This window comes from Staphylococcus cornubiensis (assembly GCF_900183575.1).
Lineage (GTDB): Bacteria > Bacillota > Bacilli > Staphylococcales > Staphylococcaceae > Staphylococcus > Staphylococcus cornubiensis.
This window is the reverse complement of record NZ_FXUZ01000007.1, coordinates 1-57671: the sequence shown is the minus strand read 5'-3', so window position 1 is coordinate 57671 and position 57671 is coordinate 1. Positions and strand designations below refer to the sequence as shown.

Here is a 57671-nt window from a genome sequence, read left to right as displayed (position 1 = left end):
CAGGAGGAAACAACAATGAATAGAAGTACGTTCACACTCATCATCGCAACCATTTTTACAGTAGCAGGTATCACATTTGCGACGAAGCATGAATGGCTCATTGCTGCAGTGTTCATCATCATCGGCGTAATTTATGTCATCAAAGGGATGAAAAGAGGCCAATCTAAAAAGTAACATTGATAGCGATAATTGAAATCGTGAGTTTGTGTTTTAAATTGGAAAAGTGAAATTCAAAATAGCCTGTGGATGGGATATAAAATTTTTTAATTGTCTAACCTTGATATATTTTCATCAAATTGCTCTAAGGAGGCTTGGAACGCGAAGCCATGAGGGCAATCAAAAACACAATTCATCGCGAAAGGGCAAGTTAAACAAAATAATGCATCAATAGCATAAAAAATTTTTATTCCCATTCATCTTAATTGATTTTATATTTCCGTATTTTGATTTTCGTCCATCGTAGGAGAGGGGCTGGGAAACGCAATTGTGTCCCGGCCCCTGGCTATTTCTATTTTGTAGTAAATGAAAAAGGGACGTGTTTATTGTTGGATTAACGTGCGATACACATCTGGGTAGTTCGTAAATACACCTGTCACACCATAGCGGTTTAAACGTGCCATAGTGTTAGCATCGTTCACAGTATAAGGATGGATATAAAACCCTTGTTGACGCAGTGCACGTGTGTTTTTGGCAGTTAAATCATGATAGTCCGGACCCAAACCAACTGCATAACTTTGAATATTTTGTAAATCAGTTGAGGATTGGCGTGGAAGCTCGCCTTTATCTAACAGTTGTACAAGTGGAATATAAGGATTTAGGTGATGCACTTTTTTTAGACTTTCTCTTGAAAAGGATTGAATGACAACTTTACCATTGCTTAAATTGTTTTTACAGTCGAGACCGTGTTGATGTAACTTTTGAAGCAGTTTTTCTTCCATTCCTGGATATACATCCGGTGATTTCGTTTCAATGTAATAATTGGCTTGCGTACCATAACGGTTGAAAATTTCATCGAGCGTTGGCACTTGTTGACCTACATATTGTGGGTTTTGATATTCTGGAAATTTCTGATTGAACCACGATCCTGCATCTAACTTTTTTAATTCAGCCAATGTGTAGTGGTCCACACGGCCAATTCCATTTGTCGTACGGTCAACTTTATCATCATGCATAGCGACTAAATGACCGTCTTTCGTCATTTGTAAATCAATTTCTAAATAATCAGCTCCCATTTCGTTAAGGCTTTTGTCATAAGAAGCAAAAGTATGTTCAGGGGCATAACCACTTGCACCACGATGACCAATATTGACATGAGGTTTGTTTAATACATTATGTTGGCCTGGTGACAGTGGTGTAGCTTGATGGTGTTGGGCAGTGCTTTGAGGTGATTCTGCATTTGTATTGTCAGCAAGCGCGTTGGCACCTACAATGAGTGACCCGATCAAAACCGATGATGCTAATAAATGTGATGTGACTTTCATATTGACGCCTCCTTAAATAATGGTGTTATTTTTAGCATAGAGAAAATTCAAAAAAACGGCAATAGTCTTAATTCAAAAATTACTTTATCTTTATGTTTGAAATGATGGCCACACATTCAATTAAAAGGAGACGTTAAATTATAAGAAGGCGTATGTTAGGGGATATTTCAACGCAATAACGCCTGATCAAACTTTGTTACAGTTTAATCAGGCGAGGATATGTTTTTGAGAGCTGCATCACAGGCACCATAGCACACCTATGAATTATGCGTTTGTATGATGGCGTTCTATAAGTGTCTTTGCGACTTTGATTTGATGACGAACAGCGTCTTGACCTGTGGCACCATAGCTTTGACGACGTTTGACCGCTTCATCAGGTTGTAAATATTGATAAATATCTGCTTCAATTTTGGCATGATGTGTTTGGTACACGTCTAATGGGACATCGAGTAAATACATCTCATGTTGAATTGCCCACAGGACGAGTTTACCAACGATTTCATGTGCTTCTCTAAATGGGATGCCTTTCGTGACAAGATAGTCCGCTAACTCAGTCGCATTCGAAAAGTCTTGGCGCACTGTTTCTTGTAAACGATCGGTATTGACAGTCATCGTTGCGACCATGCCGTCAAAGATGCGGAGTGACCCTTTAATCGTTTCAATCGCATCAAATAAGCCTTCTTTATCTTCCTGCATATCTTTATTATAAGCGAGTGGCAATCCTTTTAATGTCATCAATAGACCGACGAGATGTCCCGTTGTACGACCGACTTTACCACGAATGAGTTCAGCCATATCTGGATTTTTCTTTTGTGGCATAATTGAAGAACCTGTTGAAAATCCGTCCGACAATGTGATGAATTTTGCTTCTTCTGATGACCAAAAGATAATTTCTTCAGCAAAACGAGACAGGTGAATCATCGTTAAGTTAATATTGTTCAACGTTTCAACAATATAGTCACGATCACTTACGGCATCGATACTGTTTTCATATAATGCACTAAAACCGAGTAATGCTTGCGTTTCATGACGGTCAATCGGATACGTCGTCCCACTTAAAGCTGCGGCGCCTAAAGGAGAGACATCAATACGTGCTAATGCTTCTTTAAAACGCGTTTGATCACGTTCGAGCATCCAGAAATACGTCATGATGTGATGTGCAAATGAAATCGGTTGTGCACGTTGAAGGTGTGTATAACCAGGCATGATCGTTTCTACATGTTGTTCTGCAAGTTGTAACAACGTTTGTTGAAAAGCATGAATATATTCAATGATGGTCTGAACTTCTTTTTTTGTATACAGATGCATATCCGTTGCCACTTGGTCATTACGACTACGACCGGTATGCAGTTTGCCGCCCACAGGACCAATACGTTTGATCAATTCATGTTCAACATTCAAATGGATGTCTTCTAAAGCGGTTTGAAATTCAATTTTCCCTTCATGAAAGTCGTGTTGAATAGCTTGTAATGTTTGAATGATCAACGTACTTTCTGATTCAGTTAAAATGTGTTGGTGTGCAAGCATTGTCGCGTGTGCAATGCTCCCTTGAATGTCTTCATCAATGAGTGTTTGATCGAAGTGAATCGACGCATTAAACGCATCGACCCACGCTTCTGGTTTCTCTTCAAATCTGCCGCCCCAAGCTTTTTTACTCATCCGCATAGCCTCCATGTAACATCGCATTCACTTGTGTAGGTAAACCGTAAATATCGATAAAGCCCACTGCTGATTGTTGATTGAAAGCATCTTCTTTCGTATAAGTCGCTAATTTTTCATTATAAAGTGTGTAAGGAGATTTTCTACCGTTTACAATGGCATGACCTTTAAACAATTTGACACGGACATCACCAGTGACAAATTTTTGTGTCTGATCGACAAACGTTTTGAGTGCATCTGTTAAAGGTGAGAACCATAAGCCGTTATACACTTGTTCTGCAAATTGTTTTTCAATAATCGGTTTAAAGTGTGCCACATCTTTCGTTAAAGTGATGGTTTCTAACGCTTGGTGTGCTTTAATAATGACTTCGGCACCAGGTGTTTCATATACTTCTCTTGATTTAATACCAACGAGACGGTTTTCAATATGGTCGATTCTACCGATACCGTGTTTTCCAGCAAGTTCATTTAAATACAAAATCAAGTCATCTAATGCATACTGCTGACCATCGATATGTGTCGGGATTCCTTGTTCAAATGAGATTAAAATTTCATCAGCTGTATCAGGCGTATCTTCTAACTCGCTTGTTAAGTCATAAGCATCTTGCGGTGGTGCAACATATGGATCTTCTAACACACCACATTCGTTACTACGACCCCATAAGTTTTGGTCAATTGAATACGGAGAATCTTTGCCAATTGGGACAGGAATATTGTGTTTTTTCGCATAATCAATTTCCTCTTCACGACTCCAACCCCATTCACGTACTGGTGCAATCACTTTGAGGTTTGGATCTAACGCTTTAATCGCCACTTCAAAACGTACTTGGTCATTGCCTTTTCCTGTACAGCCATGCGCAATCGCTACGGCATTCGTTTTGTGTGCAATTTCCACTAACTTTTTAGAAATAAGTGGGCGAGATAATGCCGAAACGAGTGGGTAAGTTTGTTCATACATTAAATTGCCTTTAATGGTATAGCCGACGTAATCTTCTGCAAATTCCTTCGTAGCATTAATGACATGAGATTCAATCGCACCCATGTCTAACGCTTTTTGATAAACAAGGTCTAAATCTTTTCCTTCGCCGACATCCAAACAGCATGCAATGACGTCATAACCTTGTTCGATTAACCATTGCACTGCCACACTTGTATCTAAACCACCTGAATATGCTAAAACCACTTTATCTTTCATCCTAGTCACCTCTGTTGAAAATTAAAATTTGATTAGCTTTACTATAACATAAATGAATTTATATGCAAATACCCAAATAAATATTCATAAAAAATGTATGTCAATTCATATGCTTGGGTAAGTCAATTGAATTTGTCGAAGCAACTTAGTAAAATGAACATATGTTAAGTTAAATTAGGAGGCAAAAGTGTATGACACATATCCAATTAGATTATCAAAAAGCTTTAAAATTTTTCGGTCAACACGAATTAGATCAGCAACAAGCTGCTGTTAAAGCAATTCACCGTACAATTCATGAAGGTACAGGTGCAGGAAGTGACTTCTTAGGATGGGTTGACCTACCAGTTAATTACGATAAAGAAGAATTTTCACGTATTAAAGAAGCAGCAAAACAAGTACAATCACATTCAGATGTACTTGTCGTAATCGGTATTGGTGGTTCGTACCTTGGTGCACGTTCAGCAATCGAAATGTTAACACCAGCATTCAAAAAAGATAGTGAATATCCTGAAATTATCTTTGCAGGAAACCACTTATCATCATCATATTTACAATCACTGATTGACTATTTAGCTGACAAAGACTATTCAGTTAACGTGATTTCTAAATCTGGTACAACAACTGAACCTGCAGTCGCTTTCCGTATTTTCAAAAAATTATTAGAAGAGAAATATGGTAAAGAAGAAGCCGTTAAACGTATTTTTGCAACAACTGACCAAGCAAAAGGTGCATTAAAACAACTTGCAACAAATGAAGGCTACGAAACATTTGTCGTACCTGATGATGTCGGCGGACGTTTCTCAGTATTAACTGCAGTAGGTTTATTACCGATTGCTGTTGCTGGTATTGATATCGACGCAATGATGGGCGGTGCAGCAAAAGCACGTGAAGAATTATCTTCTGATGATTTATCTTCAAACATCGCTTATCAATATGCATCAATCCGTAACATCCTTTACAACAAAGGTTACACAACAGAAATGTTAATCAACTATGAACCATCATTACAATACTTCAATGAATGGTGGAAACAATTATTTGGTGAATCAGAAGGTAAAGACTTAAAAGGCATCTATCCTTCAAGTGCCAACTTTACAACTGACTTACACTCATTAGGTCAATATGTACAAGAAGGTCGTCGTTTCTTAATCGAAACAGTCTTAAAAGTAGAAAATCCAGAACACGACATTACGATTGAAGAAGACGCGGATGACTTAGACGGCTTAAACTACTTAGCTGGTAAAACAGTTGATGAAGTCAATACAAAAGCATTCGAAGGAACTTTACTTGCGCATACTGACGGTGGCGTGCCTAACATGGTTGTTAAATTACCTCGTTTAGACGCTGAAACTTACGGTTATGTGGTATACTTCTTTGAATTAGCTGTGGCAATGAGCGGTTACCAATTAGGTGTGAACCCATTCAACCAACCAGGTGTAGAAGCTTATAAACAAAACATGTTTGCATTATTAGGTAAACCTGGATTTGAAGATAAGAAAAAAGATTTAGAAGCACGCTTATAATTTAACGTCGCTTTTGAATCGCATATGAATGAAAGACTGATGAGGCGTTGATGTCTTGTCAGTCTTTTTTTTACTTTGATGATGTGTGATTTGAAAAGTGGTTATTAAGCATGCCATACATAAAGGGGAATTACGCTGCGTCTAACTCAAATAGAAGTAAAAGTAATGAATGAAAAACTTTACGTACAAAATCATATGAAGTGTATCACTCAAATGTAAAAATTAACGATTTAAGAGAAATTTATGTTAATATATACGTTGTTATAGTGAATTTGATATGATAGGGAGTGCAAAATTGAAGTTTCTCATTAAGATGACATTCGCTGCGATAAGCGCATTTATCATTTTAGCCGTCATCGTATTATTTGTTGTGATTCCATATGAAGTCAAAAATCAGAACATGGCCACGACACTTCAGCCTCATGATCGGGTATTGGTTAACAAACTCGCACCACGCTTTGATGGAATACATCATCAAGATATCGTTGTGTACCAAGCAGCGGGTCAATATCGTGTTGGACGCGTGATTGGTGAACCTGGCCAATCGGTGGAATTTCAAAAAGGTCAATTGCGATTGGACCATTCGCCTGTTTCTGAATCGTATGTGCATCAACAAGATCAGAAGTCATGGTCATTGAGAGCGCTACCGAATTCAGAAAGTGATATCATTCCCCCGAACACGTATTTAATATTGAACGATCGTCGTGATGATGGTGCGGATTCGCGAGAGTTTGGTCTCATTAAGAAATCAAATATTGAAGGGAATTTATGGATACGTTATTATCCTTTTGATAGAATAACGACTCATTTTTAAAATAAGAGGTGTAAAACTGTGAAAAAAGAGACAATTGAATGGTTGCTGTCTATAGGATTAGCATTATTGATTGTAGGTTTACTGTATGCGTTTGTCATCAAACCATACAACATTAAAGGTGATTCGATGGACCCGACTTTAAAAGATGGGGAAAGAGTCATCGTTAACAAAATAGGGAAAACTTTAGGTCATTTAGATAATGGGAATGTCATTGTATTCCATGCAGATGAAGAACATGACTATGTTAAACGTATTATCGGTAAACCGGGAGACCATGTTGTTTATAAAAATGACCAACTCTACTTAAACGGTAAAAAAGTAGATGAACCTTATTTAGAATACAATCTTAAACATAAAACATATGACCAAATTACAGGTTCTTTCGATTCTAAAGACTTCCCAGGTAGTAACGGTGAAGCACAGATTCCGAAAGACAAGTATTTAGTTTTAGGTGACAACCGTGAAGTGAGTAAAGACAGTCGTGCTTTTGGTCTGATTGATAAAGACCAAATCGTAGGGAAAGTCGCATTTAGATTCTGGCCATTGAGTGAATTTAAAATCAACTTCAATCCGGATCACACAGATACACAAGAGTAATTATCAATGATAGCACATGATGAACAGACATCATGTAGCGATTCGATAACAAAAAATACTAAGCAAAAGCTGGGAAACTATGGTGTCTTCTCAGCTTTTTTTGTGTCAAAAAGATCCAATGTACAACTGACTTTCATAGAGTATCGCAAGCGGTTAATGCTATAATTAATTTTAAATAATCAATAGGACTTAAGATAGGGGGGATTCGATGTTTCGAACATTTTTAGGTCGTGCTGGAACGGGCAAGAGCACACACATGTTAGCAGAAATTAAAGAAAAAATGAAAGCACAACCGATAGGACAGCCTATCATTATTATTACACCGATGCAAGGGACGTATTTGTATGAACAAGCGCTCGTCAATGATACAGAGTTGTTAGGAAGTGTACGTACAGAAGTGTTGCACTTTGAGCGACTCGGTCATCGTATTGTACAAGAATTAGGTGGGGTGCATGAAAAGCGTTTGTCGTCTATTGCAATTGAGATGATGATTTACGATATTTTACAAGAGACACAAGCAGAGTTGAAGTTGTATCGTTCACAAGTACGTTATATGGGTTTTAGTACAAAAGTGCGTGAACAAATTCAAGATTTTGAGAAATATGCAGTGACACCTGAGATGGTATCAGAAATGGCTACAGAGCAACATCTTGATCCGCGCACACGTCATAAGTTACATGATATTGCATTGATTTATGAAAAACTGCAAGAGCGCCTGTCATCGGAATATATTACTGGAGAAGCGCTGATGAATCGACTGGTTACATTGATTCCACAGTCGAAATGGCTCAAACAAGCAGAAATATACATAGATGGTTTTCACAACTTTTCTACCCAAGAGTATCAAATGATTGAAGCATTAGTGAAACACGTAAAGTCTGTGACAGTCGCATTAACAACAAATGGTGACCCAGATGTACTAAGTATGTTTCGTAAGCCGTCTGAATCATTGCGGCATTTTGAGGAGATGGCTCAGCGTATACAACAACCACTTGAACGGCTGTATTTTAACACGCCACAACGTTTCAAGTCTCAGTCATTACGCGTGTTAGAAGCGCAGTTTGACGCATTACAACCTGAAAGTCATCATACTGCAGACGACGGGGTTCGCATATTAGAAGCACCAACGACACGCGAAGAAGTCAATGAACTGGCACGTGCGATTTTAAGAGATGTACGTGAAAAACAGTACCGTTATCAAGATATTGCAATTTTATATCGTGATCCGTCTTACGTTTATTTGTTAGATGCGATTTTGCCGCAATATGATATTCCGTACAATATTGACGTCAAAAAATCGATGACGCACCATCCGATTATGGAAATGTTGCGTGCCTTAATCGAAGTGTTACAAACAGAATGGCAGTTCGAACCGTTGATGCGTTTGTTGAAAACGAATGTCTTAACACAAACATTTTCAGATAGTGCATATTTAGTCCACTTGTTGGAAAACTTTGCGATTGAGCGTGGGATTTATGGAAAACGTTGGGTCGATCCACAATATTTTGAATTGAATCAATTTCGTAAAATGGGTATCCGACCAAATGACCCGTTGACAGAAGAAGAGACGGCGACGTTTGAACGTGTGATTGATTTAAAAACGAATGTGTTTAATAAATTATTGAAATTTGAAGAGAAGTTAGCACAAGGTTCAAATGCTAAAGCTTTTGCGACGTATTTTTATGAAGCGATGGAAGATTTTGAATTGCCGAATCAATTGATGACGCAACGTGACATGTTGGATCAGCAAGGTGAACATGAAGCGGCAGAAGAAATTGATCAAATTTGGAATGGATTCATTCGGGTGTTGGACGATGTCGTGACGGTGTTTGGTGAACGTGACATGACGTTGACGCGCTTTTTAGAAGTGTTGGATGTCGGTTTAAACGAGCTCGAATTTTCGATGATTCCACAAACTCTAGATCAAGTGACGATTGGGACGATGGATTTAGCAAAAGTGGACAATAAAAAGCATATTTATATGATTGGGATGAATGACGGTGTGATGCCGCAAGCGATTAACGGTTCAGGCCTTATTTCTGACAATGAAAAGAAAGATTTTGAAACGTATGCGGGTGTGCAGTTGAGTCCAACATCTGACGTTTTACAAATGGATGAAGCTTTTGTCTGTTACTTTGCGATGACACGTGCGACAGATGCCGTCACATTTTCATACAGTTTGATGGATGCGAGTGGTGCTGAACGTGAGAAAAGTCCGTTTTTAAATGATGTGCGTCAAATGTTTCGTGACTTAGACATCACCCAATTGACACATCAACAAGCGCGAGACACGCTATCATTGATTGAGCACCCACATCAAACGAAAGTGCATCTATTCGAAGCGTTTAAAACGTGGTTAGATGAAGGATTGATTTCGGATACATGGTTTACGACATATGCAGTGATGGCACAGTATCCGCAACTTAATGAGGGCCTGGCACACTTGAAATCGGCACTCACATACAACAATGACACAGTGCAACTCGATGCGGACTTAACGACACAGTTATATGGTAAAGCGATTCATGCAAGTGTGTCTCGTTTTGAAGGATATCAAAGCTGTCCATTTAAACATTATACATCTCACGGCTTGAAATTGAATGAACGGACGAAATATCAACTTCAAAACTTTGACTTAGGGACGATATTCCATGATGTCCTGAAATATATTGCCGACAAGGTAGAAGGGCGTTTCAACCAGTTAACAGAGCTTCAAATTGCACAATTGACGAACGAAGCATTAGAAACGTTGTTACCACATGTGCAATTTAATCTGCTGAATTCAACGTCGTATTATCGTTATTTATCACAACGAATTGGCGCCATCGTACAAGCGACATTGTATGCGATGAAATACCAAACGTCGCATTCGCAATTTAAGCCGATCGCATTTGAGAAATCTTTCCGTAAATCACCGAAAGATGCATCAGAACTGAAAGCAGAAACGTTATATACGTCACAAGGCATGCCGATATACATCCGAGGACAAATTGATCGTATTGATACGTACCAAAAAAATAATAAAAGCTTTGTCAATATTATCGATTACAAATCATCATCAACAAGTGCGTCACTCGATTTAGTGAAAGTGTATTACGGCTTGCAAATGCAAATGATGACGTATATGGATATTGCGTTACAAAACAAGGATCGTTTAGGTTTAGTGGAAGAAGTGAAACCAGGCGGCTTTTTATACATGTACGTGCATCAATTTAGAGATGAAAAACGTGCGTGGAACGATATCGAAGCAGCCAAGTTAGATGAAGCCTTTTTGAAATCTTATCAACTACAAGGCTTACTCAACAATGATTCAGATGTATTGGAAGCTTATGATGAGCGATTGACGAATGGCTTTAAATCAGATATTGTCCCACTCGGTATGAAAAAGGATGGCAGTTTGAATGCGACAAGTAAAGTAGCTGACGAAGCAACAATTTATAAATTAATCCAACATAATAAGCAAAACTTTGTGGATATTGCGAGTCGTATTATGGATGGCCATAATGAAGTGGCGCCGATGCAATACCGTAATCAATTGCCTTGTCAATATTGTCAATATCAAGCAGTCTGTCACGTCGACAGCATGATTGATAGCCCGAAATATCGACGCGTTGATGAAAAAATTAAGCCACTAGAAATACTGGCAGCAGAAGGAGAGGAGGAGGACGTATGATTCCAACAAAGCCTGATCATGTACAGTGGACCGATGCACAGTGGGAAAGCATCTATGCTAAAGGACAAGATGTACTCGTGGCAGCAGCGGCCGGTTCTGGTAAAACAGCAGTACTTGTTGAACGGATCATTCAGCGTATTTTGCGTGATGGAATTGATGTGGACCGCTTGCTTGTCGTGACATTTACGAACTTAAGTGCACGCGAAATGAAACATCGTGTCGAAGCGCGTATTCAACAAGCGGCGATTGAAGATCCTTCCAATCAACATTTAAAAAATCAACGAACGAAAATTCATCAAGCACAAATTTCGACGTTGCATAGTTTTTGCTTACGTCTCATTCAACAACATTATGACGTGTTGGACATTGATCCGAACTTTAGAACAGCGAGTGAAGTTGAAAATGTTTTGTTGCTCGAAGAAGTGATAGATGATGTGTTTGAAGCACATTACGACCGATTAGATCCGACATTTGTGACGCTCACTGAACATATCTCTACAGATAGAGATGATGCCGCATTACGTCAAATGGTGAAAAATTTATATTATTTTAGTATTGCGAATCCTGACCCTATTGGCTGGTTACATTCATTAGACCAACCCTATTTGGAACGTCATCTGCAACAGCACTATTTAGATATTTTAAACAAGTATATTCGTTTATATTTAGAAGCTGCACAAAATGCGATAGAAGAAGCGTATCATCAGTTTGAATTAGTCGGGGATTTTCCAAAACATGTTGATTTTATTGATGGACACAGACAATTTTTGAGACAACTGTTAACTGAACAGCACATCGATAAAACAGCTTTGGCTACGTATCAACTCGGACGTATACCGACAAAACCGAAAGCTGTGAAAGAAGATCCGATGCTGGATGCTGCCTATGAAAACTTTAAAGCGTATTATGAGCAATTTAAAGACAATCTCAATGCAGTGAAGTCAACATTTGTTGGGCGTGATGATGAGACACTCCTTGAAGAATTACAACAGCTGGCACCGCGTGTGGATTATTTAGCGACATTAACAGAAGATGTCATTCATGCATTTAGTCGTGCGAAAAGAGCGCGCAATATTTTAGACTTCTCGGATTATGAACACTTTGCATTACAAATTTTAAGAGATAGTCATGGTGAGCCGTCAGAAATTGCTGCATTGTATCGTGAGCGTTTTGAAGAAATTTTAGTCGATGAATATCAAGATACTAACCGTGTGCAAGAGAGTATTATTGCGAGTATTAAGCGTGGCGATGAGTCCAATGGCAATCTGTTTATGGTTGGGGACGTGAAACAGTCGATTTATAAATTTAGACAAGCGGATCCGAGCTTGTTTATCGAAAAATACCAACGCTTTAATCAACCCGATCAGTCGAGTGGTTGGCGCATTGATTTATTACAAAATTTCCGTTCACGTAAAGAAGTGCTTGCAACGACGAATTATTTGTTTGACCATATGATGGATGCTGAAGTCGGTGAAATTGAGTACGATGCTGCGGCGAAACTTTATTATGGCGCACCGTATGATGAGGTCGATATCCCTGTGCAATTCAATGTGCTCATGGTGGACAATGACCGGGAGATGACCGCGAGTGAACAAGAAGCTTATTTTATCGCGAAACAAGTACAGACTATTCTTGAAACTAAAAAAGTATATGATGCTAAAACAGGCGCGTATCGTCCGGCACAATATAAAGATATCGTTATTCTTGAGAGAAGTTATAGTAATGCACGACTGATTCAACAAGCTTTTAAAGATCAAGACATTCCGCTATTTGTGAACAGTAAGCAAGGCTATTTTGAACAGACTGAAATTCGGCTAATGTTGTCATTTTTACGGACGATTGATAATCCGCTACAAGATATTTATTTAGTCGGCTTAATGCGTTCAGTGATTTATCAATTTACAGAAGATGAACTCGCTAAAATTCGTATTGTGTCGCCACAAGACAATTATTTCTATCAATCGATTCAACATTACATTAAAGATGAAGCGGCGGACCCTGAAATTGTGGCGAAGTTAAAGCCATTTTTAAATGATTTAGCGCGGTATCAAGACTACAGCCAGCATCATCCGGTATATCAGCTGATCGACAAATTGTTCAATGACCACTACATTATTCAATATTTTAGTGCTTTAGTCGGTGGACGAGGCCGTCGTGCGAATTTACATGGTTTGTTTAATAAAGCTGTCGATTTTGAAAATTCGAGCTTCCGCGGTTTATTTCAATTTATTCGTTTTATCGACCAAATGATTGAACGTGGTAAAGATTTTGGTGAAGAAAATGTCATTGGACCAAATGATAACGTGGTGCGCATGATGACCATCCATAGCAGTAAAGGGCTAGAGTTTCCATTTGTCATTTATTCAGGATTGACGCGTAACTTTAATAAAAGCGATTTAGGAAAACCTGTCGTGCTCAATCAACACGAAGGTCTCGGTTTACAATATTATGATGAAGCGCAAGGCTTATTTTATCCGTCATTGATTTCTATGAGTATCGATTTAATCAATCAAAAAGAGATGATCTCTGAGGAAATGCGACTCATTTATGTTGCGTTAACACGAGCGAAAGAACAACTCTTTTTAATCGGGACATCCAAAAAAGAAGAAGAGCTTGACATGATGGCAGCTGCTACAATCGCTGATGAAAAATTAACTGCGATTGACCGATTTAATGCGAAACATCCATTTCAGTTGTTGTACAGCATTTTGAGTAAGCATCAAAATACGAGTATTCAACGCCACCAACGTTTTGAAGTGGATATTGAGGCGTTAGATGCCGCTGTAAAACCACGATTAAAGTTACAGCACATAGATGCAATGGACGTATTGCCAACAGAACAAGACTTGGCCACATATCAAGGTCATGCTATTGAAACATTAGAGGCGAGACTTGCATCTACACCATTAGACGATGCACTCGCCGAACGTGTCATGCAACAATTATTGTATGTATATCCGTACGAACAAGCAGTCCAACAAGCTTCAAAGCAATCTGTTTCAGAACTGAAGCGCCAACTCGATACAGAACAAGCCGATACAAATTATGAGCGTGTCCGTCAATATCGTCTCGGCGTTGCCACGTATGAACGCCCACAATTTTTACAAGAACAACAACACACAGCGGCAGAAGTAGGGACATTGATGCATACCGTCATGCAACATCTCCCGTTTAAAGAAGCGGGTTTATCTGATCAAGCGCTCAACGATTACATTGAATCATTGGTTGCGCGTTCAATCATTCGCGCACAAGATGTCAATGTCATCGCGATTGAAGAAATTAAACGTTTCATCCAAAGTGATTTGTACCATCGAATTGCGAAAAGCGATGAAGTGTATACCGAATTACCTTTTGTTGTGAACCAACATCAAGTCGAACATACAGCAGATACGACAGATGCCTCAATTATTCAAGGGATGATTGACCTCGTTTTTAAAGAAAACGGAAATTATTACTTTGTTGACTATAAAACAGATGCCTTAATTCGTCGTAAAGGCATGTCAGATGAAGACCTAGAAAAACAGTTAAAAGAAAAATATCGCGTCCAAATGCAGTATTATCAACGTGCTTTAGAAACTATTTTAAAATGCCGAGTGCATGGCTATTTATACTTCTTTAAATATGGTGAACTCGAGATTTAAGTGGGTGAACTTTAAAAATTTGTGATTTGTCTAAATTTTTCGTTATAATATGACTAAGATATACGTTAGGAGCTGATTATGAATGAAATTCCTATCATTCAAACATAAAGGTGAAACTTCATATGGAGTGAAGGTAAAAAGAGAAGAAGCGGCTTGGGATTTAAAGCAAGTCTTCGCAAATTTTGGAGAAGGTGATTTCCATCCAAAAACATTGCTCGAAGGATTACAACAAAACCAAACATTAGATTTTCAAGAACAAGTACGTAAAGCAGTTGTTGCGGCAGAAAATAGTGGTAACGGCGATGCGTATAAAGTGAAATTTGAAGATATCGAATTTTTACCGCCAGTGACACCTACGAATAACGTCATTGCATTTGGACGTAATTATAAAGCACATGCAGAAGAATTAAAGCATGAAGTGGACCGTTTATATGTATTTACGAAAGCAGCTTCGTCATTAACAGGTGATGAGAGTACGATTCCAAACCACCAAGACATCACTGATGCTTTAGATTATGAAGGCGAACTTGGTGTTGTGATTGGTAAATCAGGTGAAAAAATTCCAAAAGGTTTAGCGTTGGATTATGTTTATGGTTACACGATTATTAATGACATCACAGACCGCAATGCACAAAAAGCCCATGACCAAGCATTCCTGTCTAAAAGTTTAACAGGGGGTTGCCCAATGGGTCCTTACATTGTGACAAAAGATGAACTTCCGACACCTGAAAATGTTAATATCGTCACAAAAGTGAACAATGAAATTCGTCAAGATGGTAATACTTCTCAAATGATCTTAAAAATTGATGAATTAATTGAAGAGATTTCAAAATATGTGGCGTTACATCCAGGAGACATTATTGCGACAGGTACACCAGCGGGCGTGGGTGCAGGTATGAATCCACCGAAGTTTTTACAGCCTGGCGATGAAGTGAAAGTAACGATTGATAACATTGGGACTTTAACCAACTTTATTGCGAAAGATTAATATGTAAAAAGCATCAAGCGATTTTGCGCTTGGTGCTTTTTACATATTTTGGCAATCCTTGTGTTGATTGCAGAACGATTCTTTGTTGTTAAAAGTGAATGAACTTTATTGATTGCTATTTTGGGTTCTCTTTCCAAGGCGCTGGGAACGCGAACACAAGTTGGCAATAAAGTAAACTAAGAATAAAAGGCACGGTATCATTTAAAAAATCAACTCTATGTACGTGCTCAAAAATGTTAAAAAGATAATGTTGCAATTTTGTTATGATAATCTTTATAAGTGTTTGAATAGACAATAATTAGGTAATTAAAATGTATAGAATACTATGATTATGTTATGATTGGAAAGATGCTCAACAAAAGGAGGTAATCAAGCATGATTTTAATCAACGTGCATATTGTGAGTTGGATTGTATTATTAATTTTGTTTTATGCGACGTATGAAAATTATTCAAATAAGCAAGGTCCAACGCCATTATTTAAATCATTACATATGGCTACAAGAATTTTTATGCTTCTCGTTTTAATTACTGGTTTGTGGCTTGCGGTCAAAGCATTTTCAGCTACGGGTGTGAGTCATATGTTAATGACTTTAAAACTAATTGCTGGTATTGCTGTAATTGGGTTAATTGAAGTGACTATAGCGCGTAAGAAGAAAAAAGAGCCGAGTCGTGGTTTATTTATTGCTACTTTAGTGGTGGCGATTGTCACAATTATTTTGGGCGCGATTTTACCATGGGGTCCGATTACTGGCTTATTCCAATAATTGACACATAGAATGATCACGTCTAAATGGTGAATCATTTTAGCGATGGATGAAAGTGAATCTATGACACAACACATAAAAAGCGAGGGATGCGTCATTGTTGATCCCTCGCTTTGCTATATTATAAATGACGTGCTTTATAACCGAGCATGTTAATTAAATCTTTAGGATGTGCAAATGGTGGGGCATAAGCAACTTCAAATTCCGTTAATTCGTCAATGGTTGCTTGATGCATCAATGCCATAGATAAGACGTCAATACGTTTGTCGACATCTTTTTGTCCTACTCCCGCAACTCTTAAAATACGACGTGTCTCTTTATCAAAATATGCTCTTAAATGAACTTTGCTATTGTCAGGGTAATAACCCGCGTGTGTGTTCATATTGACTTCTACCATTTGGTAATTAAAATTTTTCAATTCTTGAGGTGAAACCCCCGTACTTGCGAGTGTGTAATCGAAAAACTTTACGATATTAGCACCGACATACCCTTTGAATTTGACTTCTGGATGACCGGCAATTTGTTCAGCAATAATACTTGCACCTCGATGTGCACCCCAAGCTAATGGAACATGTGCAGGAAGGTCAACATGACGATAAAAGCTTGTAACGATATCGCCCACAGCATAAATGTTAGGAATGTTCGTTTCAAATTTGTCATTGACTGGAATATAACCTTTTGCATCCAGTTGAACACCAGAATTTTGGATGAATTCTGAATTAGGTCGAACCCCAACACCTGCAATGATTAAATCATAGTCTTCAACAGCGCCTGAAGTAAATGTCACTGTATGACCATCAATAGACGCAATCTCTTCATTTAAACGGTATGGGATATTGTACTTGTTCAGTGCATCAAAAATGACACTGTTCATATCTTGGTCCATTAATTTATTCACTGCTTCAGAACGATGGATGAGTGTCGGCTGTAGTCCACGATGATGCATATTTTCAACCATTTCTAGGCTGACGTATCCAGCACCAACAATTAAAACCGTTTTCACATCGTATTGACGAATATATGTATCTATTTGATCAGTATCGTCCATATTACGTAACGTGAAAAGATGCGGTACATCAAATTTAAGTTGACTTGCACGGGCCCCAGGACTTAACACTAAAATATCATAAGCGTCTTCAAATGTTTCGCCCGTAAAGTGATTTTTTACTGTTACCGTTTGATTTTTATCATCAATTTTGAGCACTTCATGTTTTACTTTTACATCAATATCTTTATAAGCTTTAAACTTTTCTGGATTTGTTGATAAAATATCGTCTCTTTCTTCGACAACATTTCCCAGGTAATAAGGTAAGCCACAATTTGCAAAACTCATATAACTGTCTTTTTCGTACACTGTAATACGGCTCTCTTTGTCTAAACGTCGAATTTGACTGGCACTTGTTGCACCACCCGCTACTGCACCGACGACGATAATATGTTTCGTCATGTTAACAACTCCTTTTTTAATCTCTGTTTTTTATTTATCTTTAGGAATATTTAAATTAAAGAAACGATTCAAATAAATCCCGATACCGTCTTCATTATTAGATAGTGTTGTTTCTTTTGCGACATGTTTCAGTTCATCAATGGCATTTCCCATCGCAATGCCATGTGCCGCATATTTAATCATTTCTAAATCATTATCCTCATCGCCAAATGCAATAATATGATCATGGTCAATTTGCAGACAATCTTTCACAATATCGATACCGACTGCTTTACTAATCCCTTTTTTGACAATTTCGATAACTGGGAAAGGGGCACCCCAACGACGATGTTCAATATTTTCAGCGTAGAAGCGCGTCAATACTTGTTTAACACGAGGAATCATCACTTCTTCTGCTTCAATGAGGAGTGAGGTTGGATCTTCATTTAAGTTTTCACGTAAATCGCCCACTTTAGTTACAGGATTACCCATGCTAAAACCTTCAAAAAGACGGGCATCAGGTCGATCTAAAAAGACGCAATCTTTCACTTCGGCAATCATGTTTTTAACTTCCATTTTTTTCAAAGTTTCAATAATACTCGTTGCAAGTCCTTCATCCAGACGATGGTGTTGGACTGGGAATGTATCATCATAAGGGTGGTGAACAAATGCGCCATTAAAGTTAACGATAGGTGTTTTTAACCCAAGTTGCTCATAGTAAAGTTGACTTGCGCGATAAGGTCGCCCGGTTGCAATAATGACGGCATGTCCTTTTTGTTGTAGTGCTTTTAAAACACGAAATGTATATTCTGGAATCTCCTTTTCATCATTTAAAAGTGTTCCATCTAAATCTAAACAAATTAAATGTTGTTTCATTCATACTCTCCTTAGTACTAAGTTTCAGTGTATTCATATCATAGCATTTTATTGTCGAAAAGTGGGGATTTTGATATATTGTTACTAGTAATAACATAAAAGAGGTGATACGGATGGAAGAGGCACTTAAAGATAGCATTTTAGGCGCACTTGAAAATGTAATTGACCCTGAATTAGGGATTGATATTGTCAATTTAGGGCTTGTTTATAAAGTTGATTTAGATGATGACGGTTTATGTACTGTAGAAATGACATTAACTTCAATTGGTTGTCCATTAGGGCCACAAATTGTTGACCAAGTTAAAACAGTATTAGCAGAACTTCCAGAAATTCAAGATACAGAAGTGAATATCGTTTGGAATCCACCATGGAATAAAGATATGATGTCACGTTATGCTAAAATTGCGTTAGGTATCAGTTAATATTTTGGAGTATTAAAGAGGGCTTTCTTAATTGTGCATTCAATTTTGAAAGTCCTTTTTGATTATAAATGGTTATCGTAAATAATTGTTCTTAGGAGGTGGGAAACAGAGAGGACAAGTCAGGCCATATGAAGTGAAATGATACTGATAGTTCTATTTTTAACATGCGATAAAGCGATTACATTTTTTGCTGGCACACAATTGCACAAATGAAAACAAAAGTATACAATATATAATCATTACATTAAATTTGGAAAGAATGATGTTTGTGTGGAACTTTAATCAACGAGAAAGAAGACCCATCACCCCTCGATACATGCCTGGGTTAGACGGTATCAGGGCGATTGCAGTGATCGCAATCATTATCTATCATCTCAATCCGCAATGGCTGACAGGTGGTTTTCTAGGGGTAGATACATTTTTTGTGATTTCTGGTTATTTAATTACCAGTTTGTTATTAACGGAGTATCATAATACGGGGAAAATTGAATTGGTATCATTTTGGCTCAGACGTTTCAAACGACTGATTCCTGCAGTCCTTTTTTTAGTGATGGGGGTCCTTGTGCTCACCCTCATATTTATGCCGACTGAGATTCAAAAAGTACGTGCGGATAGTATTGCAGCTATCTTTTATGTGTCGAATTGGTGGTACATTATGCAAAATGTGGATTACTTTGAACAATTTGCGGTACAACCATTGAAACACCTATGGTCACTGGCGATAGAAGAGCAATTTTATCTTGTGTTTCCCATTGTACTACTCGCTTTGATTACCTTTTTGCGTCGTGTAAAATCAATCCGTATTGCTTTTTCGGTGTTACTCATCATCTCGATGGTGACAATGATGGTGTTATACGTACCGAATGAAAATGTTGCGCGGGTTTATTTTGGTACGGACACACGGATACAAACATTATTGATGGGTGTATTACTTGCGCTTGTTTGGCCACCATTTCAATTAAAAGCGAAAGTGAACCACACCATGCGAATGATGATTGATACGGTGGGCTTAGGCGGTTTGGTGATACTATTCATTTGTTTTAAATTTGTATCCGAGACGAACAGCGTCCTTTATTACGGTGGATTTTTTCTTATTTCAGCAGTCACTTTACTCGTCATCGCGAGTAGTGTACATCCTTCAGGGTATTTTGCGAAGTTTTTAGGCAACAAGCTTTTTACTTATATCGGTAGCCGTTCGTACAGTTTGTATTTATGGCATTATCCGATTATTGTGTTGATTCATCATCAGTTTGTGCAAGGTCAAATTCCAACTTTAGTATACGTTGTTGAAATATTACTGATGGCGCTCATGGCAGAATTTTCTTATCGCTTTATTGAACAACCATTTAGAAGAGAAGGTTTTAAAAGTTTTGCATTCAACCATTTAAAAAATTGGCGTTCACAAAAAGTGTTACGCACATGGTTAGTGTTAATCTTGCTCATCCCAAGTCTCCTCGTGTTTGCTGGTGTATTTAATCGTTTTGCAAAACATAGTACACAAGTGACTGAAGTGAATACAGAAGAAATTGATAAACTCATTACACGACCAAGCCCACTACCGCAACTTGAAATTGATGGTTTTGTCGTCAAAGGGCAAAAACAAAAATATGCCTCATGGAAACCACTTTTGATTGGTGATTCTGTGATGGTAGATATTGGCGATTACTTTAAATCATTCGTTCCTAAAGCAGATATCAATGGTAAAGTGGGACGTCAATTGGTTGAAGCCATTCCTCTTGCGAAACAACAATATCAAAGCTATCGTGATAAAAACGATATTGTCGTCCTTGAATTAGGAACAAATGGTGATTTTACTGAAGAACAATTAGATAGTTTGCTGAAACAGTTTGGTAAAGCAGATATTTATGTGGTCAATACGCGCGTGCCACGTTCTTATGAATCGCATGTGAATGAAGTTTTAGCGAAAGCTGCGAAAAAGCAAGATCATGTCACATTAGTCGATTGGTATCGTCGCTCTGAAAATCACACAGAATATTTTGCGCCGGATGGTATTCATTTGGAGCCACCAGGTGTACGCGCTTTAACGAATAGCATCATTCAAGCGATTGAAAAAAATCACAGTACAAAGAAAAAGGATAAGTAAGGAGAAGAGGCTGGTTGATGTTGACCAGCCTTTTTTATACATAGAAAAAACTGAGGTATAAAATAAACGCAACTTAACTTAAGACAATCAAAATAATACATCCCTATGATTGAAAAGGGTGTGGTTGGGTTAAATAAATGAAGTGAGTAGAAAATGTAAAATAGTCAAAAAAAGTCAAAGTTATGGATTGATTTTTAAAGGATAGGGCCTTATAATAGAATTAAGGTCAAAGAAAGTCAAAGTCGATGCGACCTATTTTATTAAAGGAGTGAGACATTTTGGACATTAATCAAATGACACATGCCATTCAAAATGCACTTCAAAAAGCAATTGAACATGCTAAAACTTACAAATTAACAAATGTAGAAGTAGAGGCTGTCTTAAAAGCAGTTCTCGAAGCACCAGAAAGCTTATTTCAAAGTATTTTAGAACGTGCAAACATTGATACGCATGCTTTAAACCAAGCATATGAGGACAAACTTAAAAGTTATCCAACAGTAAAAGGTGACAACGTCCAATACGGGCAATATATGTCGCCTAAAATGAATGATTTATTCGTTAAAGCTGAAAATTACATGCAAGAATATGACGATCAATATATTTCGATGGAACATGTTTTACGTGCAGCAATCGATATAGATGAAACGACAAAACGTTTTGTAGACGGTAAAAAAGATGTCATCATCGAAATCATTAAAAAGATTAGAGGAGGGAATCATGTGACAACACAAAATCCTGAAGTAAACTACGAAGCATTAGCAAAATATGGCCGTGACCTCGTTGAAGAAGTCCGTAAAGGCAATATGGACCCTGTCATTGGCCGGGATGAAGAAATTCGTAATACGATTCGCATTTTAAGTCGTAAAACGAAAAACAACCCTGTCCTTATCGGTGAGCCAGGTGTTGGTAAAACAGCGATTGTTGAAGGATTGGCACAACGTATTGTGAAAAAAGATGTGCCAGACTCATTACTCGATAAGACTGTTTTTGAATTAGACTTGAGTGCGCTCGTTGCAGGTGCCAAATATCGCGGTGAATTTGAAGAACGTCTTAAAGCGGTATTGAAAGAAGTGAAAGAATCTGAAGGACGTATCCTCCTCTTTATTGACGAAATCCATATGTTAGTCGGTGCAGGTAAAACTGACGGTGCCATGGATGCCGGCAACATGTTAAAACCAATGTTAGCAAGAGGGGAACTTCACTGTATTGGTGCAACAACATTAAATGAATATCGTGAATATATCGAAAAAGATTCTGCATTAGAGCGTCGTTTCCAGAAAGTATCGGTTGCAGAACCAAGTGTTGAAGATACGATTTCCATTTTAAGAGGTTTGAAAGAACGTTACGAAGTTCATCACGGTGTGCGTATTCAAGACCGTGCTTTAGTGGCTGCTGCGGAATTGTCAGATCGCTATATTACAGACCGCTTCTTACCGGATAAAGCGATTGATTTAGTTGACCAAGCTTCAGCTACAATTCGTACAGAAATGGGCTCAAACCCAACGGAACTCGACCAAGCCAATCGTCGTGTCATGCAGTTAGAAATTGAAGAAAACGCACTGAAAAAAGAATCTGATGAAGCGAGTCGTATCCGTTTAAAAGAATTGCAAGAAGAATTAGCTGAAGAAAAAGAAAAACAAGCAGCATTGCAAGCACGTGTTGAAAATGAAAAAGAAAAAATTGCAAAAGTACAAGAAAAACGTGCAGAACTAGACGAGAGTCGTAAAGCGTTAGAAGATGCTGAAAATAACTACGACCTTGAAAAAGCCGCGATTCTTCAACACGGTAAAATTCCAGAATTAGAAAAAGAATTAAAAGCGTTAGAAGCGGCATTCCAAGAAGATAAAGGCACAGACTCAGACCGCATTATTCGTGAAGTCGTGACAGATGAAGAAATTGGTGAAATCGTCAGTCAATGGACAGGTATCCCTGTGTCAAAACTTGTTGAAACTGAGCGTGAAAAATTATTGCACTTATCCGATATTTTACATGAACGCGTCGTTGGACAAGATCGTGCTGTGGATTTAGTAGCTGATGCAGTGGTACGTGCAAGAGCGGGAATTAAAGATCCAAATCGCCCAATCGGTTCATTCCTATTTTTAGGACCAACAGGTGTCGGTAAAACAGAATTAGCCAAATCATTAGCGTCATCATTGTTTGATTCTGAAAAACATATGATTCGTATTGATATGAGTGAATATATGGAAAAACATGCGGTTTCTCGCTTAATCGGGGCCCCTCCAGGCTATGTCGGTCATGATGAAGGGGGTCAATTAACAGAAGCAGTGAGACGTAATCCATACTCAGTCATCTTGTTAGACGAGGTGGAAAAAGCACATACAGACGTCTTTAACGTATTGCTTCAAATTTTAGACGAAGGTCGTTTAACAGATTCAAAAGGACGCAGTGTTGACTTCAAAAATACAATTATTATTATGACAAGTAACATCGGTTCGCAAATTTTGCTCGAAAATGTGAAAGATAGCGGTAAAATCGATGAAGCGACAGAAAAAGCAGTGATGAACAGTTTGAATGCGTACTTTAAACCTGAAATTTTAAACCGTATGGATGATATTGTATTATTCAAACCATTAACTGTGGACGATATGCAAATGATTGTCGATAAAATCTTGATTAACTTGAATATGCGTTTAATGGATCAACGTATCACATTAGAAATTTCAGATGAAGCGGCCAAATGGATGGGTAAAACAGCTTATGAACCACAATTTGGTGCACGTCCACTTAAACGTTTCGTACAACGTCATGTGGAAACACCGCTGGCACGTATGATGATTAAAGAAAACTTACCGGAAGGCACAATCGTACGTGGTGATTTGAAAGATGGCGACATTCAATTTGAAGTTGAAAGACCTCAAAGTTCAGAGCGTGAAAGTGAATAGAATAAAAATGATGGAGACTGGGATATCAAATTTTCCCAGTCTCCTTCTATTTTTATGTACATATATCGATTAATGATGATAAAACAGCCAAAAATGAGGATGAATGGGACGTCTTCATTGGATGTTATGGGGTGTCTCCATTTCATAAACTTTTCGTAAGTGACTGCATCTGATGTAAGATTGCCCAGAAGGCTGAGACTCCCGAGGGATCAGACGCAGTCGAAAATCCGCCAACGCTACATGCATGTCATCGTTCAATCAAGCGTTGGCTAGTTGAGACAAGTCCCCTGGGAACGCGAAGCCATAGGGGCAATCAAAAACCACAAATCATAGGTAGGGTTAGTTAAACTCAATACTGCATCCATAGCATCAAAAATTTTCATGTCTAATCCTCTATTCATTGCAATAAATATAAAAATTTTAATAGAAATATTGAGATTTACTAAAAAAGGTTTTAATATAGATGTGTGAATAAAGTATCGGTTAAATTCACGTATCATACATAGAAAAGGTGAAAAACTTTGAATAAATGGACAAAAGCATCAGCAGCACTTTTAGCATTAGGCATCGTTTCTTCAAGCGTATCAACAGCAACATACGCTTCAGGTAGTGGTGCAGTTAAAACAGAGCAGACAGAGCAAAGTAAGACGAAAGAACAAGCCGCACAAACATTAGGTCAACAAAACATCATGAGTGTCGCTTGGTATCAAAATTCAGCTGAAGCGAAAGCGTTGTATGCGCAAGGTTATAACGCAGCGAAAGAAACTTTAAGTAAGAAAATTAAAAATCACCACGGTGGTAAAAAATTAGCAATCGTCCTTGATATTGATGAGACAGTTCTTGATAACTCACCATATCAAGCAACGAATGCATTAAAAGGTCAATCTTTCCCAGAAGGTTGGCATGAATGGGTTCAATCTGCCCAAGCAAAACCTGTTTATGGCGCAAAATCATTTTTAAAATATGCAGATCGTCATGATGTTGAAATCTTTTATGTATCAGACCGTTCACATGAAAAAGATTTAGATGCGACGATTAAAAACTTAAGAAATGAAAAATTACCGCAAGCTGATAAAAAGCATGTGTTGTTGAAAAAAGAAGGGGAAAAAGGGAAAACTGAACGTCGTGATAAAGTAAGAACAGATTACAATTTAGTGATGTTATTTGGTGATAACTTACTTGATTTTGACGAACCTAAGCAAGCGACAGCAAAATCACGTGAAGCACTCGTGAAACAACATGAAGATGACTTTGGTAGCAAATACATTATTTTCCCTAACCCGATGTACGGTAGTTGGGAAGCGACATTATACGATAACAATTATGGTTTAGAAAACAATAAAAAAATTCAAAGTCGTGAACAATCATTACGTTATTTTGATGCGAAAACAAATAAAGTAAAATCATATGAAATGAAGTAAATGCTTTTACAACATAAAAACTGATGAGGCCATATTAAAGTCTCGTCAGTTTTTTTACATATTGGACGGTGTTTTTCGTGATAATTGCAACATATTAAAAAAGGCTGGATACCGAACAGAAAATTCTGTCCAACATCCAACCTTTTCAAAATTCATACTATGTCAAAATCTAATTCGTATCCTGTGATTGCTTTGGTGGTGTCGTCGCAACATCTAACAATGCAAGTGCAATCACCATAATGACAGCGACAAAAAGTGGTGCCACAACATTCAGTGGACCGCCACCGTTTAGGCTATTTAAAACGAAATTAATCATTTCTACAAGTAAAATTGCCCAAATCAATGTGATGAAGTATTTCATTGTATATTGCCTCCATTTAACTGATAATTCTATTATAGTATGCTTGAGATGTTTTGTATACCATCCCCAGCATGTCACTTGTCTTTTTTTATGACAATATGTTAAATTAATACCTGGTATTAAAAATTTTAAAAGAAGGTGTTCAAACCATGAATGTAGGTATTAAAGGATTTGGCGCATATGCCCCAGATCGTGTTGTCGATAATGCATATTTTGAATCATACCTAGATACATCTGACGAATGGATTTCACAAATGACTGGGATTAAAGAGCGTAGATGGGCAGATGAAGATCAAGATACATCTGATTTAGCGTATGAGGCAAGTATTCGTGCGATTGAAGATGCAGGTATCGAAGCACAAGACATAGACATGGTTATTGTTGCAACATCTACTGGAGATCACCGCTTTCCAACAGTGGCAAATATGTTACAACAACGATTAGGGCTCGGTAAAATTGCATCAATGGATCAATTAGCCGCATGCTCTGGGTTTATGTACGGCATTGTTACAGCACGTTCATTTGTTTTATCAGGTGAGTATAAAAATGTGCTCGTCGTCGGTGCAGACAAACTTTCAAAAATTACAGATTTAAATGACCGCTCGACTGCCATTTTATTTGGGGACGGTGCAGGTGCAGTAATTATTGGCGAAGTATCTGAAAATCGTGGTATTCTGAGCTATGAGTTAGGTTCAGATGGTGTTGGTGGTAAGTACCTTTACCAAGATCAAGAAACAAACTTTATTCGTATGAACGGCCGTGAAGTATTCAAATTTGCTGTACGCGTGATGGGTGAATCTTCGCAACGTGCAGTTGAAAAAGCGAACTTAGGCCCAGATGACATTAATATGTTTATTCCGCACCAAGCGAATATTCGTATTATGGAGTCAGCGCGTCAACGATTAAATTTACCAAAAGAAAAAATGAGTGTCTCAGTAGATAAATATGGTAACACATCAGCAGCTTCTATCCCGCTCAGTGTCAAACAAGAATTAGAAAATGGACGCATAAAAGACGATGATGTCGTTGTTTTTGTAGGCTTCGGTGGAGGACTCACTTGGGGCTCAATCGTCATCAGATGGGGTAAATAAATAGAGGAGGAAATGAATATGACAAAAAAACAGCGTGTTGTAGTGACAGGTCTTGGTGGTTTATCACCAATCGGAAATGATGTCCCGACAATGTGGGAAAATGCATTAAATGGTGTGAATGGTATCGATAAAATTACAAGAATTGATACGGAACCTTACCAAGTCCACATTGGTGGAGAACTTAAAGATTTTAATGTTGAAGACTTTATTCCTAAAAAAGAAGCACGTAAAATGGCGCGCTTTACGCAATATGCCGTTGTAGCGTCTCGTGAAGCGTTAACAGATTCAGGACTTACAATTGACGAAACGAATGCGAATCGTGTCGGCGTATGGATTGGTTCAGGAATTGGTGGTATGGAAACATTTGAACAAGCATATGATCAATTGAAAGCAAAAGGACCACGTCGCGTTAGTCCTTTCTTCGTACCGATGTTAATTCCAGATATGGCATCAGGACAAGTGTCAATTGATACAGGCGCTAAAGGGCCAAACGGTGCAACTGTAACAGCCTGTGCGACTGCAACGAACTCTATTGGTGAAGCATTTAAAATTATCGAACGTGGCGATGCAGATGTGATGATTGCAGGTGGTACAGAAGCCCCAATCACACATATGTCTATTGCAGGATTTAGTGCAAGCCGTGCATTAACAACAAACGGTGATATCGAAACAGCATGTCGTCCATTCCAAGAAGGTCGTGACGGCTTTGTGATGGGTGAAGGTGCAGGGATTTTAATTTTAGAATCATTAGAATCTGCACAAGCACGTGGCGCAAAAATTTATGCTGAACTTGTCGGATATGGTGCAACGGGTGATGCGTATCATATTACTGCGCCAGGTCCAGAAGGTGAAGGCGGTTCTCGTGCGATGGAAGCTGCGATTAAAGATGCAGGTATCCAACCGAGCGACATCCAGTACTTAAATGCACATGGGACAAGTACACCAGTAGGCGACTTATCTGAAATTCAAGCGGTTAAAAATACGTTTGGTGAAGCAGCATATAACCTTAAAATTAGTTCTACAAAATCAATGACGGGCCACTTATTAGGTGCAACAGGTGGTGTCGAAGCGATTTTCTCTATTTTATCCATCCGTGATAGTAAAATCGCACCGACCATCCATGCAAATTCACCAGACCCAGAAATTGACTTAGATATTACACCAAATGTTGCAGTCGATCATGATATCGAATATGCAATGAGTAACAGTTTAGGTTTTGGTGGACACAATGCTGTATTAATTTTCAAGAAATATAGTGAATAGAATGATGAAACTAAGCGATGATGCTTTCTATGATGATAGAGGGTGTCATCGCTTTATTCATGTATGTAACTTTTTCTAAAAAACAGCACGACGATGAATGCGATAATAGAACAAACGACATAGACGATACCGTAGTGAAGCGGTACTAACAATCCAAATAAGACATACGATAAAGGTGTCAAACCGGATACGATACTTTGTGTTAATGAAAATACGCGTGATTTGAAATTTTCTTCAATCGTGTGATGCATCATCATTTGAAATGGAATATTATTAAGCGACACTGAACAGCCTAACAAAAAGTTACTAAGCAATATCAAACTATAGACGAGCATAGGATTCGTGAGTAAAAAGTATGTAGATGCAACAATGAGTAAGGATAATGCTTGTAATATCATGGAGATGACATATAAATTTTTAATGTGACTATTGATTTTAAACATTGCGATAATGAGCGACGAAAGTACAATAGCGCCTCCAAGTACACCTTCAGCCATACCCAAAAGTTTTGACGAGTAATGGAGTTGATTCACAATGACAATAGGGAATCCGACAATGAGGGCATTACATAAGAAATTCATACATAAACTCGTGATGATGATCACTTTTAATGGATGATGATGGAATAAGTATGTCATGCCTTCCAACAAACCTTTTGAAAATGATTTTGCTTTATGATGTACAGTTGGATTTTTAAATGTTAAAAAGAGCAATAAAATCAAGCCAATGAGCTCTGTAGCCACATTGATGAACGCGAGTGTATTGATTTTGATAATGGCAACGATGACTCCGCCTAAAATGGGTGTGATGAGTAATGAAGCGGCTTGAATGGTTTGCCTTATCGACACCATTTTTTCTAAGTAAGGTCCCGTGACAAACTTAAAATTGGACGAAATCGTTGTTTTAACCATCGCATCAACGAATACTAAAATAATCATCACCGTAAAGATGCTATAGATGTCGTTGTGATGTAGACATGCAAATATGAATAAAGACATACTGCTTAAAAGTTGACCGAATAGCAGTATTTTTTTATTGGAATGCCGATCGATTAAATTTCCTAACAATGGGCTAGTGAGTATAGTAATGATGGATAGCACAGCAAGATAACTCCCGAAAATTGAACCCGAATCCGTAATCGTTAAAATATAGAAGCCACAAGCAAACGTAAAAATAGCAGAAAAAAATGTTGATATCGTTTCAAAACATAACAGTATGATTGATTTTTGCATTAAATCCCCCCTATTTATTAAATATAATACAATAAAAATAAATAGAAAGTCATTATTTTTAGAAAATTCTGTTAAAAATATTGTACTTTAAAAAAGACGAGAAATCTCAAAGTTGCCTCAGATCTTCTCGTCTTTTTATCGCATTTTTATATAGCGTAGTCGCTTTCATATCTATGAATAGTTATACAACACTGTTTGTAATAGAAGAACATTTCTAATGTGATGGTTATGTCTACTTTGAAAATGAAAATGTATAAAGTAACTATATAATGGAAGAAACTCGGCACAAACATTCCGATTATGAAACAAAGTCATGTTGCCGTCGTACTGCTATATGCCTATCAAAACAGGACGTGTCGCTAGATGACTATTTACTAAATAAACACTTTGAACTTCTATGATATGGGTAACTTCAAAGTGATAAAGCATCACAGCAACATTTCGGAATTATCAGACTTCATATACACGCTAAACAAACATTTGTGCATAAGAGATACACATCATTTTAAATTAAATATGCAATGATAATTGCTAATAAAAAGTAAACGACCTGCATGATTAAAGCAGGTTTAATCCATGGTGATACAAAATGATGTGCTTTTTTAGGCTCCTTAGGGTTAAAAAATTCATCATCTTGTAAACGTGAACGATTCTTTTTACGCATCAATTGGTAACGGAACTTTCTGAAACCATAGCTTGTCACATCGAGTATCCCTTCTTGAACGACTAATAGTGTGAACAATAGAATACCGACTAAAATGGAGACGGTGAAAAAGATGTTTAACAATTGGGTAAAAGTATGCGTTGAAAACAGCCAAATGATGATGCTTGCGATAGGTGTCAATAAGATATAAATTAAAGCATTTTTGTTTAAGTATTTCATCGTTTCAGTCCTTTTTTGTATTTACTCCCATATTGTAACGGAAACGGCTCAATTTGACATCTCATTCTAAGTTAATAAAGTTTTATTTACAGTAAAAAGAGTTGTCACAAATCTTAAAAATCGTGAAGCTTTTAGTTTTGTTTCAAATTGTTATTGATTAAATTTTGTGAAAAGTCTATAATGGCATTAATATTTCTGAAAATTTAGAAGGGAATGTTAATTAGCATGTAGGGGGTATGAATAATGCTTAGATACACACTAAAGCGCTTACTGTACATGGTCATTTCTTTATTCATCATCGTGACAATCACATTTTTCTTGATGAAATTGATGCCAGGTTCACCATTTAACGATGAAAAGTTAAGTGAACAACAAAAGACCATTTTGAATGAGAAATACGGATTGAATGATCCACTACCTGTTCAGTATGGCAACTATATGAAAAACGTTGTAAAAGGAGATTTTGGTAACTCATTCCAATACGACAACCAACCTGTTTGGGATCTCATTAAACCGAGATTAGTACCTTCATTTCAAATGGGCTTATTTGCGATGGTCATTGGTGTCATTTTAGGAGTGATATTAGGGGTTATCGCAGCAACTCGACAAAACTCATGGGTCGATTATCTGGCCACCTTTATATCGGTTATCGCCATTTCAGTACCATCATTCGTATTAGCCGTATTATTACAATACGTATTCGCGGTACGTTTACAATGGTTCCCGGTAGCGGGTTGGGAAGGGATATCGACGGCAATCTTACCATCACTCGCATTATCCGCAGTTGTATTAGCCACAGTGGCACGATACATTCGAGCAGAAATGATTGAAGTATTGAGTTCTGATTACATATTACTTGCTCGAGCAAAAGGTAATTCGACAGCAAGAGTATTATTCGGGCATGCGTTACGAAACGCATTGATTCCAGTTGTAACAATCCTTGTACCGATGTTAGCGAGCATTTTAACTGGGACATTAACGATTGAAAATATTTTCGGTGTACCAGGACTTGGTGACCAGTTTGTGCGTTCAATTACGACAAATGACTTTTCAGTGATTATGGCGATTACATTATTATTCAGTACATTGTTTATCGCTTCCATTTTCATTGTGGACGTCCTTTACGGTTTAATTGATCCACGAATTCGCTTGCAAGGAGGTAAAAAATAATGTCAAAACAAGAACGTCATTTACCACAAGATGATCATTCAGGCGCGACAGTTGCGCAAACCTCTGGAATTATGCACGAAGATTTTATTCGTACAGGTGCACCGGATAGTGGAGAACAAGAATTTCAACGAGAAGGTCGCACATTTTGGCAAGATGCTTGGGCACAATTAAAGCGTAATAAACTTGCTGTAGTTGGTATGATCGGTCTTGTGATTATCATCTTATTTGCATTGATTGGTCCTTTGCTTAACGGTCATGATTATGCAGAACAAGATGTACAACGTCGTAACTTACCTGCGAAAATTGCAGTATTAGATAAAGTGCCATTTTTACCGTTTGATGGACAAGGTGTAGATGGCAATGCCTATGAAAAAGCACACGTGACAGAAAACTTCTGGTTTGGTACAGACCAACTTGGACGTGATTTATGGACACGTACATGGCAAGGGACGCAAGTATCACTCTTCATCGGTCTTGTTGCCGCGCTTTTAGATATCTTTATCGGTGTCATTTACGGTGCGATTTCCGGTTATTTTGGAGGTCGTGTTGACGATGTGATGCAACGTATTATCGAAATTATTTCTTCAATTCCAACGCTAATTGTCGTAATTTTATTCGTCTTAATTTTTGAGCCATCGATTTGGACGATTATTTTAGCGATGACGATTACGGGTTGGATTGGGATGAGCCGTGTCGTACGTGGAGAATTCTTAAAATTAAAAAATCAAGAATTCGTTTTAGCATCACGTACATTAGGGTCATCGAATTTAAAGCTGATTTTCAAACATATTTTACCGAATACATTAGGTGCGATTATTGTTACGTCAATGTTTACAGTACCGAATGCGATTTTCTTTGAAGCCTTTTTAAGCTTTATCGGAATCGGGGTGCCTGCACCAAGAACTTCTTTAGGTTCGCTAGTAAACGATGGTCGTGCGATGTTATTAATTCATCCGCATGAGTTGTTTATTCCAGCAGTGGTATTAAGTTTATTAATTCTATTTTTCTATCTCTTTAGTGATGGGCTACGCGATGCATTTGACCCTAAAATGCGTAAATAAAGGAGGAATGTACAATGTCTGAGCGTGTATTAGAAATCAATGACTTGCATGTCTCCTTCGATATTGAAGCAGGGGAAGTGCAAGCGGTTAGAGGCGTCGATTTGTACTTGGATAAAGGTGAAACGTTGGCCATCGTTGGAGAGTCAGGTTCAGGGAAATCTGTCACAACGAAAGCAATCACAAAATTATTCCAAGGACAAACAGGTCGAATTAAAAATGGGAGTATTATTTTTAACGGTGAAGATTTGACCCAAAAATCGGAAAAAGAACTCATGAAGTTACGTGGAAAAGAAATTTCAATGATTTTCCAAGATCCGATGACGTCACTCAACCCAACGATGAAAATTGGTAAACAAGTGATGGAACCGATTATTCGTCATATCGGTTTAAGTAAAACTGAAGCGAAAAAACGTGCGGTTGAGTTGTTAAAACTTGTTGGCTTAAAACGTGTTGAAGAACGTTTTAATGCATATCCACATCAATTTTCAGGAGGTCAACGTCAACGTATTGTTATTGCGATGGCACTTGCATGTGAGCCGAAAATTTTGATTGCGGATGAACCGACAACAGCGCTTGATGTAACAATGCAAGCACAAATTTTAGACTTGATGAAAGAACTTCAACAAAAAATTGATACGTCTATTATTTTCATTACCCACGATTTAGGTGTCGTGGCGAATGTGGCAGATCGTGTTGCAGTGATGTACGGTGGCCAAATGATTGAAACAGGTGATGTCAACGAAATTTTCTATGATCCAAAACATCCTTACACATGGGGATTATTGTCATCGATGCCTGATTTAGAAATGGCAGATGATACAGCGTTGATGGCGATTCCAGGTTCACCTCCAGATTTGACGCGTCCACCAAAAGGAGATGCCTTTGCGGCGCGTAGTGAGTATGCTTTAGCGATTGATTTCAAAGAGGCACCCCCATGGTTTAAAGTGTCGCCAACGCATTTTGTTCGTTCATGGTTGTTAGATGAACGTGCACCTGAAGTTGAACCGCCAGAAATGGTAAAGCGTAAGCAGCGTCCAATGCCGAACAACTTTGCCAAACCAGAACGCGTAGAAAGGGTGTCGTTTAATGAATGAAAAAGAAGTATTAGTTGAAGTGAAAAATTTGAAGCAATATTTCAATCAAGGCAAGCGCAATGAAGTTCGTGCCATTGAAGATATTTCTTTTAAAATTTTTAAAGGGGAAACTTTCGGTCTTGTTGGGGAATCAGGTTCTGGTAAATCTACAACTGGAAAAGCGATTATTAAGTTGAACGATGTTACGGATGGACAGGTGCTTTACGAAGGGGTTAACATTCAAGAAATTAAAAAGCGTAAAGATTTATTAAAGTTTAATAAAAAGATTCAAATGATTTTCCAAGATCCATATGCATCATTAAATCCGCGTTTAAAAGTAATGGATATTGTTGCGGAAGGCATTGATATTCATGGTTTAGCCAAAGACCGTAAAGATCGTAAAAAACGTGTCTATGATTTGTTGGAAACTGTAGGATTAAGAAAAAGTCACGCCAATCGTTATCCGCACGAATTTTCAGGCGGTCAACGTCAACGTATTGGGATTGCCCGTGCATTAGCGGTAGAACCTGAATTTATTATTGCAGACGAACCGATTTCAGCATTAGACGTATCGATTCAAGCACAAGTCGTCAACTTAATGCAAAAATTACAACGTGAACGCAATATCACATTTTTGTTTATTGCACATGATTTATCAATGGTGAAGTACATATCGGACAGAATTGCCGTGATGCATCTTGGACGAATTGTAGAACTCGGACCTGCTGATGAAATCTATCACAATCCGATTCACCCTTATACGAAGTCTTTATTATCTGCCGTACCTCAACCTGATCCTGACAGTGAGCGTACAAGAACACGTGTTGCTTATGAAGAGGATCATACGAAAAATGATCAGCGTCAATTAGTGGAATGTACGAAAGATCATTATGTGTTTGCGACAGAAGAAGAACTGAAACAATTTCAAACGGAACACCAATCAGTCGGTGTATAAAGACAGAAAGGGGGAATCACAATTGAAAAAGCAGCATAGATTTAAATTATTGATCACATCTATTTTATCAGTACTCGTATTAGCAGCTTGTGGTAACAATGGTGGTATTTATAGTGATGAAGGACAGGTATTCCGTAAAGTTATCCCTCAAGATATGTCGTCACTTGATACAGCTAAAGTAACGGACACAGTAAGCTTCGACAAATATAATCAAGTGTATGAAGGTTTATATACATTAGATGGTAACGATAATGCGCAGCCAGGTGTTGCGAAAGGTCAACCGAAAATTTCAGATGACGGCAAAACTTGGACAATTGAATTGCGTAAAAATGCGAAATGGTCGAACGGAGATCCGGTGACAGCACATGATTTCGTCTTCGCGTGGCGCCGTGTGTTGGACCCAGATACAGCTTCAGAATATGCGTACATTATGTATGATTTGAAAAATGCTGAACAAATTAATATGGGTAAAAAGAAAACTTCAGAACTTGGTGTAAAGGCCCTAGACGATTATACTTTACAATTTGAATTGGAAAAACCGATTCCTTATTATAAAGAAATGTTGGCGTTTGGGACGTTCTTACCACAAAATGAAAAAGTCGTGAAAAAATTCGGCGATCGCTATGGTACAACTGCTGAGAAAGCTGTGTATAATGGTCCGTTTAAAGTGAAACAATGGGCAGTTGAAGATAAAATTTTATTAGTGAAAAATGACAAGTATTGGGATAAAGATGTCGTCAAACTTGATAAAATTAACTATAAAGTTTTAAAAGACGGTCAAGCAGGTGCGTCACTCTACGATACAGAGTCAGTCGATGATACGACGATTTCATCAGAGCAGGTGGATAAATATAAAGATTCACCGGCATTAAAAAAACGTTTACTTGCATCGACGTTTTATTTGAAATTAAACCAAGGTAAAGTGCCTGCATTGAAAAATAAAGATATGCGTCTTGCATTGGCACAAGCGATTAATAAAGATGAGTATGTCGACTCCGTACTTAATAATGGTTCGCAGCCAACTGATGGATTTACGGCAAAGGCAACAGCAAAAGATCCAAATGGCAAAGATTACTCTGATCAAATCAATTCGCCGCTTAAATACAATCCAGATGAAGCAAAAGCGCACTTTGAGAAAGCGAAAAAAGCATTAGGTCAAAAAGAATTTACATTTACAGTTAATACTGAAGATACACCAGGCTCTAAAATTTCCGCTGAATTTATTAAAGCGCAAATTGAGAAAAACTTACCGGGTGTCACAATTAAAATTCAACAATTACCGTTTAAACAACGTATTGCCCGTGAACAAAGCGAAAACTATGATATCTCTATCTCAGGTTGGGGTCCTGATTATCCAGATGCGATGACTTTCCTCAACATTATGACAACAGGTAACGCATCGAATAATACAGGTTGGAGTAATAAAGAGTATGATCAAAAAATTAAAGATGCGAATGGACCGTTGTTAAATGACGTTAAAAAGCGTAACCAAACTTTAGTGGACGCCGAGATGATCTTGTTAAATGAAGCGCCGATTGCACCAATTTATCAAAAAGGTGAAGCACATTTAACAAACCCACAAGTGAAAAATCTGCAATATCATAATATTGGTGGGGATACTTCATTGAAATACGTTTATATTGATAAGAGTATTGATAGAGAAACAGGTAAGAAGAAAGAAAAGTAGTTGAAAGAATGAATTAAAAAGTGTGTTATTGTTTAGGTTTATCCTATGCAGTAACACGCTTTTTTTGTGGGAATAATCTGCAAATACTTAAAAAAGAGAAGCATAAGCAAAAATTGTAAGGACAAATGAGTATGAATCATAAGCTAAACCAACAAACCTGAGATGAATTCAAAAAGTTATCTGCACACCAAATGAATGGATAAAGATAAAAAGAAAGAGAAGGCATTAGGATAATAAGGGGATTAACAAATGAATAGGAGTATGAAACAAAAAGAGATGCTGAAATTAAAGCAGTTGCATGTCAGATAGCGACCAGGTCGAGACGTCGTACAAAACACACATCACAGTCCTTAAAAACAAGACGTAATCGTAAAAACTAAACTGTATAAATCATAAATTGATGAAACAAACTTGAGATGAATTCAAAAAAGTTATCAGCACACCAAATGAATTGATAAAGATAAAAAAAGTGAAGACATTAGGATAATAAGCGGAGTAACAAAAGAATAGGGGTATGAAACAAAAAGAGATGCTGAAATTAGAGCAGTTGCAAGTTAGATAACGACCAGGTCGAGACGTCGTACAAAACATCCATAACAGTCCTTAAAAACAAGACGTAATCGTAAAAACTAAACTGTATAAATCAGAAATTGGTGAAACAAACTTGAAATCAATTCAAACCAAAAGTTATCAGCACACCAAATGAATGGATAAAGATAAAAAGAAAGAGAAGGCATTAGGATAATAAGGGGATTAACAAATGAATAGGAGTATGAAACAAAAAGAGATGCTGAAATTAAAGCAGTTGCAAGTCAGATAGCGACCAGGTCGAGACTCCCGAGGGATCAGACGTAGCCGAAAATCCAATTTGGCTTCCACCAAGTGTACACTTAAATCAAGCCAAATTGAGTTGAGGCAAGTCCCCTGGGAAAGCGAGACCTAGGAAGCAATCTGAAGACTTGCAACTTTACTTTTTAAGAAAGGGGGTAATACTAATATCAAAACTAATATGGATTCAAGAGATGCACTTTATCGCTTACGTCCTAACCCCATCGCTTTCTCCATCTTCTTCAATGTTTTAAACGATGCGCGATGTGCTTTGTCACGACCTTCATCTAAAATCGAATCCAATTCATCTGATTCATAAAAGCTATTGAACTTCTCTTGGAAATCCGTCAAAAAGTTTTCTACCACTTCTGCTAAATCGCCTTTGAACTTGCCGTAGCCCTCATTTGCATAACGGTCTTCCAATGACGCAATAGATTCGCCTGTTAAGCTAGAATAAATCGTCAATAAATTCGTAATACCTGGCTTGTTCTCTTTATCGAATTTGATAATACCATCTGAATCTGTCACTGCACTTTTAATCTTCTTAGCAGCAACTTTTGGTTCATCTAATAAAGAAATGAAGTTTTTAGGATTGTCATCACTTTTGCTCATTTTCTTAGTAGGGTCTTGTAAACTCATCACACGACCGCCGACCTCTGGCATTTTAATCTCTGGCTTTGTCAAAATATCGTTATAGCGACTATTGAAACGATCCACTAAATTACGTGTCAATTCGATATGTTGTTTTTGATCATCACCGACAGGCACGATGTCAGTGTTATACAATACGATATCTGCTGCCATTAATGGGGGATAAGTCAGTAATCCAGCTGGAATGCCTTCACTTTGTTTTTGAGATTTATCTTTAAATTGTGTCATACGTTCAAGCTCACCGATAGAAGAAATGGTTGTTAACATCCATCCTGCTTGAGCATGTGCTGGCACTTCTGATTGGATAAATAATGTGACCTTTTCTGGGTTAAGGCCTGTCGCAAGATAAATCGCTGCGAGTTGGCGAATTTGCTTTCTTAATTTCAAACGATCTTGTGGTACCGTAATCGCATGTTGGTCCACGATACAGAAATAACAGTCGTACGCATCTTGAATGTCGACGAACTGCTTTAATGCACCGATGTAATTACCAATTGTGGGGATACCACTCGGTTGAATTCCTGAGAATAACGTTTTCATAATGAATAGCCTACTTTCTTTCATGTTTAATCGATACTCTTATTGTAACAGTATTTTCATCGTTTGTAAGTTATGATATGATGAACGTAATGATCGGATTGACGAATCTACTACTAAAGTCTGATTATTGAAATCATTGGATTATTTTGCATTTTTCTCATTTAATTTTAATGTTTAAGGTGTATAATAGAATCATAGCGTTAGAAGCGAAAACGTAAAGATTTGAATTGTTTTAACACATATTGAGCAGTCAATCTTGAAACGTTAAATTACAATGAATTCATTTTCATTAAATTAGGAGAGTGAGATGTATGGTAACATTATTTACTTCACCAAGTTGCACATCTTGCCGTAAAGCGAAAGCATGGTTACAAGAACATGACATTCCGTATACGGAGCGAAATATTTTTTCTGAACATTTAACTTTAGATGAAATTAAACAAATTTTAAAAATGACTGAAGATGGAACGGACGAAATTATCTCAACACGTTCTAAAACATACCAAAAATTAAACGTGGATATCGACGCACTACCTCTTCAAGATTTATATGCGATTATTCAAGATAATCCTGGTATTTTACGTCGACCAATTATTTTAGATGATAAACGATTACAAGTGGGCTACAACGAAGATGAAATTCGTCGTTTCTTACCACGTAAAGTACGTACGTTCCAATTACAAGAAGCGCAACGTATGGTAGATTAAGCATATTGACTTTCCATCATAATGGTGAGCCATATACCAAAGGACTAGAACTATTGACGTTTTAGTCCTTTTTCTATTTTCACATTGTGATACGGACCTTTAACCCATCCCTTTCGACATGTAACATACGTGATATCACTTGCAAAATAGACACTTCAATTGTACAGTCGAGGAATGAAAAATTATAAAAGATGTGATATTTCATTTGTATTCACATGAAAGTCACAAAAAATGGTGTAACAAACGGATTGTGTTATACTTAAAGTATGATATTCTTGAAAGATTGTATGATACAGACAAATAGATTGAGTTTTTAGAAGTTGTTTAATACAATAGGATTACTATTCATCGACTGTAAGGAGTGAGATGATATGAGAATAGAACGAATTGATGACATGACAGTAAAGCTTTTTATTACGTATACAGATATAGAAGCACGTGGATTCAAACGCGAAGATCTTTGGACAAACCGTAAGCGCGGCGAAGAATTTTTCTGGTCAGTGATGGAAGAGGTCAACGAAGAAGAAGATTTTGTGGTTGAAGGGCCACTATGGATTCAAGTACATGCCTTCGAAAAAGGTGTCGAAGTAACCATTTCAAAATCCAAAAATGATGATTTAATGCAAATGTCTGAAGATGACAGTGCTTTTGATGAATTTGATAGTCAACTCAATGAATTGTTGTCACAGTCGTTGAAAGATGAAGATACAGAAAATGATAAAGATACAGAACAATCATATCGTAAACGTTCAAATAAAAATCGTGCAGCAACAACACGTACGGCCATCTTTAAGTTTGAAGATTTAGAAGATGTGATTGCTTATGCACACCGAAATGATCAACGTCTGACACAATTTGAAGATTTACTTTATATGTTAGATGACACATATTATTATGTTGTTCATTTTGACGACACAGTTGCAGAAGAACAGATTCATGACTATTATGGCCAAATTTTAGAGTTTACTGCACCAAGTGACAAAACAGAACTTTACTTGAATGATTACGGTAAAATTGTGATGAGTCATAATGTGGTTGAACAAGTGAAACGTTATTTTCCAGAAGCGCAATAACCCAATATTAATCAAATGAAAAGAGATCAAGTGAGTGCATCGCTTGATCTTTTTTTGTAAGAAGCTTTCTATACCTATTTTGAATCGGGAGCTTATAGATGATTGGCTTTGACACCATGCGTGTGTTTAGTTTCTTTATTATAAAATACGCTTAATGAGTCAGGTGTATTTGATAGTGCATTTCGTTTAAACGGATATTTTCTAGAAAAATTGTTTTTTTAGATAGACATCAACTCAATGAAATTAAAATTAATGTTTACTCATATAAAGTTTTAGTATACATTTATCTATAAGGATATAGAGAAAGCAAGATGAAAAAGGGAATAAAAGCGATTTTATGGAGGAGTTTTTTAATGAATAAAAAAATTGCAGTTCTTGGCCTAGGGATACTCGCAACATTTTTTGTAAGTAACGAATCTTATGCCGCAGAAACGATTCAAAACAATACGTCATCAAGTGAAACGAATCAAAATTCAGATCAGGCGCTGTTAGATCATTATATTCGCAAAGCAGATGGCACGCTCGTTGAACCGAATGTATATCCACACAAAGATTATGTAGAAAATGAAGGGCCATTACCGGAATTTAAAGTGATGGATGAATCTAAAAACGTTTCATCAGATTCGGATCAAGCCCCATTAGATCATTATATTCGTAAAGCAGATGGCACGCTCGTTGAACCAAATGTGTATCCACATAAAGATTATGTAGAAAATGAAGGTCCTCTACCAGATTTTAAATTTATGAATGCTGAGAAACAAAAACATAATGACAAACAGAGTGCAAGTAATAGTGACAAAAATAATCGTGATCAGCAGAGTCATCAAAAAGCAGCCATGCCAAATGGACAACATGATAAAGCAGTAATGGCACCTGTACAACACGATAAAGCAAGCGCTTCAAATTCTGCTGTAAAAGCATTACCAAACACAGGTGAATCGGATAATACAACGCATTTACCAATCGTATTATCATTGTTGACTGTGGGCATTGTAGTTTTATTAAAAGCGAGAAAAAATTTAAAAATATAGACAATATACGAAAGAAAGGGATGACTCTATTGAAATAGGGTTTTCTCTTTTTTAATATTCATATACGGCCTTGTCGAGTCAAGCGTCATTGTTATGAATATTGCTGTGTAGGTTGGAAATAACGAGTCAATTTAAAGATAAAAATATGAGGTCAAGTGACTGTTATGCTTGGTCTTTTTTATTTGCCAAAAAAATTTACCTTATCTAAAAGTAATTCTACAAAGTTAAGCGTGTAATAGGATGAGGTGAAAAGAAATGTTAACAGCTTATAATGCGCAATCACAACAAGTTTTAGCAACTCATGCATGTAAGGAAGAAGTGTATCATTGTCCCATCTGTAAAGAAGTATTGATTTTAAGACAAGGGGTGCGGAAGGGTGCTCATTTTGCGCATTATCGGCATTCAATGGGGCGTGTACATTTGAAAGGGGAGTCAGTTCAACATGCGCGATGTAAATCTGTTTTGTATGAACAACTTTATGAAGTGGATTCGGAAACACAATTGGAACCTTATTTAAAAAGTATTATGCAAATTCCAGACATTATCTTTAAAACGTGGGCTATTGAGATTCAACTGAGTACCATTGCGATTAAGACGATGAAAGAACGGACGCAAGGGTTACAAAGAGAGGGATATCACGTATTATGGTTAGCGGAAAAGCCTCAAATGAAAAAAGGGCTTTATGTGTTATCACAACTGCAACAGCAATGTATCACCCCTTCTAGAAAAACGTTATATTGCATAGATACAACGTCGTGTGAACTTTTCATATTATCCCATATTATCCCTATTACAGCGAAAACTTTTCACGGTCAATTGATGCCACTTTCAATACAGGAATTCAGCCAAGCCTTACAACAGGAACTGCAGTGTGATGGGATTGTCAGAAAGCTGTCGACATCTCAAATTTTTAAGTATATTCAGCAATGTCGTCGGAAAAATAGTGTGTTAGATCCTACATTGTCGTTGATGTACCAAATGCGCATGTCGGATGAACAAGTTGCGAAAATAACAGGATTTTTATTTCCAGAACAAATTTATATTCAGACGCATCCGGTGCTATGGCAGTTGTACATATTAAAATGTCTTCAAGCAGGTATTCCAAGTCATTCTTTATTATTAAAAGAACTTAAGTTTCGACATTTTGCGGTAGAGACATATCATCGTCATCAGATCATCAACCAAATTGTACGGCGCTATTTAAAACTTCTCAATTTGTAAGTATATAGAGTGCATTATTATGAGAAAAATGAGAAAATAGGAGTATTACATACATCACGAGGAGGAATTTATAATGAGCCAACAATTGACAAGAGAACAACAAGAACAGAAATACCCTGAATATTCATGGGACCTCACTACGATTTTCGAAAGTGATGAGGCATGGGAAGCAGCGTTTAAAACAGTTGAAAGCTATCTTGGAAAAGAAGAAAAATTCAAAGGTCATTTAGGTGATGATGCTGAAACGTTATATCAAGCCCTTTCATTAGAAGATGAAATTGAAACAGAACTTGAATCTGTATATGTTTATGCACACTTAAAACAAGACCAAGATACAGCCAATGACAAATACACTGGTTTTGAAGCACGAGCACATCAATTAGCGATTAAATTAAGTTCGGCTTGGAGTTTCTTAGTGCCTGAATTACTACAAATTGACGAAAAAACAATTGAGTCTTACGTTGCTGAACACGAAGGATTAAAACGTTTTGAATTTGATTTGAACTTAATTAACCAAAAACGTCCACACGTATTAGATGCAGAAAAAGAAAAATTGTTAACTGAAGCTCAAGATGCATTGTCTACACCAAGCAATGTATTCAGTATGTTTGATAATGCAGATTTAACATTTGATGACGTGACAGACAAAGACGGTGAAAAACATACATTAACACAAGGTTCATATATCAAATATTTAGAGTCCGATGATCGTATTTTACGTCAATCCGCTTATGAAAATATGTATAAAGCGTATGGTAGCTATAACAATACGCTTGCGGCAACATTAGCAGGTGAAGTGAAAAAGCATGTGTTTAATGCACGTTCTCACAATTACAAGAGTGCAAGAGCGCAAGCATTAGGTAATAACCATATTCCTGAAGAAGTTTACGATAATCTTGTGAAAACCGTTCATGAATACTTACCACTGTTACATCGTTACACAAAATTAAGAAAAGAATTGCTCGGTGTCGATGATCTGAAAATGTACGATATGTATACGCCAATGGTTAAAGATATTAAATTTGAAATGCCTTATGACGAAGCGGTTGAATGGATGTTGAAAGGTCTTGAACCAATGGGTGAAGAATATTTAAACGTCATTAAAGAAGGTTTGAATAACAGATGGGTTGACGTTTATGAAAATAAAGGTAAACGTTCTGGTGCCTATTCTTCAGGTTCACACAAAACAAATCCATTCATTTTATTGAACTGGTCTGACACAGTATCTGACTTGTATACGTTAGTCCATGAGTTCGGTCACTCTGCGCACAGCTATTTCAGTCGTAAAAATCAACCATCGAATATGAGTGGTTATTCTATTTTCGTAGCTGAAGTTGCATCAACTTGTAATGAAGCATTGTTAAGTCATTATATGGAACAACATTTAGATGACAAGCGTCGTTTATTATTGCTCAACCAGGAGTTAGAACGTTTCCGTGCAACATTATTCCGTCAGACAATGTTTGCAGAATTTGAACATAAAATCCATCAAATCGAAGAATCAGGGGAGCCATTAACTGCGACGCGTATGAACGAAGAATATGCAGCATTGAATCGTCAATATTTCGGTGACACTGTTGAAACAGATGATTATATTAGTAAAGAATGGTCACGCATTCCGCATTTCTATATGAATTATTACGTATATCAATATGCGACAGGTTATAGTGCAGCACAAAGTTTAAGTCATCAAATTCTAACAGAAGGGGCACCTGCTGTTGAACGTTACATTAATGAATTCTTGAAAAAAGGAAGCTCAAATTATCCGATCGAAATTTTGAAAAATGCAGGTGTCGATATGACAACACCAGGTCCAATTGAGGATGCATGTAAAGTGTTTGAAGAAAAACTAGACGCTTTTGAAAAATTAATGAAAGCTTGATGGGGTTGAATCCGTTTACAATATGTCAGATTTGTGAAAGTTTTAATTTCTGAGTTTAAATGGGTTGAAACAACATCACACACGTGATATATTATGAGCATGAAATTAATCACATTACAAACATACCCCTTTGTTTGAAGTGAAAAATTTCTCCCATCCCCTTTGTTTAGCGCCGTGTCAAAACACGGCGTTTTTTAATGCTTTCATTTCCTGTTTAGTAAAAATAATTCCCACATTTGTGACATTCAAAATAGTTCATATTCCACTTAAGCAACAAAATATTCCGTTTAGTGTTGTATCACTGTATGTTATGAGTAGTGTGCTATATAAAAAATGTTTAAAAGGCTATGAGTAAATACTTGTAAATGCAGTTTTTCATTCTGTGATAAAGGAATAATCATTGGAAGGCTCTTTTCATGCTAGTATGTAAACCTTTAAGTCGTTTAAGTTTGAAACGAGTTGTATTAAAGCCATTGCACAGTGACGCACTTATAGTTTTATGAGTTCAACAAAATCTATCCAAAAGAATGACTATTTATTGATTAAAAGATAAAGATGATTTGAAAAACTTCATGCATAAAGTGATAAAATCTTGAACACTGAAGTTATATTATAAAGATGATACTGAAGATATAATTTAAAAGCGTGATAATACCTCAATCAGTTTAAAAACGTCTCGGATTTGTGTAGCAACTATCAATACATAGATTCGAGGCTTTTTTAATGTTGTCAGGTAGGTGATTAAAAGGGTAATTTTGAAGTGTATTGTTAAAACTATCTGTTATAGATAACCAAATAAATAATTTGAATTTTTAGAAAATGATACATATTTACGTTGTAAAGTAGTATAATCAAAGTGGGTAATATGTTGATGAAAAGTAAATGTTGTACAATTAATTATAATATTAAATTTAATTAAAAAAGAAAAACCATTCATTTCTTAATAGTATCCGTTTGTCCCACGTTGGACAATAATGGAAAAATTGCGCTATAAAAGTTCACTCGTATCCAATTTAATAGTGAAATATAAATCAGGAAAACATGTTACTTAATAGTAATTAAGAAGTATATGTTAGGAGGACTAAAGACATGCAAGTACTTACAGTAAAGGATGTTAGTAAGAAAATCAAAAGTAAACCTATTCTTACCGAGATTTCTTTTAGAATAAAAACGGGAGAAATTGTGGGTCTTATTGGAGGGAATGGTGCAGGTAAAACAACTTTAATGAAAACGATTATTGGATTGACAAGTTATCAATCTGGAGAGATCATCACGGGCTCTTTTAATGAAAATGGTGATGTGGTTAATATAGGTGCCTTAATTGAAGCGCCAGGAATTTATCCTTATTTATCTGGTTATGATAATTTAAAACTGTTTAATGAGTCTAAAGGAAATGACGATATAAATAATATTATTAGTAAACTAAAAATGAATGAATATATTCAAAAGAAAGCCAAAACTTATTCTCTCGGAATGAAACAAAAGTTAGGTATTGCGATGGCTTTGCTTAATAATCCGAAATTAATAATTCTCGACGAGCCAATGAATGGATTAGATCCAAGAGCAGTTAAAGATGTTAGAGATGTTTTGATTAGTTTATCCCAAAAAGGTGTTGCTATTTTAATATCAAGTCACATTATTAGCGAATTAATTAAAATTACAGATTCTCTTTTAATTATCGATAAAGGACAAATTATCAAAAGAACGACTATGGATGAAATAAATCAAAAAGGAGAAGATATAGAGACGATACTTCTAGATATTATAGATGGAAAGGATGGAATCAAATAATGAGTATACTAATTAAACAAGAACTCTTCAAAATGTACAAGAAGAAATCTTCAATTATTTTTCCAATAATCATCGTAATATTTATGATATTGTTTGCGTATTTAAGTAAACAGTATTCAGATATATTCAATAGCGAAATTCAATTTAAAACTGGATTTTCAGGGATTACATGGCTTGCATTTTTAATGATTGTTCAAGCTAGTACAATTATTACAATGGAGTTTGCTTACGGCACGATTAAAAATCTACTTTATCGTAAATATTCACGTACACAAATTATAATAAGTAAATTTGCGGCATTATTCATTTATTCGTTTATATTATTTATCGGTGTTTGCTTGATATCATTCCTTCTAAAATTTATATTTTTAGGAAGTTTAGATATCACGAGTTCATCGGGAGATAAGATGAGCTTAATTCAAGAATTAGCGTTAAATGCTGTAGGGAACTATATTGGTTTATGGTTAATTTTATCTATTACACTGTTGCTTTCGTGTATTATGAAGAGTCCGTCTCTTTCTATAGCATTAGGGATTATACTGTACTTTGCCTTATCGATAATTTCAGGAATTCTCTTTATGCTAATCGACAAGTGGACATGGTTAAAGTGGAATCCAATTAATATGCTGAATATTAGTCCACAGCTTTTAGATCATGAGAGTTTAAGTAAATTAACGCATTTAACAAATACAGAATTATTTATAGGTAACCTGATATATATCGTATTGTTTTTAGTTTTAGTATCAATTGTATTTAAAAAGAAGAACGTTTAAAAATTCGAAAATTTATAGTTTTAAAGGTTTGTTTTAACTGTACAATAGAGTTAACTAACGAATTAATGGAGATTCGATGTTTTTACTAGGGAGTTTATAGCAACTGTATCAAATCATTAGAACATTGCTTATTATTTATGTGGCAATCATAGAAACAGACATAACGTCACTTTTGCTTTGAGGAGGTCATTGGTATGCGGATTTTGGCAATTTTAATATATCTTTTAGTTGTGCTAATAAGGTTGAACATCGTAAAAACACCATATTTAGATGAAAATACTAAAAGTCTCATCTTCATATTCATGACGCTATTAGTGCCGACTTTTATTATTAGGACGATATTTAATAAGAGTACTAAAAACTTAACTCCTTTAGACTATAAGGCGCTGGAAGAATCTGTGGAATTACCTCAAGGAACGAAAATGTATACAAAAGCATCGCTACTCATTAAAGGCGTTTATGTAAAAGGTGACCGTTCTAAAAGTAGTATCGTGATTCATCCTGAGTTGATTGAAAAATTACACATTGATGAATTGAGGTTTCTCATCTATCACGAGGTGTGTCATATTAAAAATAATGACATCGCTAAAAACCAATTATTGCGGGCATTGAGTTATGGTGTTTCACCTATTTTGCTCGTTTTAATTTCTAGATTTCTAGAATTTAAATCTATGAATTTATTTATCGCTTATATCGTATTGGCAGTCTTGATCTATTTTAGTGGTATTCTCTTATATTTTCTTAGCATTAGACGTAGGGAATTAAAATGTGACAGCTATGCAAGCCACCATACAAGTAGTGAAATCGGGGTTCGTACATTGCTGACATTAAAAAAACTAGGGATTTTAAAGGATACAAAATTAGTTTTATTTGCGAGCCATCCCAATTTAGATCAAAGAATACAAAATCTTGAAAGTAACTGAAATGCGAATTGAAATCAAAAAACAATTGCTCATAAAATGTAAAAATGTCTCGGATTTGTGTAGTAACGCTCACTGTATAAATTCGGGGCTTTTTTTGATGTTGACAGGTAGGTGATTAAAAGCGGATTTTTGAAGCGCGTCTCTTTTTAGAAGACGATCGTTTTAAAATCATCAAAACCGACCGAGAATTTTAAGAAAATAAAGCAATTTTTGAAATGAATGACACGCGAAAAATATGAAAGAGAGTGCTTAAAATAAAGCATAGTTCTCGTGATTTTTAATTAACAGCAAAGTAAAAAGAGACACCTCATAAACGAGACGCCTCTTTACATCATAGACTTCCAAAATTCACCATCTGGATAATTCAATTTTCTTACTTTTTGTTGCAACATTAATTTTTTTAGCTCTTTCTGCAAAGTCTTCTCTGGCCATTCATAAATAGTGAGCAACTCTTCCTCAGTCACCAATTGCTTTTGTTGAATATACTCGCATAATTTAGGTGGCAAGCTTTTTTCTATAGGTGATCCCATCATTTCGTTAATGATGTACGTATAAATGTGGTACGGGTATAGACCTTCAACTTTCAACCCCTCTGCCTGAATATCCTCATTAAAAAATACTAACGAAGGGGCTTGTTCAACTTCCATTTCTCTTGCGATATGGAGGTCCACTTTCAAACTCTCACGTAATTGTCCATTTTTTAAATCGTCAAGGTAAACATCATAATCTAGCCCAGCATTAATAATACATTTTGCAATCATGTCCTCTGTCACAATATCGCGCTTTGGAATAATTTCGTTTTGAATGAGATGCATAAAACGATGTGCGCGTGCACGGCCTTGGAGCTCTGCTGCTTTGAAGGCGAGTGCGATATTGTCTCGATCTGATGTACTTTGTGCCTGACATTTCGTGAGTACCCGCAATGATGGGTTTAAAATATGACGAATACGGATATATTGATTATATTCAATTCTTAATTTTGACAAAACGGCAGATAGCTTAAAACTGTCTTTGTCAAAAGGATCAAAAAAAGAATAGATTTCAATCTTACTGACAGGTGAAAGATTTGAATCTTCACGACAAGTATTTACAATAGCTCTCAATTCTTTCGTCATGTTATTTCACCTACAATTAATTTTCTGTATTGACCATGTGATTTGCTGTTAAACGTAATCTTTCGTACAAATAATCGCCCGCACCATGAGGAAGTTGTGCGTGCGTAATCGCAGTATGCATATTTTCAAGCCATGCGTCTTTTGCTTTATCATCAATTGGAAATGGCATATGACGCATTCTCAACATAGGGTGACCGTGTTCTTGTGTATACAAATCAGGGCCGCCTAGAAATTGTGTCAAAAACTGCTTTTGTTTACGTGCTGTTTCTGCAAAATCACCTGGAAACAAATGGTTAATGCGATTATCCTGTTCTACAAGGCTATAGAAGTGATCGATGAGTTGATAAAGTTTTTCCTGTCCAATCACTTCATAAGGCGTTTGTGTCATTTCTATCACCGCTCATATGACTTATTATATATAAATCATAACATGAATTTTTACATTTCAAAGCAAAAACACTCACATACAAGATGTTTGGTGTTTGTTACTACTCTAAAATGAATTTTCAGACGAAATAAGGCTGAAACGTTACATTTTTTGAACGTACAAAATGGTCTTTGTGCTCAAAATCATAACGCTTCAATATATTGTGGTTAAGCTAGGGCATGCGCGATGATTGTAGCGCATTACGTTCCCGGCTCAGTCGTTATCTTTACCTTCATAACACTATTTTCATTATTTTACAGTTTATGAAAAGAGAGTTAAAGAAAAACGCATGCTTTCATAATTAAGGTTTTTGAGTTGCTTATTGATGTTTGCGTTGATATTCAAAAAAGCGTTGCACTTTATTTTTTGGAACGACGGGTGACAATTTGAGTTCTGCTAACAAATCGTTAAAGGCTTGTTGGCCAGCATTAAAATCGCGTACTTCAAATTCGAGTTCAAAATCTTCAGTTCCTAAGTAAAGGCTATGATCGAGGACAAGTAATCCTTCGTCCGTTTTCGTTTCTAATCGATAAGTCGTTAAGGCACCTAATATTTTTAAAGCATCCAATTGAACATGGCGCTGTTGCAGCACTTCGCGTATGTCGTCATCGATATCAGAAGGCTCGAGCGTCATGTTTTCTTCTGGTTGAATTTGGAATTGCGCGTTATATTCCAATAATCCTACTGTGTCAGGGACTTTTAATGTGAGTTCAAAAGTACCGTTAGCTTTTTCACGGATGCGTAACGCCATTTTTTGAGATTGTATTTGAAAGTCAGGTGTATCAATATAGTAATTGACTTGTTTAAAAGGGGCTTGACCTTTAAAATATTGTGTTTTAATTGATTGGTAACTATTACTGTCGAGCAATTGTTTAAATTCTATTTCACGTTCGATTGCCAATGAAATCACTCCTTATGCCATATTATGCCGAATTGATACGAGATTGAAAAGTATTTAGAATATGGTAGAGTTCACCAATGAGTGTGTAGGTAAATTGTGTTAAAATGTTATGTGATGAGGAGGAAAGTATATGCGTATTTATGTCAACGAAGTGAAAATTCAAGATAACCGTATTTTATGCTATACGGATCAATCCACAGAAGGTCTAACAGAAGTCGGTCAAATGCTTGCCGATAGTGACCGTCATGCTTTTGTTTATTTATTAGACGATGGCTCTTCATTCTCATACTTATTGTTTGTAGAAGAAACTTGGTCTATGCTTCACGAACACCGAGATAAAGAGATAGTCATTAATGATTCATTAACGCTCACACAGTTTTCTGAGGAATTAGATTACCTACTCGACAATATAAAGGGTAATTCAAACTATGGAAAAGAATTTGTGTCTGCTGTTGAAGAAACATTTGAACTCGAATGAAGCGGAGTGAGGTAAGATGAACCAATGGGAAATTTTTCTAGCACCCTATCAACAAGCCATAGATGAATTAAAAGTAAAATTAAAAGGTTTGCGTAAACAGTATCAAGTCAACGAGCATAATTCACCCATTGAATTTGTGACGGGGCGTGTCAAACCGATTTCAAGTATTGTTGATAAGGCGAATAAAAGGGGGATTGCATTCGATTGTCTACGTGAAGAAATGTATGATATCGCGGGACTTCGAATGATGTGTCAATTTGTAGATGATATTGATATTGTCGTCGAGCTATTACGTCAACGCAAAGATTTTAAAGTGATTGAGGAGCGCGACTACATTAGCAATACGAAACAAAGTGGTTACCGTTCATACCATGTGATTATCGATTATCCTATTGAAACATTGGATGGTACGAAATCGATACTCGCTGAAATTCAAATTCGAACGCTCGCAATGAACTTCTGGGCGACGATTGAACATACATTGCGTTATAAGTATGATGGAGATTATCCACCAGAAATTCAAACGAGACTCGAACGTGCTGCTGAAGCTGCTTTTCTCTTAGATGAAGAAATGTCTGAAATCAAAGAAGAAATTCAAGAGGCACAAAAGTATTATTCTAAAAAGCGTGCCAGTAAGCATGATCATGATGAGTGAGGGGGGTATTAATGCGTTACGTTATTTTATCTAAGGGAGATCCAAAATCAGAAGCATTGAAGCATAAAATGATGTGCCATATGCAAGATTTTAATATGATAGAGGATGCTGAAAACCCTGAAATTGTTATTTCTGTCGGTGGCGATGGGACTTTACTTCAAGCGTTCCATCATTATAGTCATATGTTGTCACGTTGCGCTTTTGTCGGGATACATACAGGGCATCTCGGTTTTTATGCAGACTGGCTCCCTCATGAAGTTGAAAAGCTTGTCATTGCGATTAATAAAGCTGAGTTTCAAGTCATTGAATATCCATTGTTAGAAGTGATTGTACGCTACAATGATGAAGGCTATGAAACACGTTATCTTGCATTAAATGAAGCGACGATGAAAACTGAAAATGGGAGTACATTAGTTGTTGATATTGATATACGAGGTCAACATTTTGAACGCTTTAGAGGTGATGGGCTTTGTGTTTCCACGCCATCAGGTTCGACTGCATATAACAAAGCATTAGGCGGGGCGCTCATTCATCCGTCATTAGAAGCGATTCAGTTGACTGAGATTGCGTCTATTAATAATAGGGTATTCCGTACAGTCGGTTCACCGCTCGTTTTACCAAAGCATCATACATGCCATGTGAAACCAGTCGATCACGGTACGATTTTATCTACTGTTGATCATATTAGTGTCAAACATAAAAATGTGAACGCTGTCCAATATCGCGTTGCCAATGAAAAAGTACGATTTGCACGCTTTAGACCTTTCCCATTTTGGAAACGTGTGCATGATTCGTTCATTTCTAGTGGTGAAACACTGTGATTTTTAAATATCATGTGGCAAAATCGACAACGTTAAAGACATTTTTATATGAACAACAATTTTCAAAAAAGACGTTGAGCGCCATTAAACAAGATGGCGCTCTCCTTGTTAATGGTACGGCGCGTACGGTACGCCATTCTTTACAAGTCGGTGATGTATTGGAAGTACAGTTGCCGATAGAGTCTCCAAGTCCGTACCTTAAGCCTTATCATATGCCATTAACGATTTTATATGAAGATACATGGTTGCTAATTGTGGCCAAGCCAAGTCATCAAAATACGGCACCTTCACGCGAACATCCACATGAAAGTTTGGTCGAGCAAGCATTAGCGCATATGCAGGAAAAGGGAGAACGAGGTATTCCGCATATTGTGACACGCTTAGATCGGAACACGATGGGCATTGTCATTATCGCAAAGTCTCGGCACATGCATCATCTGATGAATCAATGTGCGATTGAGAAGTATTATGAATGCATTTGTGAAGGAATCTTGACGACAAAAGGTGAGATTGATCAACCGATTGCGAGGGCGTCGGATAGTATTATTAATCGAATTGTCTCGGAAAAGGGTAAGCCTGCACGAACGATTTATTGGCCGCTTAAAAATTTCAAGACTTATACATGGTGCCGTGTTAAACTTGAAACGGGTAGAACACATCAAATTCGTGTGCACTTTCAATGGCTAGGGGCACCGTTAGTGGGCGATACATTATATGGACACGCACATCATACGTATCAAACCCAATTATTAAAATGTGCAGAGGTCAGGTTTGTACATCCATTGACTCAGGAAAAACTGAATATCAAGAATGAACAGCCTCACTTCGAACAATTATTAACCACTTTGTAGATTTACAGGAACGATGGAGGTGGCAAACGTGGTGAACGACAATGAACAAATCTTGTTAGATGACGAAGAAATGTTCAACAAAGCTTTGTTAGATGACTTAATTGCGAATGGTGATATCGACGGCTTTCGCGAAGAGTTTTTAGCATTGCACTCGTATGAACAAAGCGAATATTTCGAAGTCAGTGACGATGATGTCCGTCAAAAAATGTATCGATTTTTATCTCCAGAAGAAGTTGCCGAGTTCTTTGAGAATTTAGAGATTGATGAAGAAGATTATGAAGCGTTATTTGAAACAATGAATGCGACCTATGCGAGTCAAGTGCTCGAGCAGATGTCATACGATAATGCGGTCGATATTTTAAATCAGCTTTCCAAAAAGAAAATCGCGAGTTTATTAATGTTGATGAACCGCGACGAAGCAAAAGAAATTAAAGCATTGCTCCATTATGATGAAGATACAGCCGGCGGTATCATGACGACGGAGTATATTTCACTCACAATTAATACACCGGTACATGAAGCGTTAATGCGTGTTAAAGATCAAGCACCAGACGCAGAGACGATTTATGTCATTTTTGTCGTGGATGAAGATAAAAAATTGGTCGGAGTTATCTCATTAAGAGACCTCATCATTGCTGAAAATGATGCATACATTGAAGATATTATGAGTGAGCGTGTGATTAGTGCAAATGTCGCTGATGACCAAGAAGATGTTGCGCAAACGATGAGAGACTATGACTTTATCGCGATGCCCGTTGTAGATTATCAAAATCATTTGTTAGGGATTATCACGATTGATGATATCGTCGACGTCATAGATGAAGAGGCGAGCGAAGACTATTCTCGTTTAGCCGGGGTATCTGATATCGACTCTACAGATGATACGATATTTCAAACGGCGTTCAAACGTTTGCCGTGGTTGCTTATTTTGACGGTATTAGGAATGATTACTGCATCTATTTTGGGCTCATTTGAAGAAACATTGGAGAAAGTGGCCTTGTTAGCTGCATTTATTCCGATTATTAGTGGGATGTCCGGGAATTCAGGCACACAGTCACTTGCCGTGTCCGTACGGAATATTTCTACAGGTGATATTAAGGAAAAGAGTAAGGTCAAACTCGCATTACGTGAGTCTGGGAGTGGCTTTTTAACCGGAATTACGTGTGCAGTGAGTTTAAGTTTAATTATTATGTTATTATACGGTCAACCTTATCTTGCATTAATCGTAGGGACAAGTCTGACAATCGCGATGACTGTTGGGACAACGATTGGCTCTGTGATTCCACTTGTTATGAATCGTTTAGGCATTGACCCTGCTGTTGCGAGTGGACCATTTATTACGACGATTAATGATATTGTCAGTATGTTAATTTATTTCGGATTAGCAACGACTTTTATGTCATATTTAACTTGAGGGGGTACCCATGGAATTTGTATCGCTTGTCGTTGTCATAGTAGCGGCTATGATAACACCGATTTTGATTCATAGGTTGAAAATATCGTTTTTACCTGTTGTGGTCGCCGAGATTTTAATGGGGATTATCATCGGAAATTCGTTTTTAAACCTCGTACATCGTGATGAGATGTTGAATATATTATCGACGTTGGGCTTTATATTTTTAATGTTTTTAAGTGGTCTGGAAATTGACTTTTCCGCATTTAAAAAAGATAAAACGAAAAAGAAAAAAGAAGAATCACAAAGTCAGAGCCCGAGTCATTTTAAATTGGCATTGAGTGTGTTCATGCTGATTATGATTTTGTCCATTATTCTTGCATACGCATTTCAATGGATGGGCTTAATTAATGATGTGCTGTTAATGGTCATTATCATTTCTACGATTTCGTTAGGTGTTGTTGTACCGACGTTGAAAGAAATGAACTTAATGAGCACGACAATCGGACAATTAATTTTGTTAGTTGCTGTATTGGCTGATTTAGCGACAATGCTGTTGCTGACAGTTTATGGTGCACTCCATGCTTCTGGTGGCGGTACGATTTGGCTGATTGGTATTTTAGTCGTCTTTACGATTGTGTTCTATTTCTTAGGTGGTCTGTTCAAAAAAGCACCATTTTTAGAAAAATTAATGGCTGGAACGACCCAAATTGGAATTCGAGCTGTTTTCGCACTCATTATTTTACTTGTTGCACTCGCTGAAGGTGTCGGTGCCGAACATATTTTAGGTGCCTTTTTAGCCGGAGTGGTTGTATCATTACTCGGACCAACACAAGACTTAGTTGAGAAGCTTGACTCATTTGGATATGGGTTCTTCATTCCGATTTTCTTTATCATGGTCGGTGTGGATTTAGACATTCCGTCATTGATTAGCGACCCTAAAGTGTTACTCATTATACCAGTGCTGATTCTTGCCTTTATTATTTCCAAGTTAATTCCTGTTATGTTGTTGAAGAAATGGTTTGACATGAAAACGACTATTGCGTCGGCATTCTTATTAACGTCGACACTTTCACTCGTCATTGCAGCGGCAAAAATTGCAGAAAAGCTTGGCACGATTAGTGAAGAAATTTCAGGTATTTTAATTTTAAGTGCAGTCATTACGTGTGTCTTTGTACCGATTGTCTTTAAAAAATTAATTCCGATTCCTGATGAAATGCAACGTTCAATCAAAGTGGCTATGATTGGGAAAAACCAATTGTCGATTCCGATTGCACAAGGGTTACGGTCACAGTTGTATAAAATTTCGTTGTACTATCGAAAAGATTTATCGGACCATCGTGTGTTATCAGATGATATTACGATGATTGAAATTACGGATTACCGTTCTGATATATTGGAACGTCTAGGCTTGTATGATAGTGATATCGTCGTATGTTCGACAAATGATGATGAAATTAACCGACGTGTTGCTTTAATGGCTAAAGAACACGGTGTTGAACGCGTTATTTGTCGCCTTGAAACGAATGATGAATCACAGGAATTGAGTAGCCAAGGTATCGAATTGTTTAGTAACTTCCAAAGTAACCAAATTTTATTAAAAGGGATGATTGAGACGCCGAACATGCTAAATTTATTGAGCAACGTCGAAACATCTTTATACGAAATTGGAATGTACAATTACGCTTTCGATCATATGCAACTCCGTCATTTCCCATTTGGCGGCGATATTATCTTTGTCCGCATTATTCGTAACAATGAATCAATCGTGCCACACGGGGATACACAACTCCAATATGGTGACCGTTTAATCGTCACAGGTACGAAAGAGTATGTGGATCAGCTGAAAATAGAATTAGAAATGTTTTAATGAATACAGACACAGTTTTGAAATACTGACAAAAGCGATTTCAAGGCTGTGTTTGTTTGATTCAAAAGGGAAATGCTTTTCAAAATTTAGTACCAGATGTTAAAATTAATATATTCATGTAATTAAACGTAAAGGAGCAATCTAGAGTGATGAATCTTGAAGGTAAAACTTTTGTAATTATGGGTATCGCAAATAAGCGTAGTATTGGCTTCGGTGTGGCAAAAGTATTAGACCAATTAGGCGCAAAATTAGTATTTACATACAGAAAAGAAAGAAGCTTTAATGAATTAGATAAGTTGATTGATCAACTGAACCAATCTGAAAAACATGTATACCAAATCGATGTACAAAGTGATGAAGAGGTTGTCAATGGCTTTGAAAAAATTGGTAAAGAAGTCGGCAAAATTGATGGTGTGTTCCACTCTATCGCATTTGCGCGTGTAGAAGAATTAAGAGGACGCTTCTCAGATACATCACGTGACGGTTTTTTACTTGCACATGACATCAGTGCGTATTCATTAACAATTGTTGCACGTGAAGCTCGTAAAATTATGAATGAAGCGGGCAGTATCGTAACATCAACTTACCTTGGCGGAGAGTTTGCAGTACAGAACTACAATGTGATGGGTGTCGCAAAAGCAAGTCTTGAAGCATCAGTGAAATATTTAGCGGCAGACTTAGGCCAAGATAACATCCGTGTGAATGCGATCTCTGCTGGTCCAATCCGTACATTAAGTGCACGAGGTGTTGGAGGTTTCACGAGCATCTTAAAAGAAATTGAAGAACGTGCACCATTAAGACGTAATGTTGATCAAGAAGAAGTAGGAAAAACAGCTGCATATTTATTAAGTGATCTTTCTTCTGGTGTGACAGGTGAAAATATTCATGTTGATGCAGGTTACCACGCGATTCGCTAAAATTAATGAACATTAAAAAGACACCCCCAACTTGAGAGGTGTCTTTTTTTGGGGATAGGACATAATCATTTTTGATGCTGAGGATGCAGTATTTTGTTTAACTTTCTCTCCCTATGATTTATGGCTTCTGATTGCCCTTATGGCTTCGCGTTCCCAGGGGATGAACAGGAACCCCTGCAGTTTACACTTAAATATCAAAAACTGATGTCTAGTTTAGCTTATCCTGCTAAGCTAGACATTTTCAATGAAACTCGTTCGTTATTAAAAAATGTTATATAATCTCTAATCATTTTTTCAGCTTCTTCGTAACTTGGTAATCTTCGTTTTTTTATCACCTAGAAGTAGCTCGCTTTTCATAAGACCCCATACACCTTCCATCGGGCCATTATCAATGCACATTTTAACACGCGACATACTATGAATCATATGATATTTGTTTATCAATGTGTTAAATGTATGCGAAGTGTACTGTATCCCTCTGTCACTGTGGAAAAGCAGTCCTTTTGTTTCTTTTGGCGACATGCCTTTAACAGCTTTATTAAATGTATTAATAACTAAA

The 57671-nt window shown here is 36.9% G+C and carries 47 protein-coding genes and 1 pseudogene; 34 read left to right on the top strand and 14 right to left on the bottom strand.

All coding sequences use genetic code 11. The features are described from left to right. The first annotated feature begins 15 nt into the window (after window positions 1-15). A complete protein-coding gene (locus CCE82_RS13050) occupies window positions 16-174 on the top strand; it encodes a hypothetical protein (RefSeq protein WP_167370970.1) in 159 nt (52 codons plus the stop codon). Window positions 175-539: 365 nt separating this feature from the next. Here CCE82_RS13050 and CCE82_RS08520 read toward each other — a convergent pair whose 3' ends face one another. From CCE82_RS08520 to CCE82_RS08510, 3 genes are all read right to left on the bottom strand, one after another. Next, window positions 540-1481 carry a glycerophosphodiester phosphodiesterase gene (locus tag CCE82_RS08520; protein WP_086428977.1) on the bottom strand — a complete coding sequence of 314 codons (942 nt, stop codon included), beginning with the start codon at window positions 1479-1481 and terminating at the stop codon, window positions 540-542. A 264-nt stretch (window positions 1482-1745) separates the two neighbouring features. After that, window positions 1746-3140 (bottom strand): argininosuccinate lyase, encoded by a 1395-nt coding sequence (gene argH, locus CCE82_RS08515; RefSeq protein WP_086428976.1) that lies wholly within the window; start codon window positions 3138-3140, stop codon window positions 1746-1748. Then, on the bottom strand, window positions 3133-4335 hold the full coding sequence (locus CCE82_RS08510; protein ID WP_086428975.1) for an argininosuccinate synthase: 1203 nt from the start codon (window positions 4333-4335) through the stop codon (window positions 3133-3135). The genes argH and CCE82_RS08510 overlap by 8 nt, the downstream gene beginning before the upstream one ends. A gap of 191 nt (window positions 4336-4526) precedes the next feature. On the opposite strand from CCE82_RS08510, the gene CCE82_RS08505 reads away from it, so the two are divergent. The 7 genes from CCE82_RS08505 (at window position 4527) to CCE82_RS08475 (ending at window position 16336) form a co-directional block, all read left to right on the top strand. Then, entirely contained in the window at window positions 4527-5858 is a 1332-nt protein-coding gene (locus tag CCE82_RS08505) for a glucose-6-phosphate isomerase (RefSeq protein ID WP_086428974.1), read from the top strand. Window positions 5859-6153: 295 nt separating this feature from the next. Next, window positions 6154-6672: a signal peptidase I gene (gene lepB, locus CCE82_RS08500; RefSeq protein ID WP_206184387.1), complete on the top strand. Its 519-nt coding sequence runs from the start codon at window positions 6154-6156 to the stop codon at window positions 6670-6672. Window positions 6673-6690: 18 nt separating this feature from the next. Beyond that, window positions 6691-7269, top strand: coding sequence for a signal peptidase I (lepB, locus tag CCE82_RS08495; protein ID WP_086428973.1), 579 nt, complete (start codon window positions 6691-6693; stop codon window positions 7267-7269). A gap of 208 nt (window positions 7270-7477) precedes the next feature. Further along, complete coding sequence (addB, locus tag CCE82_RS08490; protein ID WP_086428972.1) at window positions 7478-10942, top strand: helicase-exonuclease AddAB subunit AddB; 3465 nt, start codon at window positions 7478-7480, stop codon at window positions 10940-10942. Then, window positions 10939-14583 (top strand): helicase-exonuclease AddAB subunit AddA, encoded by a 3645-nt coding sequence (gene addA / locus CCE82_RS08485; RefSeq protein WP_086428971.1) that lies wholly within the window; start codon window positions 10939-10941, stop codon window positions 14581-14583. The genes addB and addA overlap by 4 nt, the downstream gene beginning before the upstream one ends. An 82-nt stretch (window positions 14584-14665) precedes the next feature. Further along, a complete protein-coding gene (locus CCE82_RS08480) occupies window positions 14666-15571 on the top strand; it encodes a fumarylacetoacetate hydrolase family protein (protein ID WP_086428970.1) in 906 nt (301 codons plus the stop codon). Window positions 15572-15946: 375 nt separating this feature from the next. Next, the gene (locus CCE82_RS08475; RefSeq protein WP_086428969.1) at window positions 15947-16336 is read left to right on the top strand and encodes a YisL family protein; all 390 of its coding nucleotides are present in this window, start codon (window positions 15947-15949) and stop codon (window positions 16334-16336) included. A 121-nt stretch (window positions 16337-16457) separates the two neighbouring features. Here CCE82_RS08475 and CCE82_RS08470 read toward each other — a convergent pair whose 3' ends face one another. Beyond that, window positions 16458-17783 carry a CoA-disulfide reductase gene (locus CCE82_RS08470; protein ID WP_086428968.1) on the bottom strand — a complete coding sequence of 442 codons (1326 nt, stop codon included), beginning with the start codon at window positions 17781-17783 and terminating at the stop codon, window positions 16458-16460. 30 nt (window positions 17784-17813) lie between these two features. Then, window positions 17814-18638 carry a Cof-type HAD-IIB family hydrolase gene (locus CCE82_RS08465; RefSeq protein WP_086428967.1) on the bottom strand — a complete coding sequence of 275 codons (825 nt, stop codon included), beginning with the start codon at window positions 18636-18638 and terminating at the stop codon, window positions 17814-17816. A 113-nt stretch (window positions 18639-18751) separates the two neighbouring features. Here CCE82_RS08465 and CCE82_RS08460 point away from each other — a divergent pair, with 113 nt between their 5' ends. The 4 genes from CCE82_RS08460 to CCE82_RS08445 all read left to right on the top strand — a co-directional run bounded on the left by CCE82_RS08460 (window position 18752) and on the right by CCE82_RS08445 (window position 25488). Further along, window positions 18752-19060, top strand: coding sequence for a metal-sulfur cluster assembly factor (locus tag CCE82_RS08460; RefSeq protein WP_014614389.1), 309 nt, complete (start codon window positions 18752-18754; stop codon window positions 19058-19060). Between the two features lie 262 nt (window positions 19061-19322). After that, window positions 19323-21164 carry an acyltransferase family protein gene (locus tag CCE82_RS08455; protein ID WP_086428966.1) on the top strand — a complete coding sequence of 614 codons (1842 nt, stop codon included), beginning with the start codon at window positions 19323-19325 and terminating at the stop codon, window positions 21162-21164. Between the two features lie 278 nt (window positions 21165-21442). Then, entirely contained in the window at window positions 21443-24067 is a 2625-nt protein-coding gene (gene clpB / locus CCE82_RS08450; protein ID WP_086428965.1) for an ATP-dependent chaperone ClpB, read from the top strand. A gap of 521 nt (window positions 24068-24588) precedes the next feature. Next, a complete protein-coding gene (locus CCE82_RS08445) occupies window positions 24589-25488 on the top strand; it encodes a 5'-nucleotidase, lipoprotein e(P4) family (RefSeq protein WP_086428964.1) in 900 nt (299 codons plus the stop codon). A gap of 169 nt (window positions 25489-25657) precedes the next feature. Here the strand turns inward: CCE82_RS08445 and CCE82_RS08440 are convergent, their stop codons facing one another. After that, window positions 25658-25849: a DUF2929 family protein gene (locus CCE82_RS08440; protein WP_086428963.1), complete on the bottom strand. Its 192-nt coding sequence runs from the start codon at window positions 25847-25849 to the stop codon at window positions 25658-25660. Window positions 25850-25998: 149 nt separating this feature from the next. Here CCE82_RS08440 and CCE82_RS08435 point away from each other — a divergent pair, with 149 nt between their 5' ends. Then, on the top strand, window positions 25999-26940 hold the full coding sequence (locus CCE82_RS08435; protein WP_086428962.1) for a beta-ketoacyl-ACP synthase III: 942 nt from the start codon (window positions 25999-26001) through the stop codon (window positions 26938-26940). Window positions 26941-26958: 18 nt separating this feature from the next. Then, window positions 26959-28203: a beta-ketoacyl-ACP synthase II gene (fabF, locus tag CCE82_RS08430; RefSeq protein ID WP_019165996.1), complete on the top strand. Its 1245-nt coding sequence runs from the start codon at window positions 26959-26961 to the stop codon at window positions 28201-28203. 53 nt (window positions 28204-28256) lie between these two features. Here fabF and CCE82_RS08425 read toward each other — a convergent pair whose 3' ends face one another. Next, complete coding sequence (locus tag CCE82_RS08425; protein WP_086428961.1) at window positions 28257-29435, bottom strand: MFS transporter; 1179 nt, start codon at window positions 29433-29435, stop codon at window positions 28257-28259. A 505-nt stretch (window positions 29436-29940) separates the two neighbouring features. Further along, on the bottom strand, window positions 29941-30318 hold the full coding sequence (locus tag CCE82_RS08420) for a DUF3899 domain-containing protein (RefSeq protein ID WP_086428960.1): 378 nt from the start codon (window positions 30316-30318) through the stop codon (window positions 29941-29943). A gap of 243 nt (window positions 30319-30561) precedes the next feature. Between CCE82_RS08420 and opp3b the strand changes: the two genes are divergently transcribed. The 5 genes from opp3b to CCE82_RS08395 are packed head-to-tail and all read left to right on the top strand — an operon-like array spanning window position 30562 to window position 36264. Beyond that, on the top strand, window positions 30562-31488 hold the full coding sequence (opp3b, locus tag CCE82_RS08415) for an oligopeptide ABC transporter permease (protein WP_086428959.1): 927 nt from the start codon (window positions 30562-30564) through the stop codon (window positions 31486-31488). Next, the gene (gene opp3C, locus CCE82_RS08410; RefSeq protein ID WP_086428958.1) at window positions 31488-32549 is read left to right on the top strand and encodes an oligopeptide ABC transporter permease; all 1062 of its coding nucleotides are present in this window, start codon (window positions 31488-31490) and stop codon (window positions 32547-32549) included. The genes opp3b and opp3C overlap by 1 nt, the downstream gene beginning before the upstream one ends. A gap of 14 nt (window positions 32550-32563) precedes the next feature. Continuing rightward, a complete protein-coding gene (locus tag CCE82_RS08405) occupies window positions 32564-33643 on the top strand; it encodes an ABC transporter ATP-binding protein (RefSeq protein WP_086428957.1) in 1080 nt (359 codons plus the stop codon). Then, window positions 33636-34577, top strand: a complete 942-nt coding sequence (locus CCE82_RS08400) for an ABC transporter ATP-binding protein (protein WP_086428956.1) — start codon at window positions 33636-33638, stop codon at window positions 34575-34577. Before CCE82_RS08405 ends, CCE82_RS08400 begins: the two co-directional genes overlap by 8 nt. Before the next feature lie 22 nt (window positions 34578-34599). Beyond that, on the top strand, window positions 34600-36264 hold the full coding sequence (locus CCE82_RS08395) for a peptide ABC transporter substrate-binding protein (RefSeq protein WP_086428955.1): 1665 nt from the start codon (window positions 34600-34602) through the stop codon (window positions 36262-36264). A 1029-nt stretch (window positions 36265-37293) separates the two neighbouring features. On the opposite strand, the gene trpS is transcribed toward CCE82_RS08395, so the two are convergent. Then, window positions 37294-38283: a tryptophan--tRNA ligase gene (gene trpS / locus CCE82_RS08390; RefSeq protein WP_086428954.1), complete on the bottom strand. Its 990-nt coding sequence runs from the start codon at window positions 38281-38283 to the stop codon at window positions 37294-37296. A 311-nt stretch (window positions 38284-38594) separates the two neighbouring features. On the opposite strand from trpS, the gene spxA reads away from it, so the two are divergent. The 8 genes from spxA (at window position 38595) to CCE82_RS08350 (ending at window position 47684) form a co-directional block, all read left to right on the top strand. Beyond that, window positions 38595-38990 carry a transcriptional regulator SpxA gene (spxA, locus tag CCE82_RS08385; protein WP_014614374.1) on the top strand — a complete coding sequence of 132 codons (396 nt, stop codon included), beginning with the start codon at window positions 38595-38597 and terminating at the stop codon, window positions 38988-38990. Window positions 38991-39361: 371 nt separating this feature from the next. Then, window positions 39362-40063 carry an adaptor protein MecA gene (mecA, locus tag CCE82_RS08380; RefSeq protein ID WP_086428953.1) on the top strand — a complete coding sequence of 234 codons (702 nt, stop codon included), beginning with the start codon at window positions 39362-39364 and terminating at the stop codon, window positions 40061-40063. Window positions 40064-40416: 353 nt separating this feature from the next. Next, window positions 40417-41094, top strand: a complete 678-nt coding sequence (gene spsR, locus CCE82_RS08375) for an LPXTG-anchored surface protein SpsR (protein ID WP_086428952.1) — start codon at window positions 40417-40419, stop codon at window positions 41092-41094. Between the two features lie 255 nt (window positions 41095-41349). After that, the gene (locus CCE82_RS08370; protein WP_086428951.1) at window positions 41350-42315 is read left to right on the top strand and encodes a competence protein CoiA; all 966 of its coding nucleotides are present in this window, start codon (window positions 41350-41352) and stop codon (window positions 42313-42315) included. Between the two features lie 73 nt (window positions 42316-42388). Then, entirely contained in the window at window positions 42389-44197 is a 1809-nt protein-coding gene (gene pepF, locus CCE82_RS08365) for an oligoendopeptidase F (protein ID WP_086428950.1), read from the top strand. Between the two features lie 1089 nt (window positions 44198-45286). Continuing rightward, the gene (locus tag CCE82_RS08360) at window positions 45287-45988 is read left to right on the top strand and encodes an ABC transporter ATP-binding protein (RefSeq protein ID WP_086428949.1); all 702 of its coding nucleotides are present in this window, start codon (window positions 45287-45289) and stop codon (window positions 45986-45988) included. Then, the gene (locus CCE82_RS08355; RefSeq protein WP_086428948.1) at window positions 45988-46761 is read left to right on the top strand and encodes an ABC transporter permease; all 774 of its coding nucleotides are present in this window, start codon (window positions 45988-45990) and stop codon (window positions 46759-46761) included. The genes CCE82_RS08360 and CCE82_RS08355 overlap by 1 nt, the downstream gene beginning before the upstream one ends. A gap of 194 nt (window positions 46762-46955) precedes the next feature. Beyond that, entirely contained in the window at window positions 46956-47684 is a 729-nt protein-coding gene (locus CCE82_RS08350; RefSeq protein WP_086428947.1) for a M48 family metallopeptidase, read from the top strand. A gap of 326 nt (window positions 47685-48010) precedes the next feature. Here the strand turns inward: CCE82_RS08350 and yjbH are convergent, their stop codons facing one another. From yjbH to CCE82_RS08335, 3 genes are all read right to left on the bottom strand, one after another. Then, complete coding sequence (gene yjbH / locus CCE82_RS08345) at window positions 48011-48799, bottom strand: protease adaptor protein YjbH (protein ID WP_086428946.1); 789 nt, start codon at window positions 48797-48799, stop codon at window positions 48011-48013. Window positions 48800-48815: 16 nt separating this feature from the next. Next, window positions 48816-49187 (bottom strand): truncated hemoglobin YjbI, encoded by a 372-nt coding sequence (locus CCE82_RS08340; RefSeq protein ID WP_086428945.1) that lies wholly within the window; start codon window positions 49185-49187, stop codon window positions 48816-48818. A 358-nt stretch (window positions 49188-49545) separates the two neighbouring features. Next, a complete protein-coding gene (locus CCE82_RS08335; protein WP_086428944.1) occupies window positions 49546-50127 on the bottom strand; it encodes a CYTH domain-containing protein in 582 nt (193 codons plus the stop codon). A 130-nt stretch (window positions 50128-50257) separates the two neighbouring features. On the opposite strand from CCE82_RS08335, the gene CCE82_RS08330 reads away from it, so the two are divergent. The 7 genes from CCE82_RS08330 to fabI all read left to right on the top strand — a co-directional run bounded on the left by CCE82_RS08330 (window position 50258) and on the right by fabI (window position 57112). Beyond that, complete coding sequence (locus CCE82_RS08330; protein WP_086428943.1) at window positions 50258-50605, top strand: UPF0738 family protein; 348 nt, start codon at window positions 50258-50260, stop codon at window positions 50603-50605. A 16-nt stretch (window positions 50606-50621) separates the two neighbouring features. Further along, window positions 50622-51260: a GTP diphosphokinase gene (gene yjbM, locus CCE82_RS08325; RefSeq protein WP_086428942.1), complete on the top strand. Its 639-nt coding sequence runs from the start codon at window positions 50622-50624 to the stop codon at window positions 51258-51260. 11 nt (window positions 51261-51271) lie between these two features. Further along, window positions 51272-52081, top strand: a complete 810-nt coding sequence (locus CCE82_RS08320; protein WP_086428941.1) for an NAD kinase — start codon at window positions 51272-51274, stop codon at window positions 52079-52081. Further along, window positions 52078-52932, top strand: a complete 855-nt coding sequence (locus CCE82_RS08315; RefSeq protein ID WP_086428940.1) for an RluA family pseudouridine synthase — start codon at window positions 52078-52080, stop codon at window positions 52930-52932. Before CCE82_RS08320 ends, CCE82_RS08315 begins: the two co-directional genes overlap by 4 nt. Window positions 52933-53002: 70 nt before the next feature. After that, window positions 53003-54346, top strand: a complete 1344-nt coding sequence (mgtE, locus tag CCE82_RS08310; protein WP_420822114.1) for a magnesium transporter — start codon at window positions 53003-53005, stop codon at window positions 54344-54346. Between the two features lie 10 nt (window positions 54347-54356). Beyond that, the gene (locus tag CCE82_RS08305) at window positions 54357-56195 is read left to right on the top strand and encodes a monovalent cation:proton antiporter family protein (RefSeq protein ID WP_086428938.1); all 1839 of its coding nucleotides are present in this window, start codon (window positions 54357-54359) and stop codon (window positions 56193-56195) included. Window positions 56196-56341: 146 nt separating this feature from the next. After that, the gene (fabI, locus tag CCE82_RS08300; protein WP_086428937.1) at window positions 56342-57112 is read left to right on the top strand and encodes an enoyl-ACP reductase FabI; all 771 of its coding nucleotides are present in this window, start codon (window positions 56342-56344) and stop codon (window positions 57110-57112) included. Window positions 57113-57330: 218 nt separating this feature from the next. On the opposite strand, the gene CCE82_RS13365 is transcribed toward fabI, so the two are convergent. Both CCE82_RS13365 and CCE82_RS08295 read right to left on the bottom strand, forming a co-directional pair. After that, complete coding sequence (locus CCE82_RS13365) at window positions 57331-57402, bottom strand: hypothetical protein (protein WP_420822113.1); 72 nt, start codon at window positions 57400-57402, stop codon at window positions 57331-57333. A gap of 4 nt (window positions 57403-57406) precedes the next feature. Continuing rightward, a pseudogene (locus CCE82_RS08295) lies at window positions 57407-57671 on the bottom strand (DDE-type integrase/transposase/recombinase); the annotation flags it as partial.

What these genes read in the sequence shown, in the direction of transcription:
- CCE82_RS13050 (WP_167370970.1), top strand. Translation starts at nt 16, where the DNA reads ATGAATAGAAGTACGTTCACACTCATCATCGCAACCATTTTTACAGTA.
- CCE82_RS08520 (WP_086428977.1), bottom strand. Translation starts at nt 1,481, where the DNA reads ATGAAAGTCACATCACATTTATTAGCATCATCGGTTTTGATCGGGTCA.
- argH (WP_086428976.1), bottom strand. Translation starts at nt 3,140, where the DNA reads ATGAGTAAAAAAGCTTGGGGCGGCAGATTTGAAGAGAAACCAGAAGCG.
- CCE82_RS08510 (WP_086428975.1), bottom strand. Translation starts at nt 4,335, where the DNA reads ATGAAAGATAAAGTGGTTTTAGCATATTCAGGTGGTTTAGATACAAGT.
- CCE82_RS08505 (WP_086428974.1), top strand. Translation starts at nt 4,527, where the DNA reads ATGACACATATCCAATTAGATTATCAAAAAGCTTTAAAATTTTTCGGT.
- addB (WP_086428972.1), top strand. Translation starts at nt 7,478, where the DNA reads ATGTTTCGAACATTTTTAGGTCGTGCTGGAACGGGCAAGAGCACACAC.
- addA (WP_086428971.1), top strand. Translation starts at nt 10,939, where the DNA reads ATGATTCCAACAAAGCCTGATCATGTACAGTGGACCGATGCACAGTGG.
- CCE82_RS08480 (WP_086428970.1), top strand. Translation starts at nt 14,666, where the DNA reads ATGAAATTCCTATCATTCAAACATAAAGGTGAAACTTCATATGGAGTG.
- CCE82_RS08475 (WP_086428969.1), top strand. Translation starts at nt 15,947, where the DNA reads ATGATTTTAATCAACGTGCATATTGTGAGTTGGATTGTATTATTAATT.
- CCE82_RS08470 (WP_086428968.1), bottom strand. Translation starts at nt 17,783, where the DNA reads ATGACGAAACATATTATCGTCGTCGGTGCAGTAGCGGGTGGTGCAACA.
- CCE82_RS08465 (WP_086428967.1), bottom strand. Translation starts at nt 18,638, where the DNA reads ATGAAACAACATTTAATTTGTTTAGATTTAGATGGAACACTTTTAAAT.
- CCE82_RS08460 (WP_014614389.1), top strand. Translation starts at nt 18,752, where the DNA reads ATGGAAGAGGCACTTAAAGATAGCATTTTAGGCGCACTTGAAAATGTA.
- CCE82_RS08455 (WP_086428966.1), top strand. Translation starts at nt 19,323, where the DNA reads ATGTTTGTGTGGAACTTTAATCAACGAGAAAGAAGACCCATCACCCCT.
- CCE82_RS08440 (WP_086428963.1), bottom strand. Translation starts at nt 25,849, where the DNA reads ATGAAATACTTCATCACATTGATTTGGGCAATTTTACTTGTAGAAATG.
- CCE82_RS08435 (WP_086428962.1), top strand. Translation starts at nt 25,999, where the DNA reads ATGAATGTAGGTATTAAAGGATTTGGCGCATATGCCCCAGATCGTGTT.
- fabF (WP_019165996.1), top strand. Translation starts at nt 26,959, where the DNA reads ATGACAAAAAAACAGCGTGTTGTAGTGACAGGTCTTGGTGGTTTATCA.
- CCE82_RS08425 (WP_086428961.1), bottom strand. Translation starts at nt 29,435, where the DNA reads ATGCAAAAATCAATCATACTGTTATGTTTTGAAACGATATCAACATTT.
- CCE82_RS08420 (WP_086428960.1), bottom strand. Translation starts at nt 30,318, where the DNA reads ATGAAATACTTAAACAAAAATGCTTTAATTTATATCTTATTGACACCT.
- opp3b (WP_086428959.1), top strand. Translation starts at nt 30,562, where the DNA reads ATGCTTAGATACACACTAAAGCGCTTACTGTACATGGTCATTTCTTTA.
- opp3C (WP_086428958.1), top strand. Translation starts at nt 31,488, where the DNA reads ATGTCAAAACAAGAACGTCATTTACCACAAGATGATCATTCAGGCGCG.
- CCE82_RS08405 (WP_086428957.1), top strand. Translation starts at nt 32,564, where the DNA reads ATGTCTGAGCGTGTATTAGAAATCAATGACTTGCATGTCTCCTTCGAT.
- CCE82_RS08400 (WP_086428956.1), top strand. Translation starts at nt 33,636, where the DNA reads ATGAATGAAAAAGAAGTATTAGTTGAAGTGAAAAATTTGAAGCAATAT.
- trpS (WP_086428954.1), bottom strand. Translation starts at nt 38,283, where the DNA reads ATGAAAACGTTATTCTCAGGAATTCAACCGAGTGGTATCCCCACAATT.
- spxA (WP_014614374.1), top strand. Translation starts at nt 38,595, where the DNA reads ATGGTAACATTATTTACTTCACCAAGTTGCACATCTTGCCGTAAAGCG.
- mecA (WP_086428953.1), top strand. Translation starts at nt 39,362, where the DNA reads ATGAGAATAGAACGAATTGATGACATGACAGTAAAGCTTTTTATTACG.
- spsR (WP_086428952.1), top strand. Translation starts at nt 40,417, where the DNA reads ATGAATAAAAAAATTGCAGTTCTTGGCCTAGGGATACTCGCAACATTT.
- CCE82_RS08370 (WP_086428951.1), top strand. Translation starts at nt 41,350, where the DNA reads ATGTTAACAGCTTATAATGCGCAATCACAACAAGTTTTAGCAACTCAT.
- pepF (WP_086428950.1), top strand. Translation starts at nt 42,389, where the DNA reads ATGAGCCAACAATTGACAAGAGAACAACAAGAACAGAAATACCCTGAA.
- CCE82_RS08360 (WP_086428949.1), top strand. Translation starts at nt 45,287, where the DNA reads ATGCAAGTACTTACAGTAAAGGATGTTAGTAAGAAAATCAAAAGTAAA.
- CCE82_RS08355 (WP_086428948.1), top strand. Translation starts at nt 45,988, where the DNA reads ATGAGTATACTAATTAAACAAGAACTCTTCAAAATGTACAAGAAGAAA.
- CCE82_RS08350 (WP_086428947.1), top strand. Translation starts at nt 46,956, where the DNA reads ATGCGGATTTTGGCAATTTTAATATATCTTTTAGTTGTGCTAATAAGG.
- yjbH (WP_086428946.1), bottom strand. Translation starts at nt 48,799, where the DNA reads ATGACGAAAGAATTGAGAGCTATTGTAAATACTTGTCGTGAAGATTCA.
- CCE82_RS08340 (WP_086428945.1), bottom strand. Translation starts at nt 49,187, where the DNA reads ATGACACAAACGCCTTATGAAGTGATTGGACAGGAAAAACTTTATCAA.
- CCE82_RS08330 (WP_086428943.1), top strand. Translation starts at nt 50,258, where the DNA reads ATGCGTATTTATGTCAACGAAGTGAAAATTCAAGATAACCGTATTTTA.
- yjbM (WP_086428942.1), top strand. Translation starts at nt 50,622, where the DNA reads ATGAACCAATGGGAAATTTTTCTAGCACCCTATCAACAAGCCATAGAT.
- CCE82_RS08320 (WP_086428941.1), top strand. Translation starts at nt 51,272, where the DNA reads ATGCGTTACGTTATTTTATCTAAGGGAGATCCAAAATCAGAAGCATTG.
- mgtE (WP_420822114.1), top strand. Translation starts at nt 53,003, where the DNA reads ATGTTCAACAAAGCTTTGTTAGATGACTTAATTGCGAATGGTGATATC.
- CCE82_RS08305 (WP_086428938.1), top strand. Translation starts at nt 54,357, where the DNA reads ATGGAATTTGTATCGCTTGTCGTTGTCATAGTAGCGGCTATGATAACA.